This is a genomic window from Raineya sp. (assembly GCF_053497555.1).
The window spans coordinates 1-57,671 of the sequence record NZ_JBRCWE010000064.1; the positions used below are offsets into that span (position 1 = coordinate 1).

A 57,671-nucleotide genomic window follows, 5' to 3' on the forward strand; every position below is an offset into this window, starting at 1 on the left:
TTATGGTCATTTTTATCCGAAGAATTATCAAAAAAAATAAATCCTAAACAACCTCTATGAAAGTTTTTTCAAATATGAGAAAACTTCACAAAATCAGGAATATTTTTGAAAAATTTTTATGCGACCTTGGGTTCTACCTGAAAGCCTATCACCAGCACATCATCAGTTTGTGCTTCGCTTGCTTCATTTTTCCATTTTTGATGGAAAATATGCAGATATTTCTGCTGATTATCCATTGTTTTTTGATAAATCTCTGTTAGTATTTGCTGAAACTTTCTTCTACCAAGTTTTTTGGCTTTCTCGCCTCCAAACTGGTCGTGAAATCCGTCAGAAAACATATACACACTCATTGGCTCGCTAATCAGAACCTCGTGAAGTGTAAATTGTCTATCCAAACCATAGTTAAAATCGCCCACAGGTTGATTATCACCTTTGATTTCTTGCAATTCTCCATTTCTGATAACATAAACAGGGTTCTTGGCACAAGCAAAAAGCAATTTATTTTCTTTGGGGAAATAGGCACAAGCCGTTACGTCCATACCATCAGTGGTTTGGCTATTCATTTGGTCTAGAGCTCTTATGATTTCGTTGCTTGCGATAGTGAGCAACTTATCGGGTGTTCGGGCTTGCTTTTCAAAAAAAGCCTTATTGAGCGAGGCACTGGCAATCATACTCATCAAAGCACCGGGCACGCCGTGCCCTGTACAATCAGCGACAACAATCATACACATATCTTTCGCCTCGGCAAACCAGTAAAAATCTCCGCTTACAATATCACGAGGCAAAAATAGCACAAAATTGTTTGGTAAAAACTTGGCAATATTAGAATTAGAAGGCAAAATACCTCGCTGAATACGGCTGGCATACGTGATAGATGCCGTCATATCTTTATTTTTCTTGTCTAGTTCTTTGTTCATTACATCAAGAGCATCTCTTTGAGCCAAAATTTCTTCTTGCTGTTGTTGCAATTCTTCATTTTGCTGATTGATTTCATCTTGCTTTTCTTTGAGTTCAAGATTTTGCTTTCCGATTTGAATGTTTTTTTCTCCAAGTTGTTTATTGAGTTTTTTGGTAATATTCAAACTTCTAACAACAAAAAACAAAGCTCCCAAAATCACTGCCCCAATACCAAAGAGTAAGTATTGAATTTGGGTTTGTTGGCGAATGGTGGCATCTTTAAGAGCCTGCTGTTCTTTAGCTAAATCAAGGTCTTTTTGCTTACGTTCTTTCTCTACTCTCTCACTTTCAGCAATAAAGGTTTGTCTTTCGGCTTCAGCCTTTTGGCGTTCAGCTTCTGATTTTTGTTTTTCGGTTTCGGCTTTTTGCTGTGCAAGAGCCAATAGATTTTCTATTTGCTGTTTTTCGGTTTGTTGTTGGCGAATACGAGCCGCCTGCAAGGCTTTGTCTTTTTGTAATGAGGCTAATTGCTCTTTTTGCAAAGCCAATTCTTTTTCGGCTTTTTGTCTTTGCAGTTCCGACTCGCGAAGGGCAGACTCTTTGCGTTCTTGCTCAACAAGAATAGATTTTATCTCACTTTCTTTACGTTCTACGGCTATTTCCTGCTCCAAATTTTTCTGAATTTCTTGCTGACGTTGCCGCTCTCTTTCAGCGAGAAGTTGTTGGTACTTGGTAGCATATTCTTGGGCATCTTTGTAGTTGGATTGAGCCTGATACACCATAGAAAGCACTTTGTAAGCGGCAAGTTGATTTTCAATGTCTTTATTTGCCTCTGCAATTCTACGAGCCTCGTCAGCTTTATTGATAGCCTCGTTGTTTCTATCTGAAAGGAAATAAGCCATTGCCAAATAATTAGCGGCAGAAGCCTTGATATTGGGATTATTGGTTTTGCTGGCTATCTTGGTGGCTTCTTCAAAATAGTAATTTGCCTTTTTGTAATCTTTGATTTGCAAATAAGTAACCCCCGAATTGATATAAGTAAAAGCTTTTTTTTCATCAGAATAGCTTTTATTATCTGTTTCGGACTTATTGATTCCTAAGGCTTTATTGAAAAATGATGCCGATTTATCTTTTTCGCCAAGTCTGCGATAAATTACGCCTAAATTGTTGTAGGTGTGAGAAAGTCCATTTTTATCATTTTTCTTTTCATAAAGTTCCAAGAGTTCTTGATTGTAGGCAAGGGCTTTGGTGTATTGTTTGCTGTATTGTGCGTATTCAGAGCAATCTTCCAAAACGCCTATCAAATCATCTGTTTCCTTACGATTTCGGTGATAAGAAGCAAGTTCCTCGCCTGTTTTAAGTACGCTGGCGTAATCTTGCAAGGCAATATAATTACTCATTAGTTGTCTTTTGATAACTGCAAAGCGGCTTTTAGAATCAGTTTGAAGCGATTTTTCGTAATATTCAACAGCTTTCTTGTAAGCTTTTTGCTCTTGATAGAGGCTCGCAATCTGATACATCAACTCACTTTTTTTGGTATTGGAAGTTTCTTTTTCTAGCTTTGCCAGAAGGTCGTTGAGGCTATTTTGTGAAAAGGCAAAGTGTGTAAAAAGAAGTAATAGAAAAATAATTTTGTTTCGCATAATGTTTCATTTAAGATTTCAAACGATAGGTAAGTCTGACATACAATTCCCTACCTTGCGAAGGTAGCACAATCCGACTGCTAAAATCTGTTTTCCAAGGTACAAACCATTGCCTTTGATTGAGTATATTGAAACAACCTATCCCAAAAGAAAGATTTTTGAGTAAAAAGTTATCGTAGTTGGCAAAAAGATGAATGTGCTGTTCATTGGAAAACTCTTGGGAGTCTGTTCTATCAAATAATGCATCAGCTATTTTGAACTTATTGGTCAAATACATAAAAGTAGGACTAATAGAGAAATCCTTAGTGATTTTGATATTTCCCTGAAGAGTAAATTTGTGAGCAGGCGTACCTGAAAAATCGGTAGGCACAAGGGGTAAGCGTTGTGCATCATTTGAAACACTCACTCTGTAAAAAGAATAACCTGCCCGCAGATAGCCCCATTTTTGCGACCATTTGCCATCTACTTCTATACCACGCGTACCCGAATTGCCTGTATTTGCATAGTTCAACCTCGGATTATTATTGATAAGCGTATCACGACGAACAATAAAATCACGGATAAAAATATCATAAGCATTGACGGTGATAAGCAAATTATCTTTCCACTTAAACCCTGTTTCAAATTCTACTAATCGATAAGTTTCAGGTTTCATTTCTGTACCTTCTACGGCAAACTGAATGTTCTGCACGGTGGGGTTTTTGAAAGCCCCTGAATAAAGAGCTTTGAAGTGTAATTTTTCAAATGCTCTTGTAATAGCAATTCTTGGTACAAAAACTGCATTGATATTCGTATATTTATCAATTCTACCTCCTGCCGTTATATTCGCAATAGAAGACTTGATATTAGCTTCAGCAAAAGCCCCAAAGTTTGCAAAAGTAGCTCTATCTGTACCATCTCTAAAACGAATGTTGTTAATATAACGGCTGTTGTCTAAAAATCCTTCGGTACCCAGAGTAATTGTAATATTTTCGCGTGGCTGATACAATAGATAAGAATTGGCGAGGAACCTTCTATCCAAAGTACCTGCAAAGTCCAAGACTATCACACGTCCTACTGGTTCATTGTTAGCATTATAGAAAGCCGCAGGAATATCAGTGAACGTGTAAGGATTCTGCTCTTTTACATTCAGACGAGTGTAAAGAGAAAGTTTATCCGATAAATCAAAACGATACCCTACGTTAAAATAAATGCCTCTTATATTCATCTGAGAATTGCCCAGTTGGGGTAAAGCATTGTAATAAGCATTTTGAATAAAACGAACATCTAATTTCTTGAACTTCAAGCCTACATTCACATAAGAAGTTTGAATATCTGAAAGTTGCTCATTATTTACGAAATTGTGGCGAGGGTCATCATTATACAAACCACCTATATAATTTACATCTGTCATTTTCCCTGCAAGACGAGCCGCACTAATACTTACCTCTAAACCATTGTTGAATTTGTTTAATGAATAAACTTCAATATTATTTCGCATTAAGGTTTGGGGAGAGCTAGCCCCAACAACACTCACGAAGCCAATTTCTTGATTAGAAGCAGGCATTTTAGTGATAATATTCACCACAGCAAGACCTGCCATACCTCCATAAATGGCTGAACCCGCCCCACGAATAATCTCAATTCTTTCGATATTACTAAGTGGAAATCGTTGCATCATAAAACTATACCCAAAAGAAATATCATTGATCTGTTGCCCATCTACTTGAAACAATATTTTAGCCTCATTTGCCCCATTACCTCGCACCGTAAGTACGGGTTGAATATCTAAGGCAAAATCAAAGCCGGGCACCATACGCATCACATCAAGTAAATCTTTGGCACCTGAATTACGGATTTCTTCTGCGGTAATGAGCGTAACTATACCCGGCGTTTCTCTAAGAGTCGTAGCTTTGAAACCCGCAATAGAAACACTGGGTTCTCCTTTGTCTAAACGCTCCAATTGCAGAAGCTCGTCAAATTCTGGATTGTAAAATGTAGGAAGGGAGTCTTTTTGTGCCAAACTACAAAAAGGAGAAAATATCCAAAAGAGCAGAATAGCTTTTATGATATAGGGCATAAGTAAATATTTTTACAATTATATGAAAAACCATACACAAATAATATTTTTTTGATGAAATATTTCTAATAAATTTTGATGCAATTCCACAAAATAATTTTACATTTGTAAATACGTAAAGCAAACCTTATTTTATGAATATTAAAGTTATGCTATTGGGAATCTTGCACATCCTATGTATCGTAGGGTGTGATACTAAAAAAGAACCCAAACCCGAACAACCTAATCAGCCCCAACTTACACCTCTAACACTTTCCGAAATTACAGGTACTTGGAAACTCGTAGCCGCTTCTCTCCTTGCTCCCATACCAATCTCCGATATTTATGATGTAAATAACTCTATACTTTTCAGTAGTTCTGCGGCAAGAGAAGGCTTTTGTAGTAAAAATTCCTTACTTAGTATCAATGCTGATAATACTTGCAACGAAGAGTTTATAGCCGCTACCTACAATTTTCCTAACTCCACAACCCAAAATTGCCCTGCTATTACTTACACAGGTAATTTTACCCTTAACTCCAATACCCGAACCATTACACTCACTTTCACTAACCCTACCAATGATAAGATTTATTTTGTAAAAAGCATAGAAAATGGCACAATGATTGTGGAATCAGAAAGTACACAAGGAGGAACCCCTTCCAAACGTTCTGTAACATATCAGAAGCAATAGAATTCATTGACGTAATATCTACCAAAGATTAGACGACTATTTCAAGATTTACAAGAAACGCTAAACCAATTTTTCCTGAATAAGACACAAAAATATTGTTTTTTAGTAGCCATTTTTTAATTTTGTACTATAAACTAAACCCTCTTTTATGAAAAAAACAACCTACTTTGCTCTGATGCTTTTGATTGCATCGCTTGGGGTATTTTCTTGTAAGAAAAAAGACCCTGAACCTACACCTCGCCAAAAAATTCTTGGCAAATGGAGAATGCTCTCTGGCTCTACCACCATCAGTGGAAGTACAACTCCTGCCGCTCCTTGCGAGCTTGATGACATCACAGAATTCAAGACAGGAGATGTTTATACTATTGATGAAGGTCCTACCAAGTGCGACCCAAGCGACCCACAAACCAGAACAGGAAGCTATAATCTGAATGAAGCTGGCACTACCCTCAATATCAACGACCCTTCTATTGGTATTGGTATCGCTTTTCAGGTTTTAGAACTAACCAATACGTCTCTCAAAATCAAAGCAACTAATGTGCTTGGCTTGGGAATAGATGTAGAATATACCTACCAAAAAATGTAAAAATGAAGCGACCTTGAAGGTCGCTTTTTTGTTCAATCTACTTAATTGCTCCATAATGAAAAAGATATTCTTGTTTTTGCTCGCAGGGCTATCGCTCAAACTTGTCCAAGCCCAAAATGGTAATTGCAATAATGGTTTTTTCCCTACTACACAAAGAAAAACAATAGAAGTAACCCATTACGACCGAAAAGACAAAGTTTCAATGGTCGTGAAAAATCAGTTAGAAAGAGTTCAGACCAATAGCCAAGGAATGGAAGTTTTTTTCAAAAGCGAAAGTTACAATCATAGAGGAAAACTGATGTTTAAGGCTGATTATACAGTGAAGTGCAAAAATGAAACCTTCTACGTTGATGCCCGCAACTGGGCGGGTCCTTCTATGGCACAACAAAATGCCCCTGATATGGAAACTACTATTTCGGGTGAAGGTGTTCCCTACCCTAATAATCTGACCGTAGGACAGCGGCTGCCCGATGCAGAAGTTGAAATCAAATCTACTTTGAAAGGTAGCCCCGTAGCACTGATGACTTTCCGTGCCAAAATTACTGACCGAGTAGTAGAGGGAAAAGAAACTATCCAAACTCCCGCAGGCACTTTTGAGTGCTTCAAACTCACTTACAAAGGGGATATCAAGGTTAGTTTTGTCAAGCAAAACCTAAACTATGTGGAATATATCGCCAAGAATGTGGGTGTTGTCAAGTTGGAAGCCTTTGATAAAAATGGTAAAAGAGAGCATTATCAGATACTAACAAAATTTGAATAAAAATCGCAAGCGAGGAGTTTCTTGAAATGAATATTCCTCGCTTGTTATTTCTAATTCTGAAAACGCTCCTCAATATGTTTTTGTCATATCCACAGGCGAAACTAAAATAAAATTAGCCTTGTTTTGGTTTTCTTTTTGAAGCTCTTGCAGATTTTCTTGCTCTACGGTAGCAATCGTAAGAATTTTCAAATCAGGTTTCTGACGTTTCAGATACCAAACAATGCCTTCAAAATTATCGGAATGATACGAACCGTTGAAATGCAAGAATATTTTTCCTTTTTGCCAATTCTGCAAGATAAAATGAGCCATTGTAGCATCTTTGATGGCTTGTGCTTGTGCAAAATATTCGGGCTTACTGCTACCACCGCCCATAGCTCCGTGAGAAGCCATTTTCATCATTTCGGCATAAGCGGGCAAAGACGCATCAAAAGCTATCGGCAAGGGGGCTATCCATTTTTTGGCATCTGCTGAAAGTTTATTCAACCCTTCCAAACCCTCACGCGATACAATATTTGCATACCTACGAGGTACATTGGTCGCAATAAAAGGAATTTTCTGCTTGATAGCAAAATCTAACAAAGGCTTGTAGTCGGTACGATAGTTATCCCACATTTTAGCTTCTTTGGTGAAATGGTTTTCTTTTATCCAACCATTCGCATATTCATCAAGCACTATCTGATTATCTGCTTCAAACATTTCTGCCCCTAAAACGAGCTTGCCTGCCTGCTTGGCGTGTAAATCTTTGAGCAATTGCAGTTGTAACCAATGACAAATAGAGTTGTTGTGCAGTTCACCGAAAAAGATAATATCAGCTTTTTCGGCTTCGGCAAGTAAAGAAGCATATTCTACCTTTTTGCCTTTGGCATCAAATAATTGATAAGCAGGTTTGGTTAGCATAAATAAACTAAACAATAAAATTCCAACTTTGAACATAATTTTCTGCATTTTGAGTGAGGCTTAAAATTAAGATTTTTTGCAAAATTTTCTATCTTTGCCTTCCAAAAGTTTTCTTTATTATGTTACTAACCAAACTGGAAATCAAAGGCTTCAAGAGCTTCGGCGATAAAGTTACCATTTTATTTGATGAAGGAGTCACGGGGATTGTAGGGCAAAATGGCTGTGGTAAGTCTAATGTTGTAGATGCTATTCGCTGGGTGTTGGGCGAGCAAAAAACCCGTGCCTTGCGTTCCGATAAAATGGAAAATATCATTTTCAATGGTACTAAAAAGCGTAAGCCTTTGAACCTTGCCGAGGTTTCGCTTACTTTCAAAAATACTAAAAATATTCTTGCTACCGAGTATTCGGAAGTTACCATTACTCGCCGCTTGTATCGTACAGGCGAAAGCGAATACTTGCTCAACAATGTACCTTGTAGGCTCAAAGATATCAACAACCTTTTTTTAGATACGGGTATCGGACCTGATAGTTATGCAATTATTGAGCTGAAAATGGTTGATGATATTCTCAACGACAAAGAGAACTCTCGCCGCAATCTTTTTGAAGAAGCCGCAGGCATTTCCAAATTCAAAGTGCGTAAAAAAGAAACCCTAAAAAAATTAGAAGATGCCGATTTAGACCTTTCGCGTGTAGAAGATATGCTCTTTGAAATTCAAAAACAACTCAAAACCCTTGAACGCGAAGCCAAACGAACTGAAAAATATTTCAAAACCAAAGAAGAATATAAAAATGCCAGCCTTGAACTTGCCAAAAAAAGCGTCAGCGACAAACGCGAACTGATGCTCCATTTGGCTAATCAGTTGCAAAAAGAAAACGATGAAAAACTCCATATTCAAACACAAATCACAGAAAAAGAGGCTCTTATTGAAAAGCAAAAAAATGATTTTGCCTTTCAAGGCGAAGCCGTAAGAACCAAACAAAAGGAAGTGAATGAGTTTTTTAATGAAATCAGGCAGTACGAAAATGAAAAGAAAATCAGGCAAGAACGCATCAAGATGCTTTATGAAAAACAAAAAAGTCTTCAAGAGCAAATAGAACACGATAAAGAACGTGAGCAAGAAATTCAAAGACAAATTACAAACTGGCTTGTAGAAAGAGGCTCTGCCGAAAAATTGATGAAAGAACTTTGGCTAGAACTGCAAAATATTAAAGCCGAATATGAAACCGAACAACAAAAAGTAAATGCCCTTCAAGGCGAATTTGCAGAACTTTCTACTTTGCTCAGTAGCAAGCAAGAGGCTGTTTTTGCTCTTACGAAACAATACGAAATCAAGCAAACGCAAATCAAATCTTTGGAGCAAGAAATTGCCAAAAGCAAATCGGAAGGAACGCAAAGAAATGAAGATTTAGCACTTTTTCAGGAACAATTGGAACTATGCCAAAACGAACTGCAAGACCTAAAAGATGAATTGGAACGCTTACAAACCAATGAAAACGATTTGCAAAGCCGTTTGCAAGACCTTCTGGACGAAAACGCTGAAATCAAAGAAATTTTAATCCAAAAAAACCGCTTGCTTGATGCCAAACGCAACGAATACAAACTTACTAAATCTTTGGTAGAAAATTTAGAGGGTTTTCCCGAAGCTATCAAATTCTTAAAAAAGCAAGATTTCTTTTCACAAACCCCCTTGCTTTCCGATATTTTTACTTGCCAAGACGACTACAAACCCGCCATTGAGGCTTTTTTGGAGCATTTATTAAGTTTTTACATTGTCAAAAATTCGCAAGAAGCCCACGAGGCAATCTCTTTGCTTGCCAAAGCTGAAAAAGGCAAAGCCAATTTTTTAATTTTAGAAAGCATACTACCCGAAAAGAAACCTACTCCAAAGCCTCAAAATTGTATTTCTGCTCTTGAAATTTTGGAATTTGAGCCTATTTATCAAAATTTATTTGCACACTTGTTTGAAAACGTCTTTTTGGCAGAAAAAGAAAGCATTTCTGACCTGCAAAAAAAGCACCCCGAATGTATTTTTGTAAGCAAAGATGCCCAAATAGTTAGTCGGAAGGCTCGTATTTCGGGAGGCTCGGTGGGGAGCTTTGAAGGTAAAAATATTGGTAGAAAAAAGCAGTTGGAAACCTTGCAGAAAGAAATAGAGGCTTTGGAAAGTGAAATTTCAGACCTACAAGAGCAAAGCCAAGCCAAACAAGCAGAAATCAATGATTTGAAAAATGCTTCTTTCAAAGAACAAATCCGAGAAACACAAATTGCTTTCCATAAAAAAAATGAGCAATTCATAGCCCTTCGTACCAAAACCGAACAGCTACACAGCCTTATTGAAAGCGGCTCGGAAAATTTGGAAAGTCTGCAAGAGCGTTTAGAGGAGTACCATAGCCAGCTCAAAGCTCTCGAACCGCAAATCAAGCAAACCGAAGCCGAATTGTACGCTATACGCGAGGAGCATACTACCAAAAATCAACTTTTACAGAAAGCTAACGATTGGCTATCGCAAAAATTAGGCGTTTTGAATCAGCAAAATCTGAAATATCATCAGCAGGAAAGCCGTGTGCAAAGCATAGAACAAGAAATCAAATTCAATGAAAGTGCCTTAGATGCCCTGCGAAATCGTTTGCAAAAAAATAATGAAGAATTAAGCCGTGTTAGCATTGAAATTGAAGGCTTTGAAGAAACCAAAGAAGCCGAAGACGACAAAATTCTTTTGATGTACGAGCAGAAATCTGTTTTGGAAAGAGAACTGAACGAAATTGAAAAAGAATACTATGCTTTGCAAGGCGAAATTGGAAGGTTGGAAAAGGAAGTACGCGAATTGCAAAGAAAGCGTGAGCAAATAGATTTGATTATAGGCGAAATCAATGCGAAAATCAATGAAACAAAGCTATCTTTTACAAGTATCAAAGAAAGGCTTTCGGTGGAATTTAATGTAGATTTAGAGGCATTGATGAGTGAAGAGAATGTAGAAATTTCAGCCAAAACCGAAGCAGAACTCAAAAATGAAGTACAAAGGCTCAAAAATGTTTTAGATACCATTGGGGCAATTAACCCTATGGCAATGGAAGCCTACAAAGAAATCAAAGAAAGGAACGATTTTATTGTTGCCCAAAAAGAAGATTTGCTCAAAGCCAAAAATTCACTTTTAGAAACTATCCAAGAAATAGACACAGTAGCACGCGAAAACTTTTTAGCAACTTTTGAAGCTATCCGACAAAATTTTCAGAAGGTTTTTCGCTCGCTTTTCACCGAAGAAGATACTTGCGATTTGGTACTTTTCAATCCTGAAAACCCGCTGGAAAGCCCTATTGATATTATTGCCAAGCCCAAAGGGAAACGTCCGCTTACTATCAATCAGCTATCGGGTGGGGAAAAAACACTTACCGCAACCTCTTTGCTTTTTGCTATCTACCTCATCAAACCTGCCCCTTTTTGTATTTTTGATGAGGTTGATGCCCCTCTTGATGATGCCAATGTAGATAAATTCACGAATATTATTCGCAAGTTTTCCGAAGAGTCGCAATTTATTATTGTTACCCACAACAAACGTACAATGGCGGCAACGGATATAATGTACGGAATTACAATGTTTCCCGAAGACCCTGGCGTTTCAAAATTAGTGCCTGTGGATATGCGTGTATTACAAACGTAGAGATAAGGCAATGCCTTGTCTCAATAAAAAATTATAGAAATGCCTTGTCTCAAAATTATTGCACCGCCTTGTCCCAATAAAAAAATTATGACACCGCCTTGTCCCAAAATTATTGCAGTGCCTTGCAAAAAAAATCAATCAAAAAATTGTTCAAAGTTTTTCTGATTAGCCCTCACAGAGTAACGTTCAATGATTGTTTTTCGGGCATTTTTGCCCAAATTTTGCCTTAATTCAGCGTTTTCAAGCAGTAGTAAGAGCGTTTGTTCCCATTCCTCGTTGCTTTCACAAAGAAAGCCATTGTAGCCATTTTGCACAATTTCAGTATTTACGCCCACAGGAGAAACCACAGGAACAATTTCCAAAGCCATATATTGCAAAGCCTTGAAGCCACATTTACCTCTTGCCCAATCGTCATCAAGAAGTGGCATTATACCAATATCCAAAAGCATAAGGTCTTGAATTTCAGTATCTTTTTGCCAAGCAAGATATTCTAAATTAGTAAGACTGAAAGTAGGCGGTTTATCGGAAATCAGCAGAAATATAAAATTTTTCTGCTTGGCAATTTTGGCTAAAATAGGTAGTAGTGGCTCAAGGTATTGAATGGTAGAATGTGTGCCTGTCCAGCCAATTACGGGTAGATTTTTCTTTTGCACCTGAAATTGATGAGGATTATGCCAATTTTCGGTATCAATGGTAGTGGGATTGATAAAAACATTCAGATTGAATTTTTGGGCATATTCGGCTAAAAAGCGATTGCCTGCCGAAACTTTGTAAGCCCAAGAGCAAATAAGTGCAGTTTTTTGATGAAATTTGAGCCAAGCTACTATTTTATTTACTTCCGAAGTATTGGGTAGCCAAATGGCATCGTCAAAATCAAATATCATTTTTTTACGAAAAACCTTACAAGTAACCCACTCTACAAAAGGAAAGCCCAAAGGAGTAGCTTCGCGATGCACAAAAACCATATCATAACGAGGTATCTGCCCCAAAAGCCACAAGCGTCTGATAAATCCTTTCAAAATCCCCCAAATTTTCTCAAAAATATGCCCTTTTTTGTATAAAATTTTCCAAGTTTTTTCGTCTAAAAATGGTTTCAGTGTGATTTTATAGCCTTTTTCCTGTAAAAAGTCTAAATATTGCTCAAAGCGAAATCTTTGCGAACCCGCTGTTCCCGAAGGGTATGGAAACATAAATAAAAGTTTCTTCATAACTATCTTCTTGCTTCCGAATTTTTCAATTTCCACCAGCCTTTTTCTCCTTGGTACTCATATTTTTGAGCCAGCGAAGGTAATCGTTTGAATATTTTTTCAATAGTATTTTTTTCTCCTGTAATAATGGTAGGCAAATCTTGTGAGAGTCTGTCGTATATTTCGGCTTGTATATCGTAATAGTCTAAGAATTGTAAATGTTTTTGAGCAAGCTCGTAATGAAAATAAGGCGTTGAGGCTTTATTTTTTAGGTAAAATTCCCACCTTTTTCCCAAAAACCAAATTTTTTCCTTCTGAATATCAGGTACTTGCAAAGGCTCAAAAAGCGTAATATATTTTTGCCATTTGATAGGGATTTTTTGAAGCAAAAAAATGTAGTTAAAACTGATACAAACAAGCAAAAAAAACACAAAAAGTATTTCACGCAACCACCTGCTTCTGAATAGCAAAAATAAATGAGCCACAAAAAATGCTACTATTGCCCAAAAAGGAGCAAAACTATACATAGAAATTTCAGGCGTAAAGAAAACGCCTAAAACCCCAAAAATCAGCATAAACAAGAGTGCTTGTTGGGAACGTATCTGATAATTGATAAAACCGCCACTTTGCAAAAGGAAAAGAACTCCAAAAAGTAAAAAAATAATGGGTAGTGCCAAAAAAATAGCAAAATGCAGAAAAGACATCGCATAGTCTTTACTTAGCCAAAAGCCGCTCAAAGCAAAAAACTCCACGAATTGCCCAAAAGCATCTTTGAAATAAAAAATAAGTCCGAAAAGGGCAAAAGGCAGAAAAGCCCCCAAACAAAGCAAAACATATTCCCTTATCTGCGTACCCGAAAGTGTAGCAAAGACAAACATTACTCCCAAAAGCCAAAAAATACTTGGAAAGTAGCATAATATCGCAATGCCTAAATAAATACCAATATCAAAGCCTTTCTGATAGTGGTACTGTTCGTTTAGGTGCAGAAGCAGATTTCCCAAAGCAATAATCAGAAAGGTACTGGCAAGTATTTCGGGAGTAAGTGTGAAACAATCCCACCAAAGCGAAGCCAAAAGCAGGTAAATCAGTGCTGGCACTTGGTTTCTTTCGTGGTACATTTTCGTTTTGATAAGCCAGTAGTTCCACTGAATAGCCTGCACGAAAACGAGCAAACTCGCCAAAATATGCAAAGGCACTACACTTTTTCCAAAGAAAAAATAAGAAATACCATACACAAAAGCAGGTAGAATGGGCGTATTATCCCAAATATCAATGTAAATCCAATTTCCTTCAGCAATTTTTTCGCCCAAAGCCAAAAATTTAACCTCAATGGGTAAAAGAGGCACGCCTATCCACTCGGCAGGCAAACGAATGGCTATAAAAAGTAAAGCCAGCAGTATGGTGCCAAAAATAGAACTGCTACGAAAAATGTTTAACACACCGTCAATTATTTACGTTCAAAAAATTTAGCGTTTGATGTTCAATCCTTTAAGAGTTTTCTCTCTCCTTTTCTGTCTGACATCTATTTTCTAAAATCCTGTTTCCTGAATCTTGTTTCCTACTTCTTTACTGCTACAAACTATACCTAAACAATTACAACACAACTTTACACCTTAATATTTTTGCAGTGAAATTAGCGAAAAATATCTAAACTACGATATTAAGCAATAAAAAAGCCTTAAACTTTGATGTTTAAGGCTTGCGGAACGGACGGGGCTCGAACCCGCGACCTCCTGCGTGACAGGCAGGCATTCTAACCAGCTGAACTACCGCTCCGTTTTTGGTGTTGCAAAAGTAGAAATCTTTTTCTTTCTTGCCAAATATTTTCTTAAAAATTTTTTCACAATGAAAAAACTTGGACTGATTGGATACCCCCTAACTCATTCATTTTCAAAAAAATATTTTCAAGAAAAATTCTTTCAGGAAAATTTGCATAGCTACACATACGAGCTGTATCCCATAGAAAATATTAGTCAATTTCCCCAGCTACTTGCCCAAGAACCCGAACTTATCGGCTTAAATGTTACCATTCCGTACAAAGAGCAAATCTTGCCTTTTTTGGACGAGATACACGAAAATGCCCAAAAAATTGGTGCTATCAATACCATAGCTATCCAAAATGGCAAAAAAATAGGCTATAATACCGATTATGAAGGTTTTTTGGTTTCTCTACAAAATTGGATAAGCTATCAAAAGCCTTCCAAAGCTCTTGTTTTAGGAACAGGTGGAGCAAGTAAAGCCGTGCAAGCAGTTTTAGAACATCTACAAATTCCTTTTCAAGTGGTTTCCAGAAATAAAAAAGCCACACAGCTCACCTATCAGGAAATTACACCAGCACTTATTGAAAGTTCTACGCTTATTATCAATACAACGCCTTTGGGTATGTACCCCGCACTCAATACCTGCCCCCCTTTGCCTTACGAGTGTATCAATAGCAAGCATTGGCTTTACGATTTGGTCTATAATCCCGAACTAACACTCTTTTTGCAAAAAGGCAAAGCTCAAGGAGCAAATATCAAGAATGGTCTGGAAATGCTTTACTTGCAAGCAGAAGCGGCTTGGAATATTTGGAAAAGGATTTAACACTTATCAAAAAAGCCTCTGCAAAATAGCTTTACAGAGGCTTTTGAAAATTTTATTAAAATTACTTCATCACTTGCAACCAACCACTACAATTTACTCCCGAAGGGGATTCCAAATGGTAATAATAAGTTCCTGAAATTACTTCTTTGCCTCCTCCCCACTCTTTTTGGTAGTTATCAGACTGAAACACCAGCTTACCCCAACGATTCCAAATCTTTATTTTAGAGCCTGCTTCCGCCACCTCAAAAACATCATTCACACCATCGTCATTAGGGGTAATGACGTTGGGAGGGAAAATAGGCGGTTTGGGGACATACACCTTCTTTTCGGCTTTGGTTTCGCAATCATTCAAATTTACGCCTACAAGTGTAATAGTATATTCTCTATCAGGAATGAGATATGCGTGTTCAGGCGGGTTTGCACCTGTGTAGGTAGTACCCTCGCCCATAGTCCAACGGAACTGCTTGAATTTGAGTGTATCTACATTCACCAGATTGAGCTTTACACGATAAGGCGTGTTGCAATCTTTTACAAGTTGAAAATCAAAATTCACAGGTTCGGCTTGGATAACGGTAACCCTAACTTGCTTTCGCACTGTGCAGTTATCGTCTTTCATTTCTAATGTATAAGTGGTAGTTTGCAAAGGCGAGGCGATAGGGTTGGCAATATTAGGGTTGCTCAAACCTGTTGAGGGTGTCCAACGATAGGTTTTAGCACCACTGGCTACCAACTGCACACTGCTAAACTTACAAATAGTTACATCATTAGGGGCTTGGAAATTAGGAATAGAAATCACCAAATCTTGAACCTTTTGAGCCGTTTTGTTGCAACTGGTTACAAACAAACGAACCTTATAGTTTCCTGAACTAGCAAAAGTATAAGAGAAATTTTGTTGAGTGGTATTGGTAAATAAAATGTTTCCTGCAATATCGTAAATTGTCCATTCAAAGCTATCAAATTCGGTAACATTGGGCGGAAACACAAAATTCACAAGAGCCGAGCAAGATGTTCCTCCACCAATGATAGTCGTATTGCTGGTAGGGTCTTGCATTGTAAAATCGGCATTGATATTAGTTTGGAATTTGAATACGGCACAATCCCAACCTGCCCCTGAGGCAATTGTAGATTGCCAAACGCCTGTTGTAGTCTGAAAACCACTATTTGTACAAACTGCGTGATAAACGGTTCCATCTTTGGCAAAACGGCTTGTACCGCCATCAACGTGTTCGCCAGAGGAAGCTCCGCCTACAAAAGTTGCATACAGCAAACCTGCCATATTAGGACGATACACAGCGAGATAAAAATCCCTGCCATCGGTAGTGCTTTTGAAAGCATCAGGCGTAACAGGCGAACCTGTAACATTGGGAATACTGCTCCAACCACCATAACCCGCAATATAGATATTTCCACAAATATCTACCAAAAAAGCCGTAGGCGAAAGATTGTAAGTACCATTGCTATTGCCTACACGGGTACTCCATTCGCTAACGGTCAAATCGCCATTAAGTTTATGGATAAATTGCCCGCTATTGCCATTATTATACACACTGGCAGGTGCAATAGGGTAAGTTGCTCCACGACTTTGTCCGTAGGCATACGCATTGCCATCTACATCTAAATCAATGAAAAAAACCATATCAGGCTGAGCTGTACCGAGATAAGTAGAACGAATCAAATTGCCATTGCTATCAAATTTTGCAAGAAATCCGTCATCATTCCCAAAAGCTGAAGTATTTAGCCCTGTGGCACTGGGCAAATTGGTGCTTCTCGTGCCTCCACCGATATAGATATCGCCTGCGGCATTTGTTTTTACTGAAAGCCCAATATCTAGTCCATTTCCACCGAAGTAGCGTCCAAAAACCAAGTTAAGGTTATCATCAAATTTCAAAAGCAAAGCATCTTGACCGCCCTGTAAAGTACCTGTTACTCCCGCAATAGTATTGGAAGTAGTATTGGTAGCTACAAAAATATCGTTATTGCTATCTACGTAAATATCACCTCTACTGCCATCGCCATAGTTATCTATCGTCCAAGCCAAAGAACTTGCCTTGATAGCTTCGTTGCCATTCCCCCCAAGCATTCGGGCACGGTTCAAAGAGCCATTATCGTTGAGTTTTACGATATACATATCCGTACCATTGCTATACGTAGAAGCCGTAACCGAAGCAGAAGTACCTCCTTGGAAAGTGGGTCCGAAAGTTATGGGGAAATCCGTAGAGCCTGTTGCCCCAAAAGCATACAGGCGATTATCGTTATCTACTACCAAGCTATGTGGAATTTCGTTTTGGTTACCTCCCACAAAAGTTACATACAAAAGTGTAGTACCCGTAGGATTATATTTATACAAACGAATATTGATAGAACCTCCCAAAGTACCTACATTGGTAGGTGTAGGCGAGCCTGAACGCATACCGGGTCCGAACGAAGTAGAACCCGAATAAAGATGTCCTGTTTCATCAAAACAAGCAGTATTACCATAATTGCTTGAAGTCGCTCCCGAATAAGTCGCAAATACAATACCTGGGTCTATGATAAGCGGGTATTTTTTGTTGTACCCTTGTGGAAACTCAAAACTCACAACATTGCCATTTAGAACAAATTTGGTAGGAACTTCTACTTCTTTTCCCTTGATAATCTGATAGCTATAAGGCTTTTTCTCATAGATACTTCCCAAAGTAGTTTTAATTTCCAAAGAGCCATCAGGCAAAATCTCCAAGCCCGAAGCATACTCATACTGCATTTGAATAAGGCGAGGATTCGCACCTGTTTCCAAATGGAATTCATATTTCAGCGAAGTGCCTTTACTAAACAAATGATAAGAAATATTGGGGTAAATACTTTCAAAAAGAACTTTTTTATAGGTATTGCACTGGTCTGCCCAGAATGTTTTATCATTGCCCAAATAATAATTGTACTTGGTAGGTTGCATTTCTGTTGGCTTGGCTTGCACCGGACTTGCCCCCAAAAATTTTACCACGAAACTATGAAAGCGAATTTCTGCATCGGGGCTTATATCTTCGGGGTGTTCTTGATGATAGCGTTTATGAACTGCTTGCTCGTCATAGAAAAAATATTGCAAACTGCCATTTTGCACATCTAAAAAACCCGAAGGTATTTCGGCACGTAGCTGAATATCCTTGTACCATTGTCCTTTGTTTTCTACAAAAGAGATTTGAGCAGGAGCTACCTCCAAGTTTTTGATAGGTGTTTGTTTCTTTTGAGCGAAAACACTGCTCACTATGCCCCCCCACAAGAAAATGAGTAGATATTTGTGTTTCATTGTAAAAAAATTTTGCCTGACAAAAGTTTATCAGGCAAATTTACTAAAAAAAAGGAATTTTCAAAACAAAATTTTGCAAAAAGGGTTATTTTTTATTAGCTTGCCCGAAACTTGTGTAAATAAGTTTGAATTTTGGGCAATTCCCCCCTAAACCTTTGAATCTCAAATAGACTGGATTGCAAGATATTGGGCAATTTCTACTCTTGCTCTTCCTGCTCGTCTTTATTTTTCTTTTTACTTTTTCTTTGTTCTTTTTCTTGGGCTTTCTGTTGTTTTTCTTTTAGTCTCTGTAGTTTTTTACGCTCTTTGGCTTGTTGAGCCTCAAATTTAGCTTTTCGTTTCTTTTGAGCATCTGTAAGGTCGGCATCGCTGGTAATAGTATTATCTTTGGGTTTTTCCTTTTTAGGTGCATAATTCATCGCACAACGGAAACCCAAAGTAGCCAAACTTCTATCCATTTCTAAATATCTACGTGTACCGGGAATAAGCCAGTAAGCCACATCTTTCCAAGAGCCACCTTTATAGACTTTGAAGCGAGCTAGTTTTTCTTTTGCCACAATATTGCCGGATAAACCAAGCATATTATGGCTCATTGCACTGGGGAAAGGCATTAAATTTTCTTTGGCAATATCTATGGTGTCTTTTTGTTGCTGTTTAATTTTTTGTCCTTTCGCTTTCATTGTGGTATCCGACCTGCCATAAAGCATCACATTCAGCGTGAGCTTATTCTGATAAGTAGAATCCATATAAGTAGCGGCTCTTTTCACTTGGCGTAAATCGGGGTATTCTTCCCAACCTTCCACAAAATAAGCATCTTCTACCCATTCATTTACATTACCAGCCATATTGTACAAGCCAAAATCATTGGGCGGATAGGAATAAATAGATGCCGTAACCATTGCCCCATCGTTGAGCCTGCCTGCAATACCCGCATAATCGCCTCTACCACGTTTGAAATTGGCTAAAAATAGCCCTTTGTTCGGATTGTAAGGGTTGCGGGTTTGACGAGTATCCCAAGGGTATAAGCGTTCTTTACCAGCGGCACGAGCATTATCGTATTGCGTAGCTACCATAGCCTTGGCGGCGTACTCCCATTCGGCTTCGGTAGGCAAACGATAATCTGGAAACTTGATAATATTGGAAGTATCAATTTTTTCTGGCTTGGTAAATTGACCTACGGTGAGCTTTCCGTCTAATTTTACGCCCGTGTAATAGCTTTTCGTTTCTTGGTAATGATTTACCATTTTGGTTCGCCACTTGCAAAACTCTTGTGCCTGAATCCAAGTAACTCCCACAACAGGATACATTCTAAAACCTGGGTGGCGAAGATAGTTTTTGACATAAGAATCATTGGCGGCGGCTTCCGAAGCCCAAACGGTTGTATCAGGCAATAAAACCTCTTCGGCATACTCCTCAAAGGTCATTCCTGCGGGGATAGAATCGCGATTATGATAAAAAAAATTCATAAATTCAAGCCAGTGGATATTGGCTATTTCGGTTCTATCCATATAAAAAGAAGGCACAATCACACGAGTCAGGCGATTGCGAGAAAGGTTGATGACATCTTCTTCGGTAATTCCCATCACGAAAGTTCCCCCCTCAATAAAAACCATATTAGGAGCATTGGGCATATCGTAGTATTTTGCCACAAACATACTGTTATCAACAGTACTATCGTTGTAGGGAATACCTGTAACCTGACTGACACCATCTACATTACCCGCTTGCATATCCTCAAAGGATTGCCGTTCGGTTTTATCTTTCTTCTTGAATAAAGAGCAAGCCGAAAAAGTATAAAGAACTATAAGTAGAAAAGCCAAGTATATGTATCGGACTTGAATTTTCATAAAGAAGTTTTTGAAATAATGCTTCAATTTCAAGATTTAGCTGATAGGATTTTTGCAAACACAAAAAGGCTTTGATAACACACAAAGCCTTTTTGTGGGTATCTATAAGGAATTATCTGTACTGACCGCCCACACGCTTATTGCTTCGGCGTTTTTCACCTACTTTCTCACCTGCCATAATCATAGCACAGCGGAAACCAATATAGTCGCGAGCTTCAAATTTGTTCAAATATCTTCTTGTTCCGGGTGAAAGCCAATAAGCTACATCTCTCCAAGAACCACCTTTATATACTCTTGCACTATCATCAACCAAAGAGTTTTTCTTACCTGCGAGCAAATAATTAGATGTAGGGTCGCCTACCACAGATTTAGAAGGGTCTGATTTGAGTTTAGTGCTATCTAATTGAATTCTTCTCACAGGGTTCAAATCATTTACATCTTCAAAAGCCAAAGGACGATACACATCTTCAACCCACTCAGCTACATTGCCCCCCATATTGTAAAGACCAAAATCGTTGGGAGGATAAGCATATACCCATTCTGTAATAAGGGCGGCATCATTTTGCTTGCCTGCAATACCTGCATAATCGCCTCTACCACGCTTGAAGTTAGCTAAGAAAAAGCCCATTTGCTTTCCGTAAGGGTTACGCGTTGCGTGTCCGTCCCAAGGATACACACGATTGTTGGACTGGTTTTCATCTTCATATTGTGTGCCTATCATACCTTTGGCGGCGTATTCCCATTCCGCTTCAGTAGGCAGACGATAATCAGGCATAATTACACCACTCTCCAAAGGAGCATCTTTAGCCGTTTTGTATTGGCTTAAAAATCCGTCTTTGTCTTTCTTTTTAGCCTCATTGAATAGATATTCGTTAGCGGCACGCGTACGCCATTTACAGAATTCTTGTGCTTGCACCCAATTGATACCCACCACAGGGAAAAAGCGGAAGCCGGGATAACGCAAGTAGTTGGCAACATAAGAGTCATTGAATGCCGTTTCTCTTGCCCACACAGTAGTATCAGGACGTAAAATTTGTACTACAAAGTAAGAGTAGTCAAAACGCTTTACGTCGTTGGGGTCAATGACATCAAGTTTTTGGAAATTGTATTTATTGGTTTTGGTGTTATTCAAATAATCCACGTAAGAATTGTATCGGTCAGTTTTTTTAGAGTCGTAAGTATAGCCGTCGTGGATATTAGGGATTTCAGACTTGTTTTTGTCTTGCTTGTAGAACTCCATAAACTCAAGCCAGTGGATATTTGCCACTTCGGTCATATCCATATAAAAAGATTGGATACTGATAGCTCTCTCACGATTATCGCGGGTGTAAAGAATATCCTCCTCCCCTGAACCCATCACAAAGCGTCCTCCTTCAATAAATACCAAATTGGGACCATCGGGTTGTCCTAAATAAGGTCTTACTTTTAGCGAGGTGTAAGCACCTGTATCTTGCATATTGTAAGGTATGCCCGTAACTTGGCTAAACATACCTTTCTTATGGACATTGTCGCTTCGTTGCACCTGCATTGGGAAGCCTTCGCTTTGTTTTTTCCCAAACATACTACACGCCCCAAGCGTAACCGCACACGTACCCGCTACGAGCAAGGTTTTCATACTTTGATTCATAATTCTTGGATTTTTTAACACTATTTCAAGTTTTTTGAGGTTACATCAGTAATTGTACCAAAATTGAGAGTTTTTTTTGAGTTCGCCAAAATTTTTTGAAAAAATTTTTCAAAAAAAATTTTGAAGCAGACATTTTGTCAGCACTTTTGCAACTCTTTGGCACTTTTTTATGTTTATGATTTTGCCTCAAAAGTAAATATTTTTTCCAATGATAACAAATTTAGACCTTCAAAGTATCAAGCAACGTTTCGGAATAGTAGGAAATGCCCCTTTGCTCAACCACGCCTTAGAAAGAGCTGTAATGGTTGCTCCTACCGAAATCAATGTGCTTATTACAGGCGAAAGCGGTGTGGGGAAGGAGTCTTTCTCTAAAATTATACATCAGCTAAGCCCCCGCAAACACAATGTCTTTACGGCTGTCAATTGTGGAGCAATTCCCGAAGGAACAATAGATTCAGAACTTTTCGGACACGAAAAAGGAGCTTTTACGGGAGCCGTAGAAAGCCGTAAAGGTTTTTTTGAAGTAACCAACGGAGGAACTATTTTTTTAGATGAAATCGGCGAGATGCCGCTGGCTACACAAGCACGCTTATTGCGTGTATTAGAATATGGAGAGTTTATCAAAGTAGGTTCTTCCAAAGTCCAAAAAACTGATGTACGAGTAGTAGCGGCAACAAATGTCAATTTAGAAGAGGCTATCCGTAAAGGCAAGTTTCGTGAAGATTTGTACTATCGTCTGAGCACCGTTCCCATTTACGTACCTGCCTTGCGTGAAAGAGGCAATGATGTACTATTGCTTTTCAGAAAGTTTGCCACCGATTTTGCTGAAAAATATCGCAGAGACCCCATAGAACTAAACGAAGAAGCAAAAAATATCATTCTGAACTATCGTTTTCCCGGAAATATTCGCCAACTGAAAAACCTTGTGTATGATCTTTCTATCACCGCCGAAAGCCAAATCATTACAGCTGACATTCTACAAAAATACTTACCCAAAGCTATCCATAACAACTTACCCGCTCTTGTAGAAAACGAAAACCAACAGCAAACCTTTTCCGATAGAGAATTGCTCTATAAAGTGCTTTTTGATATGCGTAAAGATGTTACAGAACTAAAAAAGTTGGTCTTGCAGATGCTTACAAGCGGTAGTTCGCTTGCAGGAGCAGAAATTCTCAAAAACCACCAAGACTTGTTCAAAGAAGTACAGGGCTTTCCTGCGGTAGTATCTAGCGAAAGCAATATAGGTAATAAAGTAGTCCTGCCTGTCATTCAGTCCGAAAGTAGTGTCATTCCTTTTTCGGAATCTACCGAACAAATTGAAGATATTCCACACGAAACAGAGGAAGAAACCCTTTCTTTGGAAAAGAAGGAGAAAGAGCTAATTATCAAAGCGTTAAAACAACACAACGGTAAACGCAAGTACGCCGCCGAAGATTTAGGCATTTCGGAAAGAACCCTTTACAGGAAAATCAAAAAATATGGACTTGAATAGTTTGGCACGCTATTTGTGATAATTGCTTTCAGTTTTTTAACCTAAACCCAAAAAACTATGTTGAAAAAATTTTCTATTCTCGCTTCCTTCGTAGCCACTTTTGGTGTAGCTACCTCTTTTGCTCAAACTGCTCAAGGTACTTTGTACTTAGGTGGTGGATTGGGCTTTACCACGTCTTCAAACAAAGAAACTAGATCCACAGGTAGCACTACTACTTCTATTGATGGTCCTAAAAGTACAAGTTTCTCTATTGTACCCGGTGTAGGTTATTTTATCGCTGATAAACTTGCTGTCGGTATTGATATTTCGTTCCTAAACGAATCAGAAAAAGAACCCTATGAAGGACCTGGTGCTCAAACCGGCGACTACAATAAAGTAAGTGGTAACCTCATTAGCTTCACTCCTTATGCAAGAAAATTCTTTATGCTCAGCGATAATTTCGGTTTCACAGGAACTTTTGGTGTAGGTGTAGGGTTTGGCAGTTCAAAAACTGAATCTAAAAGAGGAAGTACTACTGTAACCAATGACGGACCTAAAGTAACTGCTCTTGAAGTTGGCATCACCCCCGGTCTTGTATTTTTCCCTACTAACAAAGTTGGTTTAGAAGCTAACTTCGGTTTTGTAGGTTTCTCTTCAAGAACTCAGAAAGCAACTACTGGCGGTGGCGGAGAAGTAAAATCTACTGATACTTCTTTCGGTTTCGGAGCTAATTCTATCCAATCTACTTTCTCACTTGGCTTCCGTTACTACTTGGCTAAGTAACATTTCCTAACTTGTAACATAACAAAATAGCAAGGACACTCTGTTCCTTGCTATTTTTTTCATTATAGCGAAATACTAAACTTTCAGTTTTTTTACAAAATTGCTTCTTGAAAATTTTCCCTTTACATACTATCTAGTACCAAGAAATCAAATCCTGTAAATCCTGAAAATCATTTTAATCTTGTCATAAGATTTGCTTTTCCCTTGGAATTTTGCTTATTTGCAAAAGCAACTATCTAACAAAATCGCTTTTCCTATGACTTTTTTGGAGAAAACCTGTGAGTATCTGCTCGAAAATCATCAAAATTTGCCCAATATCTGTGTGCTTGTGCCTTCCCGAAGAGCTATGCGTTCTTTGCGTTTAGAATTTCGGAAGAAAAAAATAGAAAAAGACCAAATGCCTACGGTATATCCCATTGAGGATTTCGTAAGCCGAACCTATGAAAAAAGTGATTTAATTGAACAACTCTTGCTTTTGCAAAAAACGGCTTATGAAATTTTAGGCAAATCTATGCAATCGCAACAGCCCAGTGACAATTTGCTTTCGTGGCTTCCTGTACTTCTCAAAGATTTCAACCTGATAGACCAAAATCTTGTTGATGCCGAAAAACTCTTTGTCAATTTAGCAGATATTGAAAGAATGAAGTCTTGGGAAATAGACGAAACCCGAAAAAAATACGTCCAAGACAAACTCAAATATTATTTTGAATTTTGGGATAAGCTATTTGAAATTTACAGGCAGTTTAAGCAAAATTTAGCAGATCAGAATTTGGCTTATTTGGGAATGGTTTATCGCAAACTAGCCGAAAACATACAAATTTGGCTCAAAAATGGATACGAGCATTACTACTTTGTGGGTTTTAGTGCTTTCAGCAAAGCCGAAGAGAAAATCATTGATGAATTGCTTGCCCTGAACAAAGCTACCCTGCTTTGGGATACCGATTCTTTTTATATGGAGCATACAGGCGAAAATCAGGCGGGTAAGTGGCTAAAAAAATATAAGCAAAAATGGCAAAATTGGCTTTGGCAAGAAAACTTTTTGCTATCGCAAGCGAAAAAAATAGAAATTATCGCTACGGGTAGTTATAGTTTGCAAGCACAAGTGGCTCAGAACGTTCTCAATAAATGGGATAAAGAAAGTCGCTCACGCAAACGCACCGTGATTGTAATGCCTGACGAAAATATGCTTTTACCACTACTGCATAGCATTTCAGAAGAAAATTACAACATTACCTTAGGTTTGAGTTTGCAAAAATCAACTTTATTTAACCTCATTTCTCTACTTTTTGAACTGCAACAAACCCGCAAAGAACATAAATGGAAAGCCAAAGATAAAGATGGCAAAAGCGTAGATAAGCATACTTTTGTGTATCATTACAGCAATGTTGCCAAGATTCTCACACACCCTTTTGTCCGAAAATTTGAGCAAATTTTGCTCAAAAAACATCTTTTGCCTGCTCATCAAAGTTTTTTGCGTTTGGCTCGCAAGTATTTGGTGCAATACAACAAAGTTTTGAGCAAATCTTGGGAACTCAAAAAATTACCCGAAACTTTGCTTAAAAATGAGCCTGACGAAGCCATAAAAAGCTCTTTACAACCCTTTTATACCGAAATGCAAACGCTCTGCAAGTTGCTTTTTAGCTCTTGGGATTTGCAAAAAGTAACTTCTATTTTGCTTCATTTGGAGCGTATTATGCTATTTTTTGAAAAAACTTTTGAAAATGAGCAAGATGATTTGGAGCGGTTTTATATCAAGAAGTTTAAGCAGATTTTTGCAAGAATGCGTAAAATACTCAAAAAACGCAATTTCAATATTGATTTCCGCACTTTTAGAAACTTTTTGTTTCAGCTTGCACGCGAAGAGCGTATTCCTTTTGAAAGTAGCGTAGATAATCGCCTGCAAATTATGGGAGTGCTTGAAACCCGTACACTGGATTTTGAGCAAATCATTGTAGTAGCCGCCAACGAAGGCACTTTCCCTACGGTTCAGAAAAACAAATCGCTTATTCCTTATGATATAGCCAAAGCATTTGGCTTGCCTACTTACGAGGATTACGAGGCTATGCACAGCTATTATTTTTACCGCCTTTTGCAAAGAGCCGAAAAGGTTGCCCTCATCTATTGTACTTCCAAAAATGTTTCATTGGTAGGAAATAGTGAAGTAAGCCGTTATGCTTGGCAGTTAGAATACGACTTGGCTCAAAAAAATCCTAAAATAGCTATACAAAAAACGAGTGTTGTCTTTCCTGCTGTTCCCAAAAATCAGCAAGATGATTTGCGTATTGAAAAAAACGAGGAGATTTTAGAAATTATCAAGCAAAAACTGCAAAGTCAGCTCTCTCCTACTGCCATTGATTCTTTTATCCGTTGTTCTTTGCAATATTATTTCAATTACGTGGCAGGTATCAAAGAAGCCAAAGAAGTTCGCGACGAAATAGAAGCCGATACACTCGGAAGCATTGTTCATCACGTTTTGGAAGATATTTTCTTTGAAATTGGCGAAAATAAACAAGTTTCAGCAAAAGATTTGCGAGAAGTTTTGCCTCAAATTCCTGAAAGAGTGAAGCAGAAATTTAAGGAAACAGCTCACCTTTATACACAAGAAGCCATTATTGGGAATAATCTTATCGCTCAAGAAGTTGCTATTTTGTACGTAAAAAACTTTTTAGAAAAGCAAATAGCCGAATTGGAAGACGATAGCAATAAATTGGAAGAAAACCCTACTTTTGAAATTTTGAGTTTGGAAAATAAGCACGAACTTTTACGGATTGAACCTGCTATTTTCCGTTACCAATACAATGGCGAAAGCCTTGATGTACGTCTGCGAGGGATTGTGGATAGAGTAGATAAAATTAGCGGTACTTTGCGAATTATTGACTATAAAACAGGAAAAGTTGAAAAAAAAGATGTAAAAATAGACCTTACCGAATTGCTTTCTATTGCCGATAATCCTGATATGGGTAAAATTAGGCAATTATGGCTTTACAAGTACCTTTTACAAAAAAATTTGGATAGCAATCCTCAATGGAAAACTTATCAGAATGCCCCTATTGAAGCGGGAATTTACAGCCTTCGCAACCCCACCAAAGAATTGCTTGCCCTGCACGCCCCTACCAAATCCAAAGAAAAGGATAAAGATAGAAGCAATCCCGAAAGTATTCGCCTGAATGATAAGGAGTGGTTTTATCAGAAAACCGAAGATTGGCTCAGCAAAGTAATCCATAAAATGCTGGACAAAGACTTGCCTTTTGAAAAAACTGATAATTTGAGCATCTGCGAATTTTGTATCTACAAGAATATCTGTGGGCGAGGCTGATATTCCAAACAAAATTATCTTTGGCGTGTTTATGTAATAATCAGTGGTACAAATGCTTTTATTATGCAAACACGTAAAGTTCCTTTTAATTGGCTCGTCAAACCACTGAAACGCTTTATCAATAATAGTGCGTTCAGTGGTATTTTGCTTTTTTCTGCCACTATTTTAGCAATGATTATTGCTAATTCCCCTTGGGCAGAGGCTTTTCATCATTTCTGGGAAATTGAATTTGCCATAGGAACGGAAAAATTTTTGATGAAGCAGTCCTTGCATCATTGGATAAATGACGGATTGATGTCCATATTCTTTTTTGTAGTGGGTTTAGAGCTAAAACGTGAGCTACTTGCAGGGGAGCTACGAAATCCTAAAAATGCTATATTGCCTATCATAGCGGCTATTTGTGGTATGCTATTTCCTGCTTTGATTTACATTATGTTTAACCCCAACTTACCTACTCAAAAAGGCTGGGGAATACCAATGGCTACGGATATAGCTTTTGCTTTGGGAGTATTGTATCTGCTCGGCGATAAAGTACCCACAACGGTTAAAGTGTTTCTAACAACCATTGCTATAGTAGATGATTTAGGGGCTGTACTTGTTATAGCTATTTTTTACACTTCTGAAATCAATGTAAATAGCTTGATTACGGCGGGGGTTTTTCTTTTGGTGCTGATAGTTGCCAATCGTTTAGGAGTACGAAAAACTTGGTTTTATGGAATTATAGGCATAGGAGGCATTTGGGTATCTTTTTCAATGTCAGGAGTACATCCTACAATCTCGGCGGTTTTGTTGGCTTTTACTATACCTGCACGTACTTATATTGATGAGGAAAAATACTTGTATAAGCTAAATTACCTAATTGATGAGTTCAAAAAAGCACAAACTACCCATTTACCTGTGGTTACTCACGAGCAAATAGAAATCGTTGAGAAAATGCGAGAAGTTGGGAAAAGGTTTTTGCCACCATTGCAAAGGTTAGAGTATATTTTACACCCTTGGGTAGCCTATTTGGTAATGCCTATTTTTGCGTTAAGTAACGCAGGAGTAAAAATTTCGCAAGAATCTTTAAGTTATCTCACTTCCAACATTACGTTAGGAATAACCTTCGGCTTACTATTGGGAAAATTTTTAGGTATTAGCGGTATTTCTTGGCTTCTACATAGGCTCAAATGGGTTAGGTTGCACCCTGATATTTCTTTGAAGTACCTTGTAGGTGTTGGATTTTTATCAGGGATAGGTTTTACAATGTCCTTATTTATTGCTGAACTTGCCTCGCAAGAAGAAATATTCTTGGTACAGGCTAAACTTGGCATTTTACTTGCTTCTATCTTGGCAGGTGGATTGGGATATTTTTTTATCAGGAGAGCTACAAAAAATATGTGATTTATTTTGCTAATTTTCACCTTTTTACTAACTTTGTTGGAACTTTTTTCCATAGACTTATGAAACTCAAACTTTACTCCAATGAAAAAACTACTTGTGAGCAGTTTGCTACTAATGCAAACTTATGCCTTTGCTCAAACCGAAAAGCAAGATTTTCTTTCTTTTACGCCTCCTGCTGGTTGGCAACGTAGCACTCCCTATCAAACTATCACTTACGAAGACAAACGCAATACTAACGTGCAATATGCTTTTGTGCAGGTGCATCGTAGCTTAGCAAGTTCGGGGAATGCACAAGCCAATTATGAGCATTTTTGGAAAGAGCTTATCACAGCTACTTATCAGCAAACCGCCCCCAAACCTGAAATCACAAGTAAAAACGGCTGGGTAGTACTTACAGGTAAAAGTTCAGTATATTATTCGGGAGTCAGATACACGGCTATACTGCAAGTTTTTAATAGCCCCGAAAAAACCTTGCCTATCTTTATTTTGTACGATAAAGATAGCTACCAAACGGAAGTCAGTCGTTTTTTGGCAAGTATTCAAGTTCCTCAAATCGGTGCAAGCCATTCGCAATCGCAGGCAAATAGTACCTCGCCCACCCCCAATAGCACCTCTTCAAAAATAAAAATTACCTATCCTACTACCAATTTTGATGATGGTTGGGTTTCGGTTTTGGAAGATAATTTTGTAAGAACCAGCAAAGCTAATTTAGAGGTACGATTATACTACCCTGACAAAGAAATCATAGACAGATACCCCAACGGAAGTGGCAAAACGCTTGAACAATATCTTTTAGAAACACTTCTGGGGCAAGAGTTTCAATTTCTACAATGGTACGAAAGACGAAAAGATGCTTTTGCATACGGCGAGTCTGATATTTTTGAAGCCAATGCCAAAGAAAAACGTTCAGGTAGAAATGCTTATGTGGCTCTTGCTTCCGTTTTTGATAACGGCATTTGCCAGCCTGTTGCTATCATTGCTCCCAGCAAAGAACTTTTGTATGCCTCTTTTCCAAACTACAAAGCTATGGAAGCAATGACCGCCTACAATAAATTTGCTGTTGGCAAAAACGATTTGCTCGGAGGCACTTGGATAAGTAGCGGAGCTTCGTTGAGTAATTACTACAATATTTACACAGGTGCTTTCGTAGGTTCAAGCACTACGGCAACCACTGATGATTTTGTGTTCAAAGCCAATGATACCTATCAAAGCGAACACGGTATTTACCATAATGGAAAATATACCAAACAAAACTATAATGGTAAATTTACTATCAATCAGTGGAGTATAACCGCCACAAATCGTTTCAATAACGAAACCAGCGATTTCTGGTGCGAATTTAGGGCTGTAAAAGGCGGTGTAATACTCGTAATGGTCAATAAAAAATACACAGGGCAACGCTATACGCTCGCTTTGAAAAGGTAAAGAGTTTTCAAGTATTTTTACAAAGACTACTTTACAAAATTTTTCTTTTTCCTGCAAAACTCTTATCTTTGCTTAAATTTTCCTTAAAAATGCCTTTTGATGAAGCCAATATTGTAGCGGCTTGCCGCAAGCAATGCCCCAAAGCTCAACGCAAACTCTACGAACATTTTGCCTCCAAAATGTTTGCAGTAGCTTTACGTTATACTTCGGGTAGGCTTGAAGCAGAAGATGTTTTGCAGGAAAGTTTTATCAAGGTATTTCAGCATATTCAAACTTTTCGGGGCGAATGTAGTTTAGAACATTGGATAAAGAAAATTGTTATCAACACGGCTCTCAAACAAAATCGTAGTAAATTGTATTTGTTCCCTGCTTTTGATGTGCAGGATTTACCCGAAGAATACCAAGAAACTTGTGAAATTGTAGAAAATTTGCAGTATGAAGATTTGCTTGGTATGGTACAACAATTAGCACCCCGCTACCGAGTAGTTTTCAACTTGTATGCCATAGAAGGCTATCAGCACAACGAAATAGCTGAAATGCTTGGTATCAGCGAAGGTACTTCTAAATCGCAATATGCAAGGGCAAAGCAAATTCTCAAAGAGATGATTTTGCAAGAAAGCACCCAAACACAAAAGCCAAATTATGAGAGGTCTTAGAAATTTTGAACAAATTTGGCAACAAAAAATGCTCAATGCCTCTATTAGTCCTTCGAATAGAGTGTGGGAGGCAATTGCCTTGCAAATTGATGAAAAACGCCAACAAAGACGCAAGAAAATCATTGCTTGGTGGGCGGCGGCGGTGCTGGCTCTCTTTCTAGGCGATGGTGAGCTTTTGTACCAAAGCCAAGGACTTATCGGTAGATGGTTTGGTGAAAAATCTACCTTCAATGCCGAAATTATTCAACATACAGAAATCACTTCTAACAATACTCTTATCGCTACTCCGCTCAAAAATACTCACAATTTGCATAAAAAAGAGGTCGCACAAATACCTAATTCTACTGAAACAGAGCAAAAAAATCACGTAGCTTTACAAGCCGAAGCCGAATTTGAAACCGAAAAGGAAGCAGTTTTACCCAAAAAACACCAACAAGAACTCACTAATGAAAAAGTTGGCACTCCCAAAGCCAAACGCTGGTGGGTACAAAGAAATGCCAGTATAGGCAGTTTCCGCCAAAATTGGTATTATACGCCTTCGCCCAATTTGGCAGGACGTATGCTTTCTACCCCACAAGAGCAACTTATGCTCAAAAGAGAAGAAAATTTACTGAAAGAAATAGCTACCTACCGAACCCTTTGCACGTGGGCAATAGGTACAGATTTAGGCTTTCAAATCAATAAAAATTGGTATGTAAGTAGCGGATTTCAATGGCGAAGCAATTATGCTATTTTCCAAAGCAATGCCCCCGTGCCTATCATTGCCAAATTTTATGGAAATGTACCCAATTTAGATGCTGAAACTCCCCCCGCCAGTACAATAGTTTCTCCACCCGCAATTGAAATGGTAGAAGGCGAGCTAAATCAGGTAAGTGCTTTGCCTGCTATACCAGAAGCAGAAATTACCTATCGCCATACCACCGAATTTATCAACATTCCTCTGAAAGTAGGCTATCAGGTGCAAAAAAACAAATGGCGTTATGCCGTAGCCCTAGGCACAGAAGCCAGTTTTCTGGTGAATAGCATATTTTCATCTGAAAAGGCAACTTATTCAAGTGTATTTCAGAAAGTAAATCGGATTCAGTATGCGGGGCTTGCCGAGCTACAAATAGGCTATCAAGTTGCTCCCAAACTTTATTTACAAGTCAGCCCTTCGTTTAGAAATACCTTTACACCCCTTTTCAAAGATTATTCTGCTTTGCAAGTGCAAAATCAGCAAAGTTGGTTTGTGGGAGTTGGGCTTCAAAAAAGGTTATAGACATAGGAAAGTTTTATAGCGTTAAAAAATAAGTTTTGATGTATCAGTCATATACCCAGCTTCGTGTTCGCTATGCCGAAACTGACCAAATGAAATATGTATATTACGGCAATTATGCCATTTACTTTGAAGTAGCAAGGGTTGAGTGTTTGCGAAATCTTGGTCTGGATTACAAAAGCCTTGAAAACGAACATAAAATAATGATGCCTGTTTTAGAGCATTATTCTCGCTATCTCAAACCCGCTCTCTACGACGACCTGCTCACTATCCGTGTAAATATCCCCGAACTTCCCCAAAGTCGCATACGTTTTGAATACGAAATCTTGCGAGAAAATACGCTTCTGCACAATGGTTATACTACGCTTGCGTTTATACATACAGAAACCCTGCGACCTGTGCGTTGCCCTGAAGTGCTTCTAAACCTGCTGAAACCTTATTTTGAAGTATGAGTTTTTTATATCCTGCCTTTCTGTGGGCTTTGTTTGCCCTTACCATTCCAATCATCATTCATATCTTCAATTTCCGAAGGCTAAAAAGGGTATATTTTACGAATGTTCGTTTCTTGAAAGAACTCAAAACCGAAACCAACTCTTTCAAAACATTACGAGAGTTGCTCATTTTGCTGATGCGTTTGGGCTTGGTGGCTTCTTTGGTACTCGCTTTTGCCCAACCTTTTTTACCCAACGAAAACCAAAAAACACTCTATAATGCGGGAAGCATCGCCAGTATCTATTTGGATAATTCGTATAGTATGCAAAATGAGCTAACACGCCGCAAATATCTTTCTTGGGCAAAAGAAAGTATTTCTGATTTGGTAAAAATCTTCCCGAAATCAGCTCAATTTCAACTTGTTACCAACGATTTTCGCAATCGTGAGCAGTTTACTATCAATGCCACCCGAGTAGAGGATATTTTAAGTGAAACCAATTTTTCCCCGCATAGTCGGGATTTGCAAGCCGTATATGCTCGTCAGCAGGCTCTTTTGAAACGTTTAGCCCCCAAAGAAAATAATCAGATTTTTTGGTTTTCCGATTTTCAAAAAAGTACACTGGGCAATTTGGAAAAATTAAGTTTGGATAGCACAATGCAGTTTTTTCTTGTGCCGCTCAAATCCGAGCAAAAAGCCAACCTCTATGTAGATTCGGCTTGGCTTGCCAATCCTTTCGTAAAGGCAAACGAGACGAATACACTTCTTTTTTCTGTAAAAAACGATTCCGAAACCCCTGTTCAAGATTTAGTAGCCCGCCTTTTCATTGATGAACTGCAAGTCTCTACTACTACTTTGGATATTGGTGCAAATGGAAAAATTACAGGTAGTTTCAACTTTATCACCCAAGAACGTGGTACGCGTAAAGGTAAAATTGTAATTGAAGATCAACCCATTACTTTTGATAATGACTATTTTTTTACGCTCAACGTAGCCCCTACGATACGCATTTCGTACCTGTACGCAGGAGGGGGCAACCCTTTTGTGCGTAGCGTATATGCCAGCGAAAAGAGTTTCAATCTTATCAGCTACGACCTCAGCACCTTCAATTACGATATTTTACCCAATACCGATTTGCTTATTTTAGACGGCTTACCCAACTTGCCTACTAAAATGCGTGATGAGTTGCAAAAATTTACGCTAAACGGCGGTAGCGTACTGATTTTTCCGAGCAGTAGCCCCGATATTACAAGCTATGCAGAAGTTTTGAGCAGTTTGGGTGTAAGAGGGTTGCAAAACGAAAAAATTGATTCTTTGGGAAAAAACTCTATCAAAACCTTACTTCCCCCCAATATCAACAATCCTTTTTATGAAGGCGTTTTTGAACAAAATCCTAAAAATGCCGATATGCCCTATGCCAATGCCGTAATGAGTTGGCTCGGTGTTAGCACACAACTTTTAGGTTTCAAGAATGGAAAAAGTTTTCTTTCAGAGTTCAGAAATGGCAGAGGGAAATTGTATTTGTGTGCCTCACCTCTGGAAAAACGCTATACCGATTTTCCTACCAATGCTCTTTTTGTGCCTATTATGTATAAAATTGCCTCTCGGAGCTTGGAGCAGAACGAAAAAATTGCCTACAACTTTCAGGAAAAAGTTATCTCGCTCAAAGTAGGCAAAAGCAACAAAAATCAAGTATTTAAGCTCAAAAATAGCAAAACTGAACTTTTGCCTGCTCAAAGAATGAATGGTGAGCAACTCATTATGGAATTACCCGAAGAAAGCCTTGAAGCGGGGCATTACGAGGTGGTAAATAACGATAAACAAGTAGTAGGTGCCGTAGCTTTCAACTACGATAAGCGAGAGTCGGTAATGCAATTTTACAGCCTTGATGAACTGAAAAAGATTTTTGCAGGCAGAAAAAATGTTCAAATCTATGAAAATATTGCCGATAAAAAGTTTATCCAAGATTTTCAGGAACGTAATATCGGCACGCCTCTGTGGAAGTATTTTATCTGGCTCGCCCTAATTTTCCTACTTGCCGAAGTTCTGATTATTCGTTTTTTCAAACAATGGCACAAAAAAAATGAGGCTCTTGTCAGCTAAAACAAGAGCCTTGTCCAATTTAGCTTACTTGAATAGTTTTGCTGTTTTTCTTGCTCTCTTTTTGCTTTTTGGGAATGTCTAAAATCAGCAAGCCATCTTTATATTCGGCTTTGATTTTATCGGCATCGGTGTTTTCGGGGAGCGAAAAGCTACGCATAAAACTTTCGTAGCGAAACTCGCGGCGGGTATAGTTTTCTTTTTCGTCTTTTTTCTCATCTTTTTGCTCACTGCTAATGCAGAGCATATTGTCTTTGACTTCAATTTTGAATTTATCTTTGGAAAATCCGGGTGCCGCCATTTCCAAAGTAAATTTCTCATCGTTTTCCTTCACATTTACCGCAGGAAGCGTTTTGGAAGCAAAATTAAACTTTGACCAATCAAAGAAATCATCTTTGAAAAAGCGGTCAAGCAAACTGGTACCTTCGCCAAAGAAGGAAGGCAACCATTCAGATGCTTTTACGAGTGCCATAATAACCTCCTTTTTTTAGTGTGGAACATAATTGTTGCTTCAAAAATAAGAAGCGTTGCTCGCCTGGGAAATGAGTTTTTTCAAAAAGGAGGATGATTTTTCTCAATCAGATTTGAGCAAGAGCCTGCTCTAAATCAGCGATAAGAGCATCACTTTCTTCCAAGCCAATATAAAACCGAACCAAACTCCAATGAAAAGGTGCAGTAGCATAATTTTCGGAAGTGAAAAGCGTACAGGCAGGGAAAATAAGCGACTCGTAACTGCCCCAAGAAGCGGCAAGCAAAAAGCGTTTGAGGCTATTGCAGAAACGTTCTACGGCTTCTATACTTTCTGCTTTTAGCTCTACGGAAAACTGCCCTGCGGGGGCTTTCATTTGCTTTTGGGCTAACTCATACTGCGGGTGCGAAGGGTGAAAAGGATAATACACTCGGCTCACTTTGGGGTGTGAGGCAAGAAAATTCACAATTTTAGGGGTAGTTTCGGCTACTCTTTGCATACGAATTGGCAGAGTTCGCAAGCCTCGTAAAATCAGCCAAGCATTAAAAGGCGAAATAATGCCTCCCAAAGTCATCAGCTCGCTTTCAAAAATTTTTTTCAAATGGGCTTTTGTACCACACAACACACCTCCCACAGTATCGCTATGCCCCGATAGATACTTGGTTGCAGAATGTACTATCATATCAATTCCCATAGTGGCAGGCTGTTGAAGGAGTGGCGTTGCATAGCTATTGTCCAAAATGGTAGCAAGTTTGTGCCTTTGAGCAATTTTCACAACTTCCTCAATATCCTGTAACTCAAAGGTGAAAGAATTGGGCGTTTCTAAAAAAAGTGCTTTTGTATTGGGTAAAATTGCTTTTTCATAATTTTCAGGGCTTGTGCCGTCTATCATTGTAGCACTTACCCCAAAGCGTTTGAGCCAAAGATTGAGCAGTTTGTTTGTCCAACTATAAGGTTTTTGCACACAAACTATGTGGTCGCCTGTTTGCACTACCGAAAGCACTGCCGCCGCAATTGCCGCACTACCGCTGGCAAAAATAAGAGCATCTTCGGTAGCTTCCAAAGCCGCCATTTTTTTACGCAAAATATCCGTAGTAGCATTGTTGCCACGCGTGTAGAAAGGCGTTTCCGATTCTTTGGCAAGACTCTGACGCATAGCCTCTACATTGGGAAAGCAAGACATTGCAGTCTGAAATATCGGAGGAGCTACGGAATATAGATAGTCTTCGCGTTCTTCGCCCAATTCGTTGATGATGTAAGATAAATCCATCAGCAATTTGTTTTAAGTTTAATTTGTACTACAAACAGGATATTAGATTTTAGACGCCAGACATAAACCTTATAGATATTTTTCAAAACGGTAAATCGTCATCTTGCCCTTCGGCGGCGAGAATATCCAAGTTTATGGTTTCATTTTCAGGTTGGGGGCTGATGATACCACCTTTTTCCTGCTCCTTGCGAGTGAGGTTATCTATCTGATATGCAGTAATATCGCTATACCATTTGCCATTATACTCCCTTGAAGCCACATTGAACATTACACGCACTTCGTCGCCAACTTCTACGGCTTCTGTTTCCAATTGCTTGATTTTCTCGTTCCACAAGGCAAAACATACCTTTTTCGGATAGGCTTCGGCGGTTTCTACGACAAAATCTTTGCGTTTCCATTCGCCATTTTTGCTTGCCCCTGTCTGTTCTTCCAAAATTTTGAGAACTTTCCCTTTGATTTCAAAACTCATAGCTTTGCTTTTGGGTTTTGCTAAAAATTTCTGCAATTTTACGCAATATTTTTCAAAACCGCTATGATTGCCCTGCTTTTCTTGCAACTGATATTAGCTTTTTTGATTCTTGCTTTTCTGAAAAATAAGCCCAAACTTGTGCTATCGGTAAGCCTTTTGAGTGCTTTGCTCAATGTTTTGCTTTGTGGAGCGGCTTTCAAGGAATTTTGGCTACAAGGCTTCGTTTGGAAAGTAGCTTGGGTGCAATTTGCTTCCTTAAACTTTGGGATTGCATTGGGCAAATTTGAACTGCTGATGCTTCTCTTGGTAGCCCTGATAGCGTTTTTGGTTACTATTTTTTCTTACGCTTATATGCGTAACGATAAAAATTTTCACTTGTATTTTGCATATCTTTTGCTTTTTGTGTTTGCAATGCAAATGCTTGTGCTTTCCGAAAATTTACTTCAAACCTATATTTTTTGGGAACTTGTAGGTTTTTGCTCTTATCTGCTCATCGGCTTTTGGCGAGAAAAAAGTGAAGCCGTCAAGGCTTCGCGTAAGGCTTTTTTAGTGAATAGGGTTGGAGATGTAGGTTTTTTAATAGGGATTTTTCTCGTTTTTGGGCAGTTTCATACACTTTCTTTTGCAGAAATAGAAATTTTGCTTGCTCAAAAAAATGTTTCAACAGCATTGCTTAGCCTGATAGGCATTTGTATTTTTTTAGGAGCAATGGCAAAATCGGCACAAGTACCCCTGCACGTATGGCTTCCTGACGCAATGCAAGGACCCACACCCATATCGGCTCTCTTGCACGCCGCCACGATGGTTGCGGCAGGAGTATTTTTAGTTGGCAAAATTTTCTTTTTGCTTACGCCTTGGGCTCTGCAATTTGTGCAAATTGTAGGGCTGGCGAGTATGCTTTTGGGGGCTTACAAGGCACTTTTTCAGAGCAATATCAAGAAAGTTTTGGCATATTCTACAATTTCCCAACTGGGGCTGATGTTTCTTGCTATTGGCACAGGCAATCGCGAAGCAGGGCTTTTTCATCTTTTTACACACGCTTTTTTCAAGGCAGGACTATTTTTATGTGCAGGGGTAGTGCTTCATCATACGCATCATTTTGCCGAAAAAGTACATACAGATAGCGAAAATATGTATCTGCTCGGGGGATTGCGAAAAAAAATGTCTTGGCTTTTTGCTTTTTACACTATTTTTATGGCTTCGCTTTTGGGTTTGCCTTTTACGGCAGGCTTTCTTTCCAAGGAAATGATACTTGATAGCCTTTGGCATAACGCAACTACGCCTTTTCAGGTTTTTGTATTTGCCCTCGCTTTGGTAGGTTTCGGACTTACTGCGTTCTATATTGCCCAACAATACAGAGCCTTGTTTTTTGGAAAATTTCACTTGCAAACCTTTTTCCCAAATCTCAACTTTCATTTTGAAAAACCCATTTTTAGTTTTGCTTTTCCGCTTTCCTTGCTTGCTTTGGGTAGCTTTTGGATAGTTTTTTCATTCAATCCTTTTTCAGTAAAAAATGCTTGGATAAGCGAAATTTTGATATTTTCTGAAAAACAAAGCCCAGTATATTTACCTTTTTTGGCTTTATCGGTTACTTTGCTTGGCTTTTGGATAGGGTTTCAGAAACAAGCGGCGTTTGAGGCAAAAAAGCGTTTGTTTTCTCAAAAATTATTCGTTTGGCAACTACAAATTTTTCGCTTTTCAAAGGTTTTTGTGAGAAAAATCTTACTCACGGGGCTTGCTACTATCAAAGTTTTTCAGAGTTCTGCCCAAGTTGCCCAAATCGTTGTGATTTTTGCTCAAAAATTGCATAAACTTGAAAAATTTTGGAACAGATTTTTGAATAATTTGGCAAAGTTGCAAGTAGTCTTGGCTCATATTATTCATTGGACTGATAGAGCCTTGATAGACGGCTTTTTGCATTTTTTGCTTTGGATTGGCAGAAGTTTTGGTAATTTTGTCCGAAATTTGCAAGGGAAAGAGATTCAGAGCTATTGGTTTTTTACACTTTTGGTTTTAATTGTAATTTTATATTGGATAGCAAGTTAGTTTTATTTGCCAGATTATGGAAAAAAACAGCAAAATATACATTGCAGGGCATAGAGGAATGGCTGGCTCGGCAATACTGCGAAAACTTCAAGCCGAAGGCTACGAAAATATTGTCTTGCGAACCTCCAAAGAATTGGATTTACGCAATCAGCAGGCAGTAGCTGATTTTTTTGCCCAAGAAAAACCTGAATATGTTTTCTTAGCGGCGGCAAAAGTGGGCGGCATTTTGGCAAATAATACCTACCGAGCCGAGTTTATTTACGATAATTTAGCAATTCAGACAAATATCATTCACGAAAGCTATAAAAACGACGTTAAAAAACTGCTTTTTTTGGGTTCATCTTGCATTTATCCCAAATTTGCCCCTCAACCGCTCAAAGAAGAATATTTGCTTACAGGAGCTTTAGAACCCACCAACGAACCTTATGCCATTGCTAAAATTGCAGGTATCAAGATGTGTCAGGCGTATCGCAGTCAGTATGGGTGTAAATTTATTTCGGTAATGCCTACCAACCTATACGGCGAAGGCGACAACTACGACCCTCAAAATTCACACGTTATGGCGGCTCTGATACGCAAATTTTATGAAGCCAAAATGCAAAACAAACCTTTTGTAGAAGTTTGGGGGACAGGCTCACCACGCAGAGAGTTCCTCAATGCTGATGATTTGGGTGATGCTTGCGTATTTCTGATGAAAAACTACGATAGCGAGGAGATTATCAATGTAGGTACAGGCGAAGATATTAGTATCAAAGATTTGGCACTACTCATCAAGGAAATCGTAGGTTATACAGGCGAACTGCAATTTGATACTACCAAGCCTGATGGTACGCCTCGCAAACTATTAGACGTAAGTAAGATTCACGCTTTGGGCTGGAAACATAAAATAGATTTGCGTGAAGGTATTGCACACACTATCAGGCAGAAATTTGGGATAAATACGCAATAAAAACCACAAGCGGCGATATTGCCTGAAAGCAGTATCGCCGCCACATTTCTACAAAGCTACTTTCTCAGCTACGACTTCTGCATTTCGTATTGCAATTCTTTGAGCCAAACTTTCGGCAAGTGCTTTGAAGGCTTGAAAAGTAGGCGTTTCTTCTTCTCCCTGTGCAATGATAGGTCTGCCAATATCTCCTGCTTCTCTGATACCTTGCACCAAAGGAATTTCTCCCAAAAAAGGCACATTATAGCGTTCTGCAAGCACTTTTCCGCCATCTCTGCCAAAGATGTAATATTTATTTTGGGGCAGTTCGGCGGGGGTAAAATAAGCCATATTTTCTACAATCCCCAAAATAGGAATTTGGATAGTTCCTTGTCGGAACATCATTAGCCCTTTTTGGGCATCGGCAAGGGCTACTTTCTGCGGTGTGGTAACTACTACCACCCCCGTAAGAGGCATAGCTTGTGCCATTGTCAGGTGAATGTCGCTAGTACCCGGCGGCAGGTCAATCAGCAGGTAATCTAGCTCTCCCCAATAGACATCATTGAGAAATTGAAGCAGTGCTTTGCTTGCCATTGGTCCTCGCCACACCACAGCACTTTCGGCAGGCGAAAGAAATCCCATTGAAATCAGTTTTACCCCATATTGCTCCACAGGCAAAATATATTGCTTGCCTTCAATTTCTTGTAACATCGGTTTTTCATATTCTACCCCAAACATCACGGGCATTGAAGGTCCGAAAATATCGGCATCAATAACGCCTACCTTTGCTCCTGTTTGGGCGAGTGCTACCGCCAAATTGGCTGTAACCGTAGATTTACCCACCCCTCCTTTTCCTGATGCAATAGCTACTACATTTTTGATGTTGGGCAAAAAATTGGCTTTAAGTACCGAAGTTACTTCGGCTTGCATATCCATCTGAATTTCGGCTTCGGGGAAAACTGCCAAAATTGCTTCCTCACAATCTTTTCGGATTTTTTCTTTCAGTGGGCAAGCAGGTGTTGTGAGCATCACCTTGAAGCTCACTTGTTTGCCATTTACTTCCAAATCACGAATCATATTTAGCGAAACCAAATCCTTTTTAAGGTCTGGTTCTTGTACCTGCGAAAGGGCTTGTAAAACTATATCTCTATTCATAGCAATTTTTTTTCAGTAACACGCAAAAAAGCGTTTAGGTTTGGAGAAAGGTTGTTTTTTATTCTGAATTGTAATCATTTACGTTCAAAGAGTTTAAAGGTTCAAAAGTTTGAGGTAAAAGTTTTACTCCGTCTTACTTAAATATCCAATATTCTAAATCCTGTTTCCCTACTGCACCAAACAATTACTCAGGCTTTTTAGGCTCAGTATCTTTGCTCAATAGAGAGCAAAAACTTTTTTCAATTTCTTGGTAAGAAAGTGGCTCTTTGGCAATATAGATAATAGCAAGATACTGCATCTGGGAGAGTTTTTCTGCAAAGTTTGCTTTATTTTTCCGATAAACTTCTTTGAGCCTACGGCGAAGCAAATTGCGAAGCACTGCCCTTTTGAACTTTTTTTTGGGAACAACAAACAAAACTTGCGGAAAGGTAATATTTTCGGGCTTTACCGAAGCTGAAATCCAACGAATTTGTAGAGGGTACAAATACAAAAAAGAACTACCCGCTTGGAATAGTTCTTGAATAATTTTTTTGCTTCGCAAAATTTCTGACTTCGGCAGTTTTTGATTCATCAAAATAGCTTTAACCTCTCCTCTGCTTTTTTGTTATCCTTTGTGTTTTCTTTCGTCAGAAACGGTGAGCTTTTTTCTACCTCTGGCACGGCGAGCCGCAAGCACTCTTCTACCGCCGGGCGTACTCATTCTTTCACGAAAGCCGTGTTTGTTGCGGCGTTTTCTGTTGGAAGGTTGATAGGTTCTTTTCATAAAATTTTATGATTTGGTGATTCAATCCTTTTTTGAGCCTGCAAATATAGCGGAATACTTTTTACTTTGCAAACAAATGCTTTGAAAAATTTATATTAAGGCTGAAATAACTTTCAAAATTGGCAGAGTTTTGTTTTTTGATTTTCAAATATTTAGCAAAAAACTTTCCCACACTAATTTTTCTTTTCATCGCAAGAAAGCACCATAGATTTTTTGAAAACGTAACAAATTTTTAACATTAGTTATGAATGAGTTATCAAACAATGCCTTAATTTTGCACCGAAAAATTAAACTAAAACGTATGAAACAATTTAGTTACCTCAAATTCCTTTGTATCTTAGGACTTTTGGTTTTTTCGTACAAAGGTTTCTCGCAAGGAGTTACCACAGCCAGTATGAGTGGTAGAATTCTTGATGCTAAAAAGACAGGTGTGCCGGGGGCAACTGTGATAGTCATTCACACCCCTTCGGGAACAAGATATGGCACAGCTACCCAAGATGATGGTAGTTTCAATTTGCCTAACTTGCGTATTGGCGGTCCTTACACCGTAGAAATCACAGCGGTTGGGTACGCCACTATCAAAGATGAAATCCCTTCTTTGAGCCTTGGACAAAACACCGTTCTCAATTACACAATGAAAGAAGAAAGCGATGAAATCGCCGCTATTCAGGTGGTTGGGCAAAAAGATGCTATTTTCAATGCTGACCGCACAGGTGCCTCTACCAACATCAACAGCACGGCTCTCCAAACAATGCCTACCATTTCTCGTAGTTTCACCGATATGACACGCCTTGTACCTCAAAGTTCGGGTACAAACTTTGGCGGTAGAAACAACCTTTTCAATAACCTTTCTATTGACGGCTCTATTTTCAATAATTCTTTTGGTTTGGCTTCTTTGCCCGGTGGACAAACCAATTCCCAACCCATTAGCTTAGACGCTTTGGAAGAAATTCAGGTAAATATCGCTCCTTATGATGTTCGTCAGGGTGGTTTTACAGGTGCAGGTATCAATGCCGTAACGCGTAGTGGTACAAACAACGTGAAAGGTTCTGCCTATTACTTTTTCCGCAATAATAATATGGTAGGAACAAAAGTAGGTGAAACCGATTTGAGCAACCAACTCCTAAACTTCAACTACTACCAAGGCGGTTTGCGTGTAGGAGGTCCTATCATTAAAAACAAATTGTTTTTCTTTTTGAGTGGCGAACTTGAAAAACGCACCGACCCCGTAGGACAATTCGTAGCAGACCGCGGACAAGGTGGAAACGTTTCACGTATCACAGGTCAGCAAGCTGATGAATTGCGTCAGTTCCTTATCAATACCTACAACTACGACCCAGGTCCTATTGATAGCTACGATATGCTTACCGAAAGCCAAAAAATCTTGGCTCGTTTGGATTGGAACGTAACCAACAACACCCGTGCCACACTCCGCTACACTTATCTGAAATCTTACAGAGATGTACAAATGAGCAACTCAGGTGCTCAGGGTGGCAGACAAAACGGACCTAACTCGCTTCCTTTCCAAAATGGTAATTACAACATCAACAACAACTACAACTCTATTATTGCAGAAGTAAATAGCACTATCGGCAATAAGTTTTCTAATAATTTTATTGCAGGCTGGACAGGTTTTCGTGATTTCCGTGGCTCACCCGGTCGCATTTTCCCTTTTGTGGATATTGAAAACGGTAGTAACCAAAACCTTACTTCTTTCGGTTATGAGCCTTTTTCTGCCAATAACCTTTTGGATTCTGACGTTTTCCAACTTTCTAATAACTTCAATATCTACAAAGGTAAGCACACCATTACAATAGGTACTGCTAACGAGTATTACAAATTCCGTAATGGTTTTATGGCTGATTTTTATAGCCGTTATCGTTTTGCTACCCTTGCCGATTTCTATAATAGTGCTCCTGCGGGTACGCCTACGCCTATCGGACCCAGTACAGGTTTAGGCAGACCTACACTATTCTCTTACCGCTACTCTGCTACTACCGAAGAAGTGCCTTTTGCTTTCTTTGAAGCCGCCCAAGTAGGTTTTTATGTACAAGACGAATGGAAACCTAATGATAAAATCAAGGTTACTTTGGGTGTAAGAGCTGATGTACCTTTCTTCCCCAAAAGCCCTATTGATAACCCTGCTGTAAGAGAATTGCGTTTTGCCAACCAAGAAGTGCTTGATGTAGGCAAATTCCCTGATGCTCATATCTTATGGTCTCCAAGAATTGGCTTCAATTGGGACGTATATGGCGATAGAAGTTTGCAAGTACGTGGTGGTACAGGTGTATTTACAGGACGTATTCCTTTTGTATGGATGAGTAACCAAGCCAGCAACACGGGGGCATTGTTTGGTTCTATTTTTGAAACTGGTTCTGCCGCTGCAGGTCGTCCTTTCAACCCTGACCCTTTTGCTTACAGACCTGCCAATGCCGTAGGACAAATTCCTGCTTCTTATGAAATCAATGTTACTTCTCCCAATTTCCGTTTCCCTCAGGTTTGGAGAAGCAATTTGGGTGGTGATATATTGCTTGGTGAAGGTCTTTCTGCTTCCTTAGATTTATCTTTTACCAAAGATATCAATGCTGTTTATGTTCGTAATGCAAACCTTTCTGCCCCTGTGGGTATCGTACCCGGTGATGGCAGATTGCGTTATGTAGGTGGTAATGCTACTCGTATCAACTCTAATATTACCAATGCCTTTGTATTGGATAACTCAAATCAGGGCTGGTCAGGAGCTGTTACCTTGCAATTGCAAAAGCAATTTGAAAATGGCTTCTTTGCCTCACTTGCCTACAATTACGGACCTTCTTGGGATATTAACTCTGGTCTTGCGGCTACTGCAAGCAGTTTCTTCAACGGAAACCCTGTGGTAGGCGACCCCAATGCACCCCAACTATCTTACTCCGCCAACCAACAGCTACACCGCTTCATTGCTTCGGCTTCTTGGAAAAAAGAATATGCCAAATATTTTGCAACAGGTATTTCTATTTTTGCCGAAGCCCGCTCAGGTAATAACTTCTCTTATACCGTAGGCGGCGACTTGAACGGCGATAACGTACAAGGAAACGATTTGATGTATATTCCTCGCTCCAAAGAAGAGATTATCCTTGTTCCTGCTTTGAGCGTAGGCGATACTCGCAATCCTGACCAAATTTGGGAAGAATTGGATGCTTACATTCGTCAGGATAAATATTTGAGCAAAAACAGAGGACGCTACGCAGAGCGTAATGGTGCTGAAGCTCCTTGGGTGTTCAAATCTGATTTGCGTATTTGGCAAGATTTCAAATTTGGTAAAAACACATTGCAATTCACCGTGGATATCATCAACTTTACCAATATGATTTCACCTAACTGGGGTGTTGTGAAATCTCCTATTCGTCCTCAGTTACTAAACTTTGTAGGTTACGAATCGCCCAGTGGCAGACCTGTGTTTGAATACAGAGAACTTGTAAATTCGCAAACAGGAGAGCGAAACGTAAGTTTCCAAAATAACTTGAACAATTTTGCTTCACAATGGCAAATCCAATTGGGAGCTCGTTACATTTTTGAATAAAAAGGTATAAACCAAAGAGGGGCAAACTCCCCTCTTTCTAAACCCTAAAAAGAAAAGATATGAAAAACTTCAAACTACTCGGACTAATGGCTCTGGCAGGTGCTGGAATGTTTGCTTGCCGTCCTAATTATCCTGTACCGCAGGTAAATCAGGCTACCATTGCCCCTTTGGCTCGTACCAATGCCAACAATGCTCGTATAATGGTATTCAATGCTCTTGTAGATTTCAACCCTGACCCTGATAATAGCCCTAACGCTTTCTTTGCTATCAATGTAGATGGACAAGAAATTCCTAACCTCAACGGAACAAGAGGCTTGATTTTCAGCCAAAATTTTCGTTTGGAAGGAACTAATATAATACCACTCAATCGTAAATACCCTGCTTCGGCAAGTTTTGCAGGCATTGCAGGTGCCCCCGAACAATCCAGTTCTTATGCAGGTATTGCCTTCACGGGTACGCCTCCTGCGGGTATAATTACTAACTCTCCTTTTACCAGCTTTGCCCAAGCAGTGGCGGCTTCTGTTATCAATGGCGTAGAAGTAGTTCCTGCACAGCAAGAAGTAGGTGTTTTCATACCTGGTGGCAGAAGAAATATCACCTTTACCAATGCTCTTGGCGAACAGGCTTCCCAATTGCTACGTGTAAATACCAACTTGAATGCGGGTAGTCTTACTTCTATCTTTTTGAGAGGTGTTTTGGGTACTACATCAGGAGCTACCGCCGAAGGAGCAACTATAATTACAGAAACCTTGCCTGCCACTCCAGCGGCAGGTAGTACTGCCATTCGTTTCCTAAATTTTGCCTCTGATTTGGGAGATGTGCATTTGCTTACAGCCAATAACTCTGGACCTGCTCCTATGAACGTAGATAGAAGACCTATGCTTGTGTTCCCTAACCCTCCTACGGGTACTCGTTTTATTGCCGACCAAGGGGCTCCACCTGCTACATTGGATACTCTGAGAGCCAGAAGAGACTCTTTGGCTTCACGTTCTCGTTATATCCCCGCTCCTACCACTACCAATCCTTACGGATTTTTTACCAGAAGCTATACAGCCAACAATACAAGTTTGAGCTTTATTGGTATAGAAAGAAATACAGACGGCGAGGATATTCCTAACTATACTTTCTCCGTGCCTGTAACCAACTATTCTACTCGCCCTGCGGGTGCATATACCTTCAACTTTTATTTCCCTAATCGCAGACACACAACACCTGTGCTTTCTAAAAACGTAACTTTCAATTTTGTATCAGGCGGTATTTATACCATTATTCTGCACGGCAATGCTACCAAAGGCTATAAGTGCGATATTATCCGTATGAACTAATTGAAAGCCTAATTTTTACAACCTCATAGATGAATATCTATGAGGTTTTTTTGTTTATTCTTTGCATAATTCCGAAAAAAGAGCAAATTTGTGCAAAATAAATCAAGCAAGTATGGAACTCAATATCAAAAAAGAAGGAGATTTCACTTATATTGATGAAGGACAAGGGGAAATTTTGCTCCTTTTACACGGACTTTTCGGAGCTTTGAGCAACTGGAAAGATGTTGTTACAGAGTTTTCCAAAGATTATCGTGTCGTAATTCCAATGATGCCGATTTACGATTTGCCGCTTACCAGTACGGGTATTGAAGGGCTTACCGATTTTATTGAAAAGTTTGTCAATCAGAAAAAATTGACTGACCTAACGCTACTTGGAAATTCTTTGGGCGGACACATTGCCTTGAATTATACGCTCAGAAACCAAGCAAATGTAAGGAGATTGGTTCTTACAGGCAGTTCGGGGCTTTTTGAAAACACAATGGGCGGCTCTTATCCCAAGCGAGGCAGTTATGAATACATCAAAGACCGCGTAGAATACACCTTCTACGACCCCAAAACTGCAACCGAAGAGCTTGTTTTAGAGGTTTTTGAAATTACCAAGAGCATACCCAAGTGTATGAAAATCGTGGCTATTGCCAAATCGGCTCAAAGACATAATATGGCAAAAGATATTCCCAGCATCTATGTTCCTACGCTTTTGGTATGGGGACTGAACGATACTATCACTCCGCCACTGGTTGCCTACGAATTTGATGCCCTAATGCCCAATACAGAACTTCGTTTCATTGATAAGTGCGGACACGCCCCTATGATGGAACACCCCGACAAGTTTAATAAAATTCTGCGAAGTTTCTTACAAAGAAATCCTATTCAGAGCAAACAAGTTGCATAGATTTTGTTGTTTTTTATACAGAATTTTTGCATATTAGCGTTTGTACTCTAAAACCTCAAAACTATGGCAGTGCAAGATGTCCTAAATCCTTATATCAGACCTATCAGGGAAGGAGAAAACACCGAAAAAGCCCTGCAAATGATGGAAAATTTGCACTGCTCTTTTTTGCCTTGTATTGATGAAAACGGTTTCTACAAAGGTTTGCTTTCCGAAAGTACCCTGTTAGATGTTTTTGAGGAAAACATTAGCCTTGAAAATCTGCCCTTGCAGTTCAGCAATACTTTTATTTATGACAATCAGCATTGGTTAGAAACTATTCCTTACTTTAATGAGCAGAACAATTTGGTGGTAGTAACGGATAGAGAAGGGAAATATCAAGGTGCTATTACTTCGCAAGATGTCTTGAAACATATTGGGCAAAGCTATGCTTTTCAGGAAGTTGGCAGTATTCTCATTGTAGCGGTCAATCAGTTGGATTATTCGCTTACCGAAATAGCCCGCTTGGTAGAATGTAATAACGCCAAAATTTTATATCTCACCACCCAAACTATTCCTAATGAGCCACTGCGTTTGTATGTACTAATGAAAATCAATCAGACTGACCTCACACGAATTGTAGCCACTTTTGAACGTTTTGAATACGAAATAGTTGCCAAATTCCACCAAGAACCCATCTTTGCCGATACCGACCAAGAACGTTTGGGCTTGCTCTGGAAATATTTAAGTTTTTAGCAAAAATAAAAACAATTTTTCCACGAGTAAGTTTTAGAATTAAATTGCAACAAAGCGAAAAGAAAAACTTTTCTACTTTTGCGTTTGTTTCTTTTGCAAAAGTTTTGCATATTTGTAAATCTTGTAAAAAATGACTTCATCTAAGCCTTTTAGCGATATGTTAGACCTTGTAATGTTGGTAGATGATAACGATACCGACAACTTCATCAGCAGGCGAATTATTGAGCTTTCCAAGTTTGCCAAGCGTGTAGAAGTAAAAAATTCGGGTAAAAGTGCCTTGCAATATTTGGAAGAAAACCAAAATAATCCTGAAAATTTACCTGATTTGATTTTTTTGGATATCAATATGCCTATTGTAGATGGCTTTGTGTTCCTTTTTGAGTTTGAAATGTTCCCTGAAAGCGTAAAAAATAAGTGTAAAATAGCCATTCTTTCCAGTTCGGATAACAAGCGAGATATTGAAAAAATCGTAGATAACGACTATGTTATCAAATTTATTACCAAGCCGCTTAGCAACGAAGCTCTGGAAGAAGTAAAAAATCTATTGCAGTCGCTTAATGCTTAAAATATTTTGAGGGTTTAAGGCTTGCTTATTGCCTTAAACTTTCTTTTTTGCTAATTGTTTAGGTCTAATTTGTAGTATAGAAACAGGAAACAAAAAGCAGGAAACAGGATTTAGAACATTGGAATTTTAGACGGAGTAAAACTTATACCTCAAACTCTTAAACCTTTTGAACTTTCAAACTTTTTTAACGTAATAATTACCTTTTTGCTGATATTTTTTCTGAAAAAACCTATCCTTTTGTGTCAAGATTAGAACTTCTGCACAAATTTGCCCAAGAAGAGCCTCAAAATCCTTTCAATTGGTATGCACTCGCTACCGAATACCGCAAATATAGCCTTGTGGAAGCCCTACCTTATTATGAAAAAGTATGGCAAGAGTTCCCTGATTATGCCCCCAACTACTATCATCTGGCACACGCTTATTGGGAGCTACAAGCCATAGAAAAAGCCCAAAAAGTATTTGAACAAGGTATTCAGGTACTTAGCAAACAGAAAGAAGGTAAAATGCTTCAAGAATTGCAAAATGCTTATCAAAATTTTCTCTTTGAAAATGATTTGCTTTAATGCCCTAAAAAACTTTACTTTGCTTTTCAATTGATATTGCCATTTATGACTGCCCAACTTGTAGGAGAGCGACTTTTGAATTACGAGATTAAATCTTTTTTGCGTAGCGAATCTTTTTATGATTTCTACCTTGCCGAGCATTTGCTTTTTGATAGAAAAGTGCTTATCAAAACGCTCAATTCAGCTTTTTTGCAAAATAACGAAGCAAAAGAAAACTTACGCAGAGAAGCCCAAAACTTACGTTTCGCTCACCCACAAGGAGCTTTGCTGTACGATTTGATTGAAACACCCGAAAATATCTACCTGATAAGAGAATATCTGGAAAGCAAGCTCACTTTGGAGCAGCACATTATCCAAAATGGCACACTCACCGAAGAGAAAACTCTCCGCATTTTTAGGCAAATTTTAGATATTTTAGCTTCGGCTCATCAAATTGGCATTATTCACCCTGCTCTCAATCCTAAAAACATCATTTTGGAAGGCAACCAAGTGAAAATACTTGGCTTTGAAGGCTCTGCCCCACAGGAGAAAAGTTTTCAAAGTCCCGAAGAATTGCAAAAAGGGAATTTGAGCATAGAAAGTAATATTTTTTCTCTTGGCAAAATTGCTTGTTTTATGCTTTTTGGCACTACCGAACTGCCCAAAAAGCACAGCATTAGTCTTAAAATTTATGAAGCCATTGCAGTAGCAACCGAAAAAAATCCCAAAGAGCGATTTAACTCTTGTGCTGAATTTGCCACTGCCCTGAGCGAAGAGGTTTCCGTAGAGGAAGTAGAAGTAAAACACGCCTTTAAGCATCTGCCTGTAATGATTTTGGGTGTTTTACTCGCTCTTTTGGCTTTTATGCTTTACGATATTGCTGATGAAACTGATGAAAAAAATCGTTTGGTCTATAACCTTTACGACCAAGCCCGAATCAAAAAAATACGTGACTCGGTGCGTAATGTAAGAAAGCAAGAATTTATCCGTGATAGCATTCGCATAGCCCAAAATAAAGCAGAAAATTTACAGAAAGTTCATATTCACAAAGTTAAAAAAGGTGAATCTTTGAAAGAAATTGCGGAAAAGTACAATATGTCTGTTTCGCACCTCAAACAACTCAATGGTTTTACTGATAAAACTACCCTAAAAGCAGATGCAGGTTTGCGTGTAATCATACGCGACTATCATAAAGTTTTGGATAAAGAAGAACTCTGGCAAATTGCACAGAAATACGGCATTAGTAAATTTGAAATTATCCGTGCCAATGATATAGAAGATGAACGGAAAGACGTTTATCCGGGTGCAGATTTAATTATTCCTATCAAAAAATGACCTCACGCAAACGTATAGCCATTTTAGGTTCAACAGGCTCTATCGGGACTCAAGCTCTGGAAGTTATTCGAGCAAATCCACAATTTTTTGAGGTGGAAGTGCTAACAGCTCAGAACAACTGCGATTTACTCATAAAGCAAGCTATTGAGTTCCAGCCTAATGCAGTAGTAATTGCTAACGAAAACCATTATCATAAACTTTCGGAATCCTTGCAGAAATATCCTATCAAGGTTTATGCAGGAGCAAAAAGTTTGGCTTCGGTGGTGCAAATGGAAAGCATTGATATAGTGCTAACGGCACTCGTAGGCTTTGCAGGGCTTACCCCTACCATTGAGGCTATCAAGGCTCGTAAAACGATTGCTCTTGCCAATAAAGAAACCTTGGTGGTTGCAGGCGAACTAATTACAGAGCTTGCAGAAAGCTATCAAGTACCTATTATTCCTGTAGATTCTGAGCATTCTGCTATTTTTCAGTGCCTTGTGGGCGAAGTGCATAATGAAATTGAAAAAATCATTCTTACCGCTTCGGGTGGTCCTTTTCGGGGGAAAAAGCGAGAGGATTTGAAAAACATCAGCCCTGCCCAAGCCCTCAAACACCCCAACTGGTCTATGGGAGCAAAAATCACCATAGATTCAGCTACACTAATGAACAAAGGTTTAGAGGTGATTGAAGCGAAATGGCTGTTTGGCTTAGAAAGCCACCAAATTGAGGTAATTGTTCACCCGCAATCTATTATACATTCTTTGGTGCAATTTGAAGATGGTTCTATCAAAGCTCAGATGGGCTTACCCGATATGAAACTACCCATTCAATACGCCTTGGCGTTTCCGTATCGGATTAGCTCAGATTTTCCACGCTTTGATTTCACCAAATACCCTCATCTTACTTTTGAGCAACCCGATACTCATACTTTTCGCAATCTTACCCTTGCTTACGAGGCTTTGGCAATGGGCGGCAATGCCCCCTGCATACTCAATGCCGCCAATGAAGTAGCCGTTGCCGACTTTTTGGCTGAAAAAATTGGCTTCTTGGATATAACCGAATACATTGAAAAAAGCCTTCAAAAAGTAGATTTTATTGCAAAACCTACGCTGGAAGACCTTTTGGAAACAGATAAAATCACCCGAAAAAGGCTTGAAAGGTAAAAAATCACCTTTTCGTTACCTTTCTTCTGATAAGCCCTTGTGAGGTGCGTATTTCAGCTACATACACACCCGCAGGTAAGTGTGCAAGAGATAGTTTGTTTTCAATGGTTTTTACAGCTATACTTTGCCCCAAAGCATTCAGAATACTAATTTTTTCAACCTGCAAGCTATTGTCTAAACTACTTACCCATATTTCATCTGCCGTAGGATTGGGATAAAGCAAGATTTTTTTCTCTAAATCATTTTCTATCTGATTGATGAAGCCAAAGTTGTAAATACGCATAACCCGAAGTGTATCGCTGGCAGGTACAGGATTAGCACCTTCATTGAAAGCAAGAATATCAGTAAATTCATCAGCATTGTTGTAAGTGATAACAAGAATGTTATCATTGATAATTTGAGCTACATTCGTATTGGTAGAAATAAACTTGGCAGGTAAGCCATAATTCGTTTCTGCATAGAGTAAAATAGAACCGTCGGGCTGTTGATTTTGTGTAAAGGTGTTTTCTAATACGGTATGATTGGTAGATTGACCAAAAATAGTAAAGGTTTCTCCGCCCAAAAAGTCTAATGGTGTGGCAGTATAAACCCCTGAATTAAAATTGGTAGTAATGCCTGCATCTGTCCAATTTGTGCCGTCAAAACGATACACTTTGGAGCTAAAGCCTATAGCCCCCGAATTGTGAAAGCTCACGGTTGCACCATTTGCCCCTTGCATAAGCCATCTGCCTGCCGCTATATCTGTATTCGCAGGGGGGGGGGTAGGAGAAACCCCAGGCACAAATATCCCCCTTACAAAAGAAGCAGAGTTTGGAAGGGTTATCGTAAAATGCCTAATAGCAGTGGCATCACCCACAGGAAACACATAAGGCGTACCTGCAAGCAAATTGTTTCGGGTAAGATTGCCCGTGCCATTGGTTTCAATGTAAGAAGTAGAAGTATTCGTAAAAGTCTGTGTGATTTGGTCGGTAGCAGGGTTTGCTGTAAGGGTAAAAACAGAATTTCCCACTTGCAAACGTCCTTGTGTTAGCACAATTCTACTTGCCGAGTTATCAGCACCATTCAGGGCAACGTGAGCAGGATTGGCAATTTCTAAAACATCAAAATTCGTTCTATTTGCAATAACTTGATTAGCAGTGCCATTGAAAAGAACCCTGCCATTAGTAACAATCAAATTTCCCGATGAACGCCCTAACCAGTTCCCTCTCACTTGTAAAATATTTCCCTGCAAATCTATTGTATTATTATTAGTTCCGTCTAAAAGGTACTCTACGATAGTGTTGGACGAAAAAAGTTTTGTAGAAGTTCCTTGTAATATTAAAGCATAGTAGGTTGTTTCTTTGATTGACGAAACAGATAAGTTGTTATCGTACAGGATCACATTCCCAGTGGTATTGGCAATCAATTCTCCTATTTGCATAGGTTTTTGTTGGTTGTAATAATATAATTGTGCATTAGTTCCTTGTTGCCAAATGCTGGTGGGGGTAAAACCATTTAAGTGTCCGTAAATTTCTATTTTAGCTCCTGAACTATTAAAAACTGTAATATTGGCATCAACATTTATATTGCCCGTAGTTTGTAAAATTATATCTCCTGTTCCTAAAAACCTTGTATTTCTTCTGAAATTAATAGTTCCAGTAGAATTCATAGCACCCAACCTCATTGCAGAAGCCGAATAGTTGGCTACATCAATACTTAAAGCAACATCAAACTCTATGGTACAATTACAATTTAAGTTGAGTGTCCCATCTTTAGTAATATTATTTTCAAAAATAAAGGTAGAGAGATTACTCAAACCATTACCCGCGGTTAATGCACCACCATTACTGATACTAATTTGCCCTGAAAACCGATTGGTGCCAGATATCCCAGTATCTGTTAGTATTCCCTTCAGTGTAGTAGAGCCGATAATGTGTAAGTTATTCACTCCAATATCAAAAGCAGCACCTATTTCTATGTTTAAGTTTTCTTGAATAGTAACATTCGAAGGACTTGGGTTAAAATTTTTAGTGCCTGTTCCTAATATAACAAGATTACGATAGCTGACTGCTCCAAAAGAATTAGGTATTACACCGCCGCCACCTGCAAATTCTACAATAGTGCCTGGGGTAGTGGCAAAATTATTGGTATTGATGGAAGGCAAATCATTGATATTCATACGAAGTTTTGCTCCTGAAACACCATTTAACTGATTGGCACTGAAAGCTATATCCGAGGTAAGTCTAACTGGATTTTGGATATCAACAATAGTTCCTGTACCTACGCTTGCTCCCGAAGGAATTGTAGTATTGTGCCTGATACGTACATTCGCACCTGCAACACCATTGGGGCTACAATTACAAGGCGTGGTACCATCATTTGACCATAAATTGCTATTTACATTCCAAACTGCCCCATCGCCAAGTGTGTAGTAGTCTATAGATTCTAAAAATACAGCATAATAACGAGTAGCCATAGTAAAAGACGTAGGGCTGAAAGAAGTAGAACTGGCATTAGATGAACTCGTTGCTTCACTTACCCAAGTAGTACCATTGTGATAATAGGCTGTTCCCCCTGTAAATCCTCCAACGGTAGAGCCTGCATAATAGACTTGAACAGGCACATTAGGCGTAGTACCAGTAGGCAAAGTTACTTGCCAAACAGCATCTACACGACTACTGCTGGTAATAGATGGATACGGCGAGGTACCTGGTGCTTTTACTTGTAAGGAAACTTCCTGATTGTCAGGTAAGTTGTTGAGAGGGAAACTTATACCCGCATATTGCATAGGTGTTGAGTAGCCCATAGGAATAAGTAGTGAAGGAGATATAGCACTTCCGCTTTCGTTACGGATTTTTATTACTCCTGTGCCATTGGTTACTATGTATTTATTAGTTCCTCCATTGAAAGAAGGAACGGTACTTGCTCCAAAAACGGCTATCAAATCTCCCCCTCCCAAGCTCAAATATTTGTCATTAGCAATAGATAGTTGCCCCTTGAAACGAACATTGGCAGAACCCGTTAGAGCCACATCATTATTGATATTAAGGTTGTAAAACTCAACATTTCCGCTAATGTTTTGCAGAGAAGTACCTGCAAATGTAGCTGTATAATTATTATCCACAAGATTTCCCGCTACATCAATAAAATTACCTGTGAGAGTAATATCAGAGATTAAATTACGTGGAAAGGCATTAGAAGTGATATTTATATTTCCAAAAGAACCTGATGGTGAAAAAATATTTTGAGCTACGTTATTATCAAACATTACCGTAGAATTTGGAGTGGCATTGAGCGTACCCGAAAAAGTATTGTTGAAAGCAGTATTGTTGTTTATGAGTTGTAAGCTGGAATTAGATTTTAGGCTTAAAGTAGCATTGCCTTGTATAACACTTGTAGTAAGGGTTTTATTATCATCTATTTCAGCTATCCCGCTCTGCACGTTAAGAATAGAAACTGGCGTGCCACTGGCAGGTCCCCAGTAAATGCCAATAGGAGAAGTAAAAGTAACCTTTCTGCCCGGCATTTTATTAACAACTACCTCCCAAACAGCTCCCGGAGTTCCATAGAAGGTAAAAGAAGTGCCCTGATTAAAGGTAGCGTCATTATTCCCTACAAGTTCTATTTGGCTTTTGCCCACCCCACTTAATACGCCTGTTATAGTATTATTGAGCATTGTTACATTCCCTGAAACTCGTAGAGTACCAGTTTGAGTTGCACTACTCCCTGCATAAGGATAAAAAGCCGCCCTATTAGGAGTAGGATTATCCATAATGAAATCTTTGGTAGTAACAATATAATCCGCTGTATTACTATTAGAAACTGCTATTCCCAATGGTGAAGACCCATTGTGGCTATTTTGTACTCTAAATGTTTCTTGAATGTTGAAATTGTCATTAAATGCACAATAAGTATTTTGGTTAGAACAATCCCAAGTAAGATTACCAAAATTTTGTCCTGCAAAGCCAGTAGGCATAGTATTGGTTACTCCTGTAATTAAGCAAGTAGCATTAGGTTGCCAAGTAGCAGAGGGTATAGTTCCTCCGTCGCGAGCGTGTATGTAAGTAGAGCCATTGTTGAAGGTGATGGTTGTTCCACTTAATGTTCCTCCTTCAAGGCGTAGTGTTCCATTGATAGTAAATGAACTTACTAAATTCGTGTTACCATTTTGTAATACCAAATTACCACCCGCATTGACGGTTATATTTTGGTTTAAGAGTAAGTCTGTACTAAGCATAGATGTAACGGTATGACCGCTAGCAATGGTTACACTAGCACTGGCGACAGGAATACAATTACAATCCCAAGTTGTAGTGCTGTTCCAATTACCCGATGTTATACTTGTTACTTGGGCTGTTGCAAATAATCCATTTAATATTAAAAAGAATAGTAATATTTTTGCTTTCATAAATTTGGGTGAGTTTATTTTTCATAAATACTAAGACAAAGGTAAATAAAAAATGGGAAGAAAAAAAGTGTTAGTATCAGGATTTGCAGGATTAAAGGATTTACGAGATTGAAAAATAAGAAATAAATAATCCTGCTAATCCTAAAACCTCTAAATCCTGATACTGACGAAAAAGTGTCTGTATCAGGATTAGCAAGATGAAAATAAAAAAAATCCTGCTAATCCTAAAATCCTCTAAATCCCGATACTGACGAAAAATAGTCTGTATCAGGATTGGCAGGATTAAAGGATTTGCAAGATGAAAATGAAAAAAAAATCCTGCTAATCCTAAAATCCTCTAAATCCTGATACTGACGAAAAATAGTCTGTATCAGGATTGGCAGGATTAAAAGATTAGCAAGATGAAAACGAGAAAAAAATAATCCTGTCAATCCTAAAAGCCTCTAAATCCTGATACTAGCCCTCCCGAACCACTGCTCTATACGTTTGTTCAGTTTTCTGCTCTAAAATCAAGTCGAATTTGGGTAAAATGCTTTGTAGCGTTTTGTCGTTGTAGTATAATATGGTAAGCAGTTGCACGTTGCGAGTTTGTGAAATAGCAAATTCTTCGCTCAAAAAGTCTATGATTTTAGGAATTTTATGCTCCTGATAATCGGTAGCTATCCAAAGGGAAACCGCTGAGCTTTGTAAAAGATGAATTTTTGCATTAGTTTGGGTAAAAATATGCAAAATTTTACTCAAATTTTCCTCTGTAATAAAAGCCAAATCTTTGATACCAAATTTCAGAAGCACCTGATTGGGCTTAAAAATAATCGTAGGTGTATTCTGTGGGCTTGTAATGCCGTCTATGCAAGTGCCTGCTTTATGTGGTTCAAGAAAAGAGCGAACATACAAGGGAATATTCTTGTTGGCAAGAGGCTTTATAGTTTTAGGGTGAATAACATTTGCTCCATAGAAGGTCATTTCAGCGGCTTCGGTGTAGGAAAGCGTTTCGTACAGCTGGGTATCAGGTACTTTTTTAGGGTCTGCATTCAAAATACCGGGAACATCTTTCCAAATAGTAACTTTTTCGGCATCAAGCAAATAAGCAAGTACAGAAGCTGTATAATCCGAACCTTCTCGCCCCAGTGTGGTAGTTTTATTTCCCAAAGTTCCCCCCAAAAAGCCTTGTGTAACGACAATTTTTTCCTGTAAAATAGGTAAAACTTCGCGTTTGAGCAGTTGCTCTGTCCAAGCAAAATCTACTTTCCCTTCTCGCCAAGTGGTATCGGTTTTTATGAAGTTACGAATATCTACCCATTCGTTTTTTATACCTTGCTCTTGTAAAAATTGGCTTACAATATGCGTAGCAATAATTTCCCCAAAGCAAATCACTTGGTCGTAGCTTTCATCATATTTTTCGGCATTGGTTTTGTGTAATAAATTATCTTTGAGTTGCAAAAATAAATATTCCAAAGCCGTGAAAATAAGATGATTTTCAGGGAAAAGACGCTCTGTAATTTCAAAATGATACTGCTGGATATTTTGCAATTGGCTTTCCCAATCGCTTTTTGCAAAATAGCTATTCAGCAGTTGCTCTA

At 38.8% G+C, this 57,671-nt stretch carries 40 protein-coding genes and 1 tRNA gene (1 of these 41 running past the window's edge); 24 read left to right on the top strand and 17 right to left on the bottom strand.

Going from position 1 to position 57,671, the window contains the following annotated elements; genetic code table 11:
- Positions 1-116: 116 nt before the first annotated feature.
- Complete coding sequence (locus ACWITO_RS08270; protein ID WP_448529525.1) at positions 117-2,540, bottom strand: tetratricopeptide repeat protein; 2,424 nt, start codon at positions 2,538-2,540, stop codon at positions 117-119.
- Positions 2,541-2,550: 10 nt separating this feature from the next.
- The gene (locus tag ACWITO_RS08275) at positions 2,551-4,599 is read right to left on the bottom strand and encodes a TonB-dependent receptor plug domain-containing protein (RefSeq protein WP_448529526.1); all 2,049 of its coding nucleotides are present in this window, start codon (positions 4,597-4,599) and stop codon (positions 2,551-2,553) included.
- 134 nt (positions 4,600-4,733) lie between these two features.
- Between ACWITO_RS08275 and ACWITO_RS08280 the strand changes: the two genes are divergently transcribed.
- The 3 genes from ACWITO_RS08280 to ACWITO_RS08290 all read left to right on the top strand — a co-directional run bounded on the left by ACWITO_RS08280 (position 4,734) and on the right by ACWITO_RS08290 (position 6,616).
- Entirely contained in the window at positions 4,734-5,270 is a 537-nt protein-coding gene (locus tag ACWITO_RS08280; RefSeq protein ID WP_448529527.1) for a hypothetical protein, read from the top strand.
- A 148-nt stretch (positions 5,271-5,418) separates the two neighbouring features.
- Complete coding sequence (locus ACWITO_RS08285) at positions 5,419-5,856, top strand: lipocalin family protein (protein WP_448529528.1); 438 nt, start codon at positions 5,419-5,421, stop codon at positions 5,854-5,856.
- Positions 5,857-5,911: 55 nt separating this feature from the next.
- Positions 5,912-6,616 (top strand): TapB family protein, encoded by a 705-nt coding sequence (locus ACWITO_RS08290; protein ID WP_448529529.1) that lies wholly within the window; start codon positions 5,912-5,914, stop codon positions 6,614-6,616.
- Positions 6,617-6,685: 69 nt separating this feature from the next.
- Here ACWITO_RS08290 and ACWITO_RS08295 read toward each other — a convergent pair whose 3' ends face one another.
- Complete coding sequence (locus ACWITO_RS08295) at positions 6,686-7,549, bottom strand: ChaN family lipoprotein (protein WP_448529530.1); 864 nt, start codon at positions 7,547-7,549, stop codon at positions 6,686-6,688.
- Positions 7,550-7,632: 83 nt separating this feature from the next.
- Here ACWITO_RS08295 and smc point away from each other — a divergent pair, with 83 nt between their 5' ends.
- Positions 7,633-11,172, top strand: a complete 3,540-nt coding sequence (gene smc / locus ACWITO_RS08300) for a chromosome segregation protein SMC (protein WP_448529531.1) — start codon at positions 7,633-7,635, stop codon at positions 11,170-11,172.
- 134 nt (positions 11,173-11,306) lie between these two features.
- Here the strand turns inward: smc and ACWITO_RS08305 are convergent, their stop codons facing one another.
- From ACWITO_RS08305 to ACWITO_RS08315, 3 genes are all read right to left on the bottom strand, one after another.
- Positions 11,307-12,380 carry a glycosyltransferase gene (locus ACWITO_RS08305; RefSeq protein WP_448529532.1) on the bottom strand — a complete coding sequence of 358 codons (1,074 nt, stop codon included), beginning with the start codon at positions 12,378-12,380 and terminating at the stop codon, positions 11,307-11,309.
- Between the two features lie 2 nt (positions 12,381-12,382).
- Positions 12,383-13,798: a hypothetical protein gene (locus ACWITO_RS08310; protein WP_448529533.1), complete on the bottom strand. Its 1,416-nt coding sequence runs from the start codon at positions 13,796-13,798 to the stop codon at positions 12,383-12,385.
- A gap of 263 nt (positions 13,799-14,061) precedes the next feature.
- Positions 14,062-14,135 (bottom strand) — tRNA-Asp (locus ACWITO_RS08315).
- A 69-nt stretch (positions 14,136-14,204) separates the two neighbouring features.
- On the opposite strand from ACWITO_RS08315, the gene ACWITO_RS08320 reads away from it, so the two are divergent.
- A complete protein-coding gene (locus tag ACWITO_RS08320) occupies positions 14,205-14,942 on the top strand; it encodes a shikimate dehydrogenase family protein (RefSeq protein WP_448529534.1) in 738 nt (245 codons plus the stop codon).
- A gap of 61 nt (positions 14,943-15,003) precedes the next feature.
- On the opposite strand, the gene ACWITO_RS08325 is transcribed toward ACWITO_RS08320, so the two are convergent.
- From ACWITO_RS08325 to ACWITO_RS08335, 3 genes are all read right to left on the bottom strand, one after another.
- The gene (locus ACWITO_RS08325; RefSeq protein ID WP_448529535.1) at positions 15,004-18,222 is read right to left on the bottom strand and encodes a DUF7948 domain-containing protein; all 3,219 of its coding nucleotides are present in this window, start codon (positions 18,220-18,222) and stop codon (positions 15,004-15,006) included.
- A 197-nt stretch (positions 18,223-18,419) separates the two neighbouring features.
- Positions 18,420-20,069 (bottom strand): SUMF1/EgtB/PvdO family nonheme iron enzyme, encoded by a 1,650-nt coding sequence (locus tag ACWITO_RS08330; protein ID WP_448529536.1) that lies wholly within the window; start codon positions 20,067-20,069, stop codon positions 18,420-18,422.
- A gap of 112 nt (positions 20,070-20,181) precedes the next feature.
- Entirely contained in the window at positions 20,182-21,696 is a 1,515-nt protein-coding gene (locus ACWITO_RS08335; RefSeq protein WP_448529537.1) for an SUMF1/EgtB/PvdO family nonheme iron enzyme, read from the bottom strand.
- A 208-nt stretch (positions 21,697-21,904) separates the two neighbouring features.
- On the opposite strand from ACWITO_RS08335, the gene ACWITO_RS08340 reads away from it, so the two are divergent.
- The 9 genes from ACWITO_RS08340 to ACWITO_RS08380 all read left to right on the top strand — a co-directional run bounded on the left by ACWITO_RS08340 (position 21,905) and on the right by ACWITO_RS08380 (position 34,518).
- The gene (locus tag ACWITO_RS08340; protein WP_448529538.1) at positions 21,905-23,188 is read left to right on the top strand and encodes a sigma-54 interaction domain-containing protein; all 1,284 of its coding nucleotides are present in this window, start codon (positions 21,905-21,907) and stop codon (positions 23,186-23,188) included.
- 57 nt (positions 23,189-23,245) lie between these two features.
- A complete protein-coding gene (locus tag ACWITO_RS08345; protein WP_448529539.1) occupies positions 23,246-23,950 on the top strand; it encodes an outer membrane beta-barrel protein in 705 nt (234 codons plus the stop codon).
- 256 nt (positions 23,951-24,206) lie between these two features.
- A complete protein-coding gene (locus tag ACWITO_RS08350) occupies positions 24,207-27,266 on the top strand; it encodes a PD-(D/E)XK nuclease family protein (RefSeq protein WP_448529540.1) in 3,060 nt (1,019 codons plus the stop codon).
- Between the two features lie 63 nt (positions 27,267-27,329).
- On the top strand, positions 27,330-28,649 hold the full coding sequence (gene nhaA / locus ACWITO_RS08355; RefSeq protein ID WP_448529541.1) for a Na+/H+ antiporter NhaA: 1,320 nt from the start codon (positions 27,330-27,332) through the stop codon (positions 28,647-28,649).
- Positions 28,650-28,730: 81 nt separating this feature from the next.
- A complete protein-coding gene (locus tag ACWITO_RS08360) occupies positions 28,731-30,074 on the top strand; it encodes a hypothetical protein (RefSeq protein ID WP_448529542.1) in 1,344 nt (447 codons plus the stop codon).
- Positions 30,075-30,142: 68 nt separating this feature from the next.
- A complete protein-coding gene (locus tag ACWITO_RS08365; protein WP_448529543.1) occupies positions 30,143-30,730 on the top strand; it encodes an RNA polymerase sigma factor in 588 nt (195 codons plus the stop codon).
- Complete coding sequence (locus tag ACWITO_RS08370; protein ID WP_448529544.1) at positions 30,717-31,988, top strand: hypothetical protein; 1,272 nt, start codon at positions 30,717-30,719, stop codon at positions 31,986-31,988. The genes ACWITO_RS08365 and ACWITO_RS08370 overlap by 14 nt, the downstream gene beginning before the upstream one ends.
- A 38-nt stretch (positions 31,989-32,026) precedes the next feature.
- A complete protein-coding gene (locus ACWITO_RS08375) occupies positions 32,027-32,437 on the top strand; it encodes an acyl-CoA thioesterase (protein WP_448529545.1) in 411 nt (136 codons plus the stop codon).
- Positions 32,434-34,518: a BatA domain-containing protein gene (locus ACWITO_RS08380; RefSeq protein ID WP_448529546.1), complete on the top strand. Its 2,085-nt coding sequence runs from the start codon at positions 32,434-32,436 to the stop codon at positions 34,516-34,518. The genes ACWITO_RS08375 and ACWITO_RS08380 overlap by 4 nt, the downstream gene beginning before the upstream one ends.
- A gap of 19 nt (positions 34,519-34,537) precedes the next feature.
- Here the strand turns inward: ACWITO_RS08380 and ACWITO_RS08385 are convergent, their stop codons facing one another.
- The 3 genes from ACWITO_RS08385 to ACWITO_RS08395 all read right to left on the bottom strand — a co-directional run bounded on the left by ACWITO_RS08385 (position 34,538) and on the right by ACWITO_RS08395 (position 36,723).
- Positions 34,538-34,987, bottom strand: a complete 450-nt coding sequence (locus ACWITO_RS08385; protein ID WP_448529547.1) for an Hsp20/alpha crystallin family protein — start codon at positions 34,985-34,987, stop codon at positions 34,538-34,540.
- A 106-nt stretch (positions 34,988-35,093) separates the two neighbouring features.
- Positions 35,094-36,254 carry a trans-sulfuration enzyme family protein gene (locus ACWITO_RS08390; protein ID WP_448529548.1) on the bottom strand — a complete coding sequence of 387 codons (1,161 nt, stop codon included), beginning with the start codon at positions 36,252-36,254 and terminating at the stop codon, positions 35,094-35,096.
- 82 nt (positions 36,255-36,336) lie between these two features.
- The gene (locus ACWITO_RS08395; protein ID WP_448529549.1) at positions 36,337-36,723 is read right to left on the bottom strand and encodes a DUF3127 domain-containing protein; all 387 of its coding nucleotides are present in this window, start codon (positions 36,721-36,723) and stop codon (positions 36,337-36,339) included.
- Between the two features lie 63 nt (positions 36,724-36,786).
- Between ACWITO_RS08395 and ACWITO_RS08400 the strand changes: the two genes are divergently transcribed.
- Positions 36,787-38,769, top strand: a complete 1,983-nt coding sequence (locus ACWITO_RS08400) for an NADH-quinone oxidoreductase subunit 5 family protein (RefSeq protein ID WP_448529550.1) — start codon at positions 36,787-36,789, stop codon at positions 38,767-38,769.
- A 16-nt stretch (positions 38,770-38,785) separates the two neighbouring features.
- Positions 38,786-39,718: a GDP-L-fucose synthase gene (gene fcl, locus ACWITO_RS08405; RefSeq protein WP_448529551.1), complete on the top strand. Its 933-nt coding sequence runs from the start codon at positions 38,786-38,788 to the stop codon at positions 39,716-39,718.
- A 48-nt stretch (positions 39,719-39,766) separates the two neighbouring features.
- Here the strand turns inward: fcl and ACWITO_RS08410 are convergent, their stop codons facing one another.
- The 3 genes from ACWITO_RS08410 to rpmH all read right to left on the bottom strand — a co-directional run bounded on the left by ACWITO_RS08410 (position 39,767) and on the right by rpmH (position 41,612).
- Entirely contained in the window at positions 39,767-40,855 is a 1,089-nt protein-coding gene (locus ACWITO_RS08410) for an Mrp/NBP35 family ATP-binding protein (RefSeq protein ID WP_448529578.1), read from the bottom strand.
- Positions 40,856-41,033: 178 nt separating this feature from the next.
- The gene (rnpA, locus tag ACWITO_RS08415; protein ID WP_448529552.1) at positions 41,034-41,420 is read right to left on the bottom strand and encodes a ribonuclease P protein component; all 387 of its coding nucleotides are present in this window, start codon (positions 41,418-41,420) and stop codon (positions 41,034-41,036) included.
- Positions 41,421-41,453: 33 nt separating this feature from the next.
- Entirely contained in the window at positions 41,454-41,612 is a 159-nt protein-coding gene (rpmH, locus tag ACWITO_RS08420) for a 50S ribosomal protein L34 (protein ID WP_101357752.1), read from the bottom strand.
- A gap of 301 nt (positions 41,613-41,913) precedes the next feature.
- Here rpmH and ACWITO_RS08425 point away from each other — a divergent pair, with 301 nt between their 5' ends.
- The 8 genes from ACWITO_RS08425 (at position 41,914) to ACWITO_RS08460 (ending at position 51,704) form a co-directional block, all read left to right on the top strand.
- Positions 41,914-45,168, top strand: coding sequence for a TonB-dependent receptor (locus tag ACWITO_RS08425; RefSeq protein ID WP_448529553.1), 3,255 nt, complete (start codon positions 41,914-41,916; stop codon positions 45,166-45,168).
- Between the two features lie 59 nt (positions 45,169-45,227).
- On the top strand, positions 45,228-46,493 hold the full coding sequence (locus tag ACWITO_RS08430) for a hypothetical protein (protein ID WP_448529554.1): 1,266 nt from the start codon (positions 45,228-45,230) through the stop codon (positions 46,491-46,493).
- Between the two features lie 112 nt (positions 46,494-46,605).
- Positions 46,606-47,385 (top strand): alpha/beta fold hydrolase, encoded by a 780-nt coding sequence (locus tag ACWITO_RS08435; RefSeq protein ID WP_448529555.1) that lies wholly within the window; start codon positions 46,606-46,608, stop codon positions 47,383-47,385.
- A 63-nt stretch (positions 47,386-47,448) separates the two neighbouring features.
- The gene (locus tag ACWITO_RS08440; RefSeq protein WP_448529556.1) at positions 47,449-48,117 is read left to right on the top strand and encodes a CBS domain-containing protein; all 669 of its coding nucleotides are present in this window, start codon (positions 47,449-47,451) and stop codon (positions 48,115-48,117) included.
- Between the two features lie 130 nt (positions 48,118-48,247).
- Positions 48,248-48,682, top strand: coding sequence for a response regulator (locus ACWITO_RS08445; protein WP_448529557.1), 435 nt, complete (start codon positions 48,248-48,250; stop codon positions 48,680-48,682).
- A 239-nt stretch (positions 48,683-48,921) separates the two neighbouring features.
- Entirely contained in the window at positions 48,922-49,245 is a 324-nt protein-coding gene (locus ACWITO_RS08450) for a tetratricopeptide repeat protein (protein ID WP_448529558.1), read from the top strand.
- A gap of 45 nt (positions 49,246-49,290) precedes the next feature.
- A complete protein-coding gene (locus ACWITO_RS08455; RefSeq protein ID WP_448529559.1) occupies positions 49,291-50,559 on the top strand; it encodes a protein kinase domain-containing protein in 1,269 nt (422 codons plus the stop codon).
- Entirely contained in the window at positions 50,556-51,704 is a 1,149-nt protein-coding gene (locus tag ACWITO_RS08460) for a 1-deoxy-D-xylulose-5-phosphate reductoisomerase (RefSeq protein WP_448529560.1), read from the top strand. Before ACWITO_RS08455 ends, ACWITO_RS08460 begins: the two co-directional genes overlap by 4 nt.
- Before the next feature lie 4 nt (positions 51,705-51,708).
- Here ACWITO_RS08460 and ACWITO_RS08465 read toward each other — a convergent pair whose 3' ends face one another.
- Both ACWITO_RS08465 and ACWITO_RS08470 read right to left on the bottom strand, forming a co-directional pair.
- Positions 51,709-56,091, bottom strand: a complete 4,383-nt coding sequence (locus ACWITO_RS08465) for a T9SS type A sorting domain-containing protein (protein ID WP_448529561.1) — start codon at positions 56,089-56,091, stop codon at positions 51,709-51,711.
- 456 nt (positions 56,092-56,547) lie between these two features.
- Positions 56,548-57,671, bottom strand: partial view of an aspartate kinase gene (locus tag ACWITO_RS08470; RefSeq protein WP_448529562.1) — the 3' portion only. The gene runs 139 nt beyond the window's last position; the window shows 1,124 of its 1,263 coding nt (coding positions 140-1,263); its start codon lies beyond the right edge, outside the window; the stop codon is at positions 56,548-56,550.

Bases quoted from the DNA above. Each gene is read 5' to 3' on its own strand.
- ACWITO_RS08360 (WP_448529542.1), top strand. From the start codon at position 28,731: ATGAAAAAACTACTTGTGAGCAGTTTGCTACTAATGCAAACTTATGCC.
- ACWITO_RS08395 (WP_448529549.1), bottom strand. From the start codon at position 36,723: ATGAGTTTTGAAATCAAAGGGAAAGTTCTCAAAATTTTGGAAGAACAG.
- ACWITO_RS08320 (WP_448529534.1), top strand. From the start codon at position 14,205: ATGAAAAAACTTGGACTGATTGGATACCCCCTAACTCATTCATTTTCA.
- ACWITO_RS08345 (WP_448529539.1), top strand. From the start codon at position 23,246: ATGTTGAAAAAATTTTCTATTCTCGCTTCCTTCGTAGCCACTTTTGGT.
- ACWITO_RS08425 (WP_448529553.1), top strand. From the start codon at position 41,914: ATGAAACAATTTAGTTACCTCAAATTCCTTTGTATCTTAGGACTTTTG.
- ACWITO_RS08400 (WP_448529550.1), top strand. From the start codon at position 36,787: ATGATTGCCCTGCTTTTCTTGCAACTGATATTAGCTTTTTTGATTCTT.
- ACWITO_RS08435 (WP_448529555.1), top strand. From the start codon at position 46,606: ATGGAACTCAATATCAAAAAAGAAGGAGATTTCACTTATATTGATGAA.
- ACWITO_RS08390 (WP_448529548.1), bottom strand. From the start codon at position 36,254: ATGGATTTATCTTACATCATCAACGAATTGGGCGAAGAACGCGAAGAC.
- ACWITO_RS08335 (WP_448529537.1), bottom strand. From the start codon at position 21,696: ATGAATCAAAGTATGAAAACCTTGCTCGTAGCGGGTACGTGTGCGGTT.
- ACWITO_RS08430 (WP_448529554.1), top strand. From the start codon at position 45,228: ATGAAAAACTTCAAACTACTCGGACTAATGGCTCTGGCAGGTGCTGGA.
- ACWITO_RS08455 (WP_448529559.1), top strand. From the start codon at position 49,291: ATGACTGCCCAACTTGTAGGAGAGCGACTTTTGAATTACGAGATTAAA.
- ACWITO_RS08440 (WP_448529556.1), top strand. From the start codon at position 47,449: ATGGCAGTGCAAGATGTCCTAAATCCTTATATCAGACCTATCAGGGAA.
- rpmH (WP_101357752.1), bottom strand. From the start codon at position 41,612: ATGAAAAGAACCTATCAACCTTCCAACAGAAAACGCCGCAACAAACAC.
- ACWITO_RS08270 (WP_448529525.1), bottom strand. From the start codon at position 2,540: ATGCGAAACAAAATTATTTTTCTATTACTTCTTTTTACACACTTTGCC.
- ACWITO_RS08370 (WP_448529544.1), top strand. From the start codon at position 30,717: ATGAGAGGTCTTAGAAATTTTGAACAAATTTGGCAACAAAAAATGCTC.
- ACWITO_RS08325 (WP_448529535.1), bottom strand. From the start codon at position 18,222: ATGAAACACAAATATCTACTCATTTTCTTGTGGGGGGGCATAGTGAGC.
- smc (WP_448529531.1), top strand. From the start codon at position 7,633: ATGTTACTAACCAAACTGGAAATCAAAGGCTTCAAGAGCTTCGGCGAT.
- ACWITO_RS08305 (WP_448529532.1), bottom strand. From the start codon at position 12,380: ATGAAGAAACTTTTATTTATGTTTCCATACCCTTCGGGAACAGCGGGT.
- ACWITO_RS08380 (WP_448529546.1), top strand. From the start codon at position 32,434: ATGAGTTTTTTATATCCTGCCTTTCTGTGGGCTTTGTTTGCCCTTACC.
- ACWITO_RS08330 (WP_448529536.1), bottom strand. From the start codon at position 20,069: ATGAAAATTCAAGTCCGATACATATACTTGGCTTTTCTACTTATAGTT.
- rnpA (WP_448529552.1), bottom strand. From the start codon at position 41,420: ATGAATCAAAAACTGCCGAAGTCAGAAATTTTGCGAAGCAAAAAAATT.
- ACWITO_RS08385 (WP_448529547.1), bottom strand. From the start codon at position 34,987: ATGGCACTCGTAAAAGCATCTGAATGGTTGCCTTCCTTCTTTGGCGAA.
- ACWITO_RS08460 (WP_448529560.1), top strand. From the start codon at position 50,556: ATGACCTCACGCAAACGTATAGCCATTTTAGGTTCAACAGGCTCTATC.
- fcl (WP_448529551.1), top strand. From the start codon at position 38,786: ATGGAAAAAAACAGCAAAATATACATTGCAGGGCATAGAGGAATGGCT.
- ACWITO_RS08295 (WP_448529530.1), bottom strand. From the start codon at position 7,549: ATGTTCAAAGTTGGAATTTTATTGTTTAGTTTATTTATGCTAACCAAA.
- ACWITO_RS08465 (WP_448529561.1), bottom strand. From the start codon at position 56,091: ATGAAAGCAAAAATATTACTATTCTTTTTAATATTAAATGGATTATTT.
- ACWITO_RS08350 (WP_448529540.1), top strand. From the start codon at position 24,207: ATGACTTTTTTGGAGAAAACCTGTGAGTATCTGCTCGAAAATCATCAA.
- ACWITO_RS08285 (WP_448529528.1), top strand. From the start codon at position 5,419: ATGAAAAAAACAACCTACTTTGCTCTGATGCTTTTGATTGCATCGCTT.
- ACWITO_RS08290 (WP_448529529.1), top strand. From the start codon at position 5,912: ATGAAAAAGATATTCTTGTTTTTGCTCGCAGGGCTATCGCTCAAACTT.
- nhaA (WP_448529541.1), top strand. From the start codon at position 27,330: ATGCAAACACGTAAAGTTCCTTTTAATTGGCTCGTCAAACCACTGAAA.
- ACWITO_RS08340 (WP_448529538.1), top strand. From the start codon at position 21,905: ATGATAACAAATTTAGACCTTCAAAGTATCAAGCAACGTTTCGGAATA.
- ACWITO_RS08445 (WP_448529557.1), top strand. From the start codon at position 48,248: ATGACTTCATCTAAGCCTTTTAGCGATATGTTAGACCTTGTAATGTTG.
- ACWITO_RS08375 (WP_448529545.1), top strand. From the start codon at position 32,027: ATGTATCAGTCATATACCCAGCTTCGTGTTCGCTATGCCGAAACTGAC.
- ACWITO_RS08275 (WP_448529526.1), bottom strand. From the start codon at position 4,599: ATGCCCTATATCATAAAAGCTATTCTGCTCTTTTGGATATTTTCTCCT.
- ACWITO_RS08280 (WP_448529527.1), top strand. From the start codon at position 4,734: ATGAATATTAAAGTTATGCTATTGGGAATCTTGCACATCCTATGTATC.